The organism is Bdellovibrio sp. ZAP7 (assembly GCF_006874645.1).
Lineage (GTDB): Bacteria > Bdellovibrionota > Bdellovibrionia > Bdellovibrionales > Bdellovibrionaceae > Bdellovibrio.
Window position 1 is genome coordinate 173,015 of record NZ_CP030082.1, and the last position, 56,512, is coordinate 229,526.

The 56,512-nt window shown below is 44.8% G+C and carries 60 protein-coding genes and 1 other RNA gene (2 of these 61 cut by a window edge); 43 read left to right on the forward strand and 18 right to left on the reverse strand.

The genetic code is table 11. The features are described from left to right. Together tolQ and DOM22_RS00845 are read right to left on the reverse strand one after the other, a co-directional pair. Window positions 1-566 carry the 5' portion of a protein TolQ gene (gene tolQ, locus DOM22_RS00840; RefSeq protein WP_142698575.1) on the reverse strand. It extends 172 nt beyond the left edge of the window, so 566 of the gene's 738 nt are visible here — the first part of the coding sequence; its start codon is at window positions 564-566; its stop codon lies beyond the left edge, outside the window. Window positions 567-659: 93 nt separating this feature from the next. After that, window positions 660-1,523, reverse strand: a complete 864-nt coding sequence (locus tag DOM22_RS00845; RefSeq protein ID WP_246845787.1) for a hypothetical protein — start codon at window positions 1,521-1,523, stop codon at window positions 660-662. A 165-nt stretch (window positions 1,524-1,688) separates the two neighbouring features. Here DOM22_RS00845 and DOM22_RS00850 point away from each other — a divergent pair, with 165 nt between their 5' ends. The 7 genes from DOM22_RS00850 to DOM22_RS00880 all read left to right on the forward strand — a co-directional run bounded on the left by DOM22_RS00850 (window position 1,689) and on the right by DOM22_RS00880 (window position 8,205). Next, window positions 1,689-2,141 carry an Rrf2 family transcriptional regulator gene (locus DOM22_RS00850; RefSeq protein WP_142698576.1) on the forward strand — a complete coding sequence of 151 codons (453 nt, stop codon included), beginning with the start codon at window positions 1,689-1,691 and terminating at the stop codon, window positions 2,139-2,141. Continuing rightward, entirely contained in the window at window positions 2,134-3,582 is a 1,449-nt protein-coding gene (sufB, locus tag DOM22_RS00855; protein ID WP_142698577.1) for a Fe-S cluster assembly protein SufB, read from the forward strand. Before DOM22_RS00850 ends, sufB begins: the two co-directional genes overlap by 8 nt. 2 nt (window positions 3,583-3,584) lie before the next feature. Then, complete coding sequence (sufC, locus tag DOM22_RS00860) at window positions 3,585-4,337, forward strand: Fe-S cluster assembly ATPase SufC (RefSeq protein WP_142698578.1); 753 nt, start codon at window positions 3,585-3,587, stop codon at window positions 4,335-4,337. A 10-nt stretch (window positions 4,338-4,347) separates the two neighbouring features. Further along, on the forward strand, window positions 4,348-5,604 hold the full coding sequence (sufD, locus tag DOM22_RS00865) for a Fe-S cluster assembly protein SufD (protein ID WP_142698579.1): 1,257 nt from the start codon (window positions 4,348-4,350) through the stop codon (window positions 5,602-5,604). Between the two features lie 9 nt (window positions 5,605-5,613). Beyond that, entirely contained in the window at window positions 5,614-6,843 is a 1,230-nt protein-coding gene (locus tag DOM22_RS00870) for an aminotransferase class V-fold PLP-dependent enzyme (protein WP_142698580.1), read from the forward strand. After that, on the forward strand, window positions 6,840-7,400 hold the full coding sequence (locus tag DOM22_RS00875; RefSeq protein ID WP_142698581.1) for a NifU family protein: 561 nt from the start codon (window positions 6,840-6,842) through the stop codon (window positions 7,398-7,400). The genes DOM22_RS00870 and DOM22_RS00875 overlap by 4 nt, the downstream gene beginning before the upstream one ends. A 232-nt stretch (window positions 7,401-7,632) precedes the next feature. Then, the gene (locus DOM22_RS00880) at window positions 7,633-8,205 is read left to right on the forward strand and encodes a hypothetical protein (RefSeq protein WP_142698582.1); all 573 of its coding nucleotides are present in this window, start codon (window positions 7,633-7,635) and stop codon (window positions 8,203-8,205) included. Between the two features lie 106 nt (window positions 8,206-8,311). Here DOM22_RS00880 and ssrS read toward each other — a convergent pair. Next, window positions 8,312-8,485: non-coding RNA, 6S RNA (gene ssrS / locus DOM22_RS00885), on the reverse strand. A 140-nt stretch (window positions 8,486-8,625) separates the two neighbouring features. Here ssrS and DOM22_RS00890 point away from each other — a divergent pair. The 7 genes from DOM22_RS00890 to DOM22_RS00920 are packed head-to-tail and all read left to right on the forward strand — an operon-like array spanning window position 8,626 to window position 14,424. Further along, window positions 8,626-8,784: a hypothetical protein gene (locus tag DOM22_RS00890; RefSeq protein ID WP_210415662.1), complete on the forward strand. Its 159-nt coding sequence runs from the start codon at window positions 8,626-8,628 to the stop codon at window positions 8,782-8,784. A 40-nt stretch (window positions 8,785-8,824) separates the two neighbouring features. Further along, on the forward strand, window positions 8,825-10,231 hold the full coding sequence (xseA, locus tag DOM22_RS00895) for an exodeoxyribonuclease VII large subunit (RefSeq protein WP_142698584.1): 1,407 nt from the start codon (window positions 8,825-8,827) through the stop codon (window positions 10,229-10,231). Beyond that, window positions 10,231-10,452 carry an exodeoxyribonuclease VII small subunit gene (locus DOM22_RS00900; RefSeq protein ID WP_142698585.1) on the forward strand — a complete coding sequence of 74 codons (222 nt, stop codon included), beginning with the start codon at window positions 10,231-10,233 and terminating at the stop codon, window positions 10,450-10,452. Before xseA ends, DOM22_RS00900 begins: the two co-directional genes overlap by 1 nt. Window positions 10,453-10,454: 2 nt before the next feature. Beyond that, window positions 10,455-11,324, forward strand: a complete 870-nt coding sequence (locus tag DOM22_RS00905) for a polyprenyl synthetase family protein (protein ID WP_142698586.1) — start codon at window positions 10,455-10,457, stop codon at window positions 11,322-11,324. Between the two features lie 5 nt (window positions 11,325-11,329). Then, complete coding sequence (locus tag DOM22_RS00910) at window positions 11,330-12,106, forward strand: TlyA family RNA methyltransferase (RefSeq protein WP_142698587.1); 777 nt, start codon at window positions 11,330-11,332, stop codon at window positions 12,104-12,106. Beyond that, on the forward strand, window positions 12,075-13,085 hold the full coding sequence (locus tag DOM22_RS00915) for a patatin-like phospholipase family protein (RefSeq protein WP_142698588.1): 1,011 nt from the start codon (window positions 12,075-12,077) through the stop codon (window positions 13,083-13,085). Before DOM22_RS00910 ends, DOM22_RS00915 begins: the two co-directional genes overlap by 32 nt. A gap of 19 nt (window positions 13,086-13,104) precedes the next feature. Then, window positions 13,105-14,424 (forward strand): aminopeptidase P family protein, encoded by a 1,320-nt coding sequence (locus DOM22_RS00920; RefSeq protein WP_142698589.1) that lies wholly within the window; start codon window positions 13,105-13,107, stop codon window positions 14,422-14,424. A gap of 73 nt (window positions 14,425-14,497) precedes the next feature. On the opposite strand, the gene DOM22_RS00925 is transcribed toward DOM22_RS00920, so the two are convergent. The 3 genes from DOM22_RS00925 to DOM22_RS00935 all read right to left on the reverse strand — a co-directional run bounded on the left by DOM22_RS00925 (window position 14,498) and on the right by DOM22_RS00935 (window position 16,624). Further along, complete coding sequence (locus DOM22_RS00925) at window positions 14,498-14,980, reverse strand: hypothetical protein (RefSeq protein WP_142698590.1); 483 nt, start codon at window positions 14,978-14,980, stop codon at window positions 14,498-14,500. After that, the gene (locus DOM22_RS00930; RefSeq protein ID WP_142698591.1) at window positions 14,980-15,699 is read right to left on the reverse strand and encodes a 3D domain-containing protein; all 720 of its coding nucleotides are present in this window, start codon (window positions 15,697-15,699) and stop codon (window positions 14,980-14,982) included. Before DOM22_RS00930 ends, DOM22_RS00925 begins: the two co-directional genes overlap by 1 nt. A gap of 181 nt (window positions 15,700-15,880) precedes the next feature. After that, a complete protein-coding gene (locus tag DOM22_RS00935) occupies window positions 15,881-16,624 on the reverse strand; it encodes an HAD family phosphatase (RefSeq protein ID WP_142698592.1) in 744 nt (247 codons plus the stop codon). A 51-nt stretch (window positions 16,625-16,675) separates the two neighbouring features. On the opposite strand from DOM22_RS00935, the gene DOM22_RS00940 reads away from it, so the two are divergent. The 10 genes from DOM22_RS00940 (at window position 16,676) to DOM22_RS00985 (ending at window position 27,742) form a co-directional block, all read left to right on the forward strand. After that, window positions 16,676-17,128 carry a hypothetical protein gene (locus tag DOM22_RS00940; protein ID WP_142698593.1) on the forward strand — a complete coding sequence of 151 codons (453 nt, stop codon included), beginning with the start codon at window positions 16,676-16,678 and terminating at the stop codon, window positions 17,126-17,128. A gap of 9 nt (window positions 17,129-17,137) precedes the next feature. Next, window positions 17,138-18,772 (forward strand): glycerol-3-phosphate dehydrogenase/oxidase, encoded by a 1,635-nt coding sequence (locus DOM22_RS00945; protein ID WP_142698594.1) that lies wholly within the window; start codon window positions 17,138-17,140, stop codon window positions 18,770-18,772. Window positions 18,773-18,893: 121 nt separating this feature from the next. Then, window positions 18,894-19,937: a rod shape-determining protein gene (locus tag DOM22_RS00950; protein ID WP_142698595.1), complete on the forward strand. Its 1,044-nt coding sequence runs from the start codon at window positions 18,894-18,896 to the stop codon at window positions 19,935-19,937. A gap of 35 nt (window positions 19,938-19,972) precedes the next feature. Next, window positions 19,973-20,443: a hypothetical protein gene (locus DOM22_RS00955; protein WP_142698596.1), complete on the forward strand. Its 471-nt coding sequence runs from the start codon at window positions 19,973-19,975 to the stop codon at window positions 20,441-20,443. Further along, on the forward strand, window positions 20,424-21,413 hold the full coding sequence (locus DOM22_RS00960) for a hypothetical protein (protein ID WP_142698597.1): 990 nt from the start codon (window positions 20,424-20,426) through the stop codon (window positions 21,411-21,413). Before DOM22_RS00955 ends, DOM22_RS00960 begins: the two co-directional genes overlap by 20 nt. Further along, complete coding sequence (locus DOM22_RS00965) at window positions 21,410-23,389, forward strand: ATP-binding protein (protein WP_142698598.1); 1,980 nt, start codon at window positions 21,410-21,412, stop codon at window positions 23,387-23,389. Before DOM22_RS00960 ends, DOM22_RS00965 begins: the two co-directional genes overlap by 4 nt. 32 nt (window positions 23,390-23,421) lie before the next feature. Then, complete coding sequence (locus DOM22_RS00970) at window positions 23,422-23,658, forward strand: hypothetical protein (protein WP_142698599.1); 237 nt, start codon at window positions 23,422-23,424, stop codon at window positions 23,656-23,658. A 24-nt stretch (window positions 23,659-23,682) separates the two neighbouring features. Then, complete coding sequence (locus DOM22_RS00975) at window positions 23,683-24,402, forward strand: molecular chaperone (protein WP_142698600.1); 720 nt, start codon at window positions 23,683-23,685, stop codon at window positions 24,400-24,402. Continuing rightward, window positions 24,399-26,816 (forward strand): fimbrial biogenesis outer membrane usher protein, encoded by a 2,418-nt coding sequence (locus DOM22_RS00980; RefSeq protein WP_142698601.1) that lies wholly within the window; start codon window positions 24,399-24,401, stop codon window positions 26,814-26,816. The genes DOM22_RS00975 and DOM22_RS00980 overlap by 4 nt, the downstream gene beginning before the upstream one ends. Beyond that, window positions 26,813-27,742, forward strand: coding sequence for a hypothetical protein (locus DOM22_RS00985; protein ID WP_142698602.1), 930 nt, complete (start codon window positions 26,813-26,815; stop codon window positions 27,740-27,742). Before DOM22_RS00980 ends, DOM22_RS00985 begins: the two co-directional genes overlap by 4 nt. 55 nt (window positions 27,743-27,797) lie before the next feature. Here the strand turns inward: DOM22_RS00985 and DOM22_RS00990 are convergent, their stop codons facing one another. After that, on the reverse strand, window positions 27,798-28,319 hold the full coding sequence (locus tag DOM22_RS00990) for a hypothetical protein (RefSeq protein WP_142698603.1): 522 nt from the start codon (window positions 28,317-28,319) through the stop codon (window positions 27,798-27,800). A gap of 284 nt (window positions 28,320-28,603) precedes the next feature. On the opposite strand from DOM22_RS00990, the gene DOM22_RS00995 reads away from it, so the two are divergent. After that, entirely contained in the window at window positions 28,604-29,197 is a 594-nt protein-coding gene (locus DOM22_RS00995; protein WP_142698604.1) for a hypothetical protein, read from the forward strand. On the opposite strand, the gene DOM22_RS01000 is transcribed toward DOM22_RS00995, so the two are convergent. Then, on the reverse strand, window positions 29,198-29,692 hold the full coding sequence (locus DOM22_RS01000) for a JAB domain-containing protein (RefSeq protein WP_168196517.1): 495 nt from the start codon (window positions 29,690-29,692) through the stop codon (window positions 29,198-29,200). Window positions 29,693-29,745: 53 nt separating this feature from the next. On the opposite strand from DOM22_RS01000, the gene lpoB reads away from it, so the two are divergent. Together lpoB and DOM22_RS01010 are read left to right on the forward strand one after the other, a co-directional pair. Beyond that, window positions 29,746-30,345, forward strand: a complete 600-nt coding sequence (lpoB, locus tag DOM22_RS01005) for a penicillin-binding protein activator LpoB (protein WP_142698605.1) — start codon at window positions 29,746-29,748, stop codon at window positions 30,343-30,345. A gap of 32 nt (window positions 30,346-30,377) precedes the next feature. Continuing rightward, window positions 30,378-31,589, forward strand: coding sequence for a COG3014 family protein (locus tag DOM22_RS01010; RefSeq protein ID WP_246845788.1), 1,212 nt, complete (start codon window positions 30,378-30,380; stop codon window positions 31,587-31,589). A gap of 113 nt (window positions 31,590-31,702) precedes the next feature. Here the strand turns inward: DOM22_RS01010 and DOM22_RS01015 are convergent, their stop codons facing one another. Further along, entirely contained in the window at window positions 31,703-32,248 is a 546-nt protein-coding gene (locus DOM22_RS01015; RefSeq protein ID WP_088617236.1) for a polyhydroxyalkanoate synthesis regulator DNA-binding domain-containing protein, read from the reverse strand. Between the two features lie 291 nt (window positions 32,249-32,539). Between DOM22_RS01015 and DOM22_RS01020 the strand changes: the two genes are divergently transcribed. Both DOM22_RS01020 and DOM22_RS01025 read left to right on the forward strand, forming a co-directional pair. After that, on the forward strand, window positions 32,540-33,037 hold the full coding sequence (locus DOM22_RS01020; RefSeq protein WP_142698607.1) for a hypothetical protein: 498 nt from the start codon (window positions 32,540-32,542) through the stop codon (window positions 33,035-33,037). Between the two features lie 93 nt (window positions 33,038-33,130). Next, window positions 33,131-35,005 (forward strand): tetratricopeptide repeat protein, encoded by a 1,875-nt coding sequence (locus DOM22_RS01025; protein WP_142698608.1) that lies wholly within the window; start codon window positions 33,131-33,133, stop codon window positions 35,003-35,005. 60 nt (window positions 35,006-35,065) lie between these two features. Here DOM22_RS01025 and DOM22_RS01030 read toward each other — a convergent pair whose 3' ends face one another. Further along, on the reverse strand, window positions 35,066-35,686 hold the full coding sequence (locus DOM22_RS01030) for a hypothetical protein (protein ID WP_142698609.1): 621 nt from the start codon (window positions 35,684-35,686) through the stop codon (window positions 35,066-35,068). Window positions 35,687-35,703: 17 nt separating this feature from the next. On the opposite strand from DOM22_RS01030, the gene DOM22_RS01035 reads away from it, so the two are divergent. The 6 genes from DOM22_RS01035 (at window position 35,704) to DOM22_RS01060 (ending at window position 42,316) form a co-directional block, all read left to right on the forward strand. Beyond that, window positions 35,704-36,351 carry a hypothetical protein gene (locus DOM22_RS01035; protein ID WP_246845789.1) on the forward strand — a complete coding sequence of 216 codons (648 nt, stop codon included), beginning with the start codon at window positions 35,704-35,706 and terminating at the stop codon, window positions 36,349-36,351. 75 nt (window positions 36,352-36,426) lie between these two features. After that, window positions 36,427-38,502 (forward strand): PrkA family serine protein kinase, encoded by a 2,076-nt coding sequence (locus tag DOM22_RS01040; protein ID WP_142698610.1) that lies wholly within the window; start codon window positions 36,427-36,429, stop codon window positions 38,500-38,502. Further along, window positions 38,502-39,599: a DUF444 family protein gene (locus DOM22_RS01045; protein WP_142698611.1), complete on the forward strand. Its 1,098-nt coding sequence runs from the start codon at window positions 38,502-38,504 to the stop codon at window positions 39,597-39,599. The genes DOM22_RS01040 and DOM22_RS01045 overlap by 1 nt, the downstream gene beginning before the upstream one ends. A gap of 68 nt (window positions 39,600-39,667) precedes the next feature. Next, complete coding sequence (locus tag DOM22_RS01050) at window positions 39,668-41,194, forward strand: SpoVR family protein (RefSeq protein ID WP_142698612.1); 1,527 nt, start codon at window positions 39,668-39,670, stop codon at window positions 41,192-41,194. Window positions 41,195-41,298: 104 nt separating this feature from the next. Continuing rightward, the gene (locus DOM22_RS01055) at window positions 41,299-41,553 is read left to right on the forward strand and encodes a translation initiation factor (RefSeq protein ID WP_210415663.1); all 255 of its coding nucleotides are present in this window, start codon (window positions 41,299-41,301) and stop codon (window positions 41,551-41,553) included. Between the two features lie 91 nt (window positions 41,554-41,644). Beyond that, window positions 41,645-42,316: a response regulator transcription factor gene (locus tag DOM22_RS01060; RefSeq protein ID WP_246845790.1), complete on the forward strand. Its 672-nt coding sequence runs from the start codon at window positions 41,645-41,647 to the stop codon at window positions 42,314-42,316. A gap of 50 nt (window positions 42,317-42,366) precedes the next feature. Here DOM22_RS01060 and DOM22_RS01065 read toward each other — a convergent pair whose 3' ends face one another. The 4 genes from DOM22_RS01065 to DOM22_RS01080 form a co-directional block, all read right to left on the reverse strand. Further along, on the reverse strand, window positions 42,367-43,068 hold the full coding sequence (locus DOM22_RS01065) for a hypothetical protein (RefSeq protein WP_142698615.1): 702 nt from the start codon (window positions 43,066-43,068) through the stop codon (window positions 42,367-42,369). A gap of 544 nt (window positions 43,069-43,612) precedes the next feature. Further along, on the reverse strand, window positions 43,613-44,782 hold the full coding sequence (locus tag DOM22_RS01070) for a hypothetical protein (RefSeq protein ID WP_142698616.1): 1,170 nt from the start codon (window positions 44,780-44,782) through the stop codon (window positions 43,613-43,615). A gap of 7 nt (window positions 44,783-44,789) precedes the next feature. Beyond that, on the reverse strand, window positions 44,790-45,719 hold the full coding sequence (gene tadA / locus DOM22_RS01075; RefSeq protein ID WP_142698617.1) for a tRNA adenosine(34) deaminase TadA: 930 nt from the start codon (window positions 45,717-45,719) through the stop codon (window positions 44,790-44,792). Further along, on the reverse strand, window positions 45,719-46,795 hold the full coding sequence (locus DOM22_RS01080; protein WP_142698618.1) for a hypothetical protein: 1,077 nt from the start codon (window positions 46,793-46,795) through the stop codon (window positions 45,719-45,721). Before DOM22_RS01080 ends, tadA begins: the two co-directional genes overlap by 1 nt. A gap of 169 nt (window positions 46,796-46,964) precedes the next feature. Here DOM22_RS01080 and rpsU point away from each other — a divergent pair, with 169 nt between their 5' ends. From rpsU to rpoD, 4 genes are all read left to right on the forward strand, one after another. Next, window positions 46,965-47,165 (forward strand): 30S ribosomal protein S21, encoded by a 201-nt coding sequence (rpsU, locus tag DOM22_RS01085; protein ID WP_088617237.1) that lies wholly within the window; start codon window positions 46,965-46,967, stop codon window positions 47,163-47,165. Window positions 47,166-47,247: 82 nt separating this feature from the next. Beyond that, complete coding sequence (locus DOM22_RS01090; RefSeq protein ID WP_142698619.1) at window positions 47,248-47,694, forward strand: GatB/YqeY domain-containing protein; 447 nt, start codon at window positions 47,248-47,250, stop codon at window positions 47,692-47,694. Between the two features lie 164 nt (window positions 47,695-47,858). After that, on the forward strand, window positions 47,859-49,727 hold the full coding sequence (dnaG, locus tag DOM22_RS01095) for a DNA primase (protein WP_142698620.1): 1,869 nt from the start codon (window positions 47,859-47,861) through the stop codon (window positions 49,725-49,727). Between the two features lie 13 nt (window positions 49,728-49,740). Then, window positions 49,741-51,570 (forward strand): RNA polymerase sigma factor RpoD, encoded by a 1,830-nt coding sequence (gene rpoD / locus DOM22_RS01100; RefSeq protein WP_142698621.1) that lies wholly within the window; start codon window positions 49,741-49,743, stop codon window positions 51,568-51,570. Window positions 51,571-51,678: 108 nt separating this feature from the next. Here rpoD and DOM22_RS01105 read toward each other — a convergent pair whose 3' ends face one another. After that, window positions 51,679-52,041 carry a hypothetical protein gene (locus DOM22_RS01105; protein ID WP_142698622.1) on the reverse strand — a complete coding sequence of 121 codons (363 nt, stop codon included), beginning with the start codon at window positions 52,039-52,041 and terminating at the stop codon, window positions 51,679-51,681. A 189-nt stretch (window positions 52,042-52,230) separates the two neighbouring features. Further along, on the reverse strand, window positions 52,231-52,674 hold the full coding sequence (locus DOM22_RS01110) for a GFA family protein (RefSeq protein WP_142698623.1): 444 nt from the start codon (window positions 52,672-52,674) through the stop codon (window positions 52,231-52,233). A 214-nt stretch (window positions 52,675-52,888) separates the two neighbouring features. Here DOM22_RS01110 and DOM22_RS01115 point away from each other — a divergent pair, with 214 nt between their 5' ends. The 3 genes from DOM22_RS01115 (at window position 52,889) to DOM22_RS01125 (ending at window position 53,880) form a co-directional block, all read left to right on the forward strand. Then, window positions 52,889-53,284 carry an acyl-CoA thioesterase gene (locus DOM22_RS01115; RefSeq protein ID WP_142698624.1) on the forward strand — a complete coding sequence of 132 codons (396 nt, stop codon included), beginning with the start codon at window positions 52,889-52,891 and terminating at the stop codon, window positions 53,282-53,284. 17 nt (window positions 53,285-53,301) lie between these two features. After that, on the forward strand, window positions 53,302-53,469 hold the full coding sequence (locus DOM22_RS01120; protein ID WP_142698625.1) for an AAA family ATPase: 168 nt from the start codon (window positions 53,302-53,304) through the stop codon (window positions 53,467-53,469). Between the two features lie 87 nt (window positions 53,470-53,556). Beyond that, window positions 53,557-53,880 carry a hypothetical protein gene (locus DOM22_RS01125; RefSeq protein ID WP_142698626.1) on the forward strand — a complete coding sequence of 108 codons (324 nt, stop codon included), beginning with the start codon at window positions 53,557-53,559 and terminating at the stop codon, window positions 53,878-53,880. Here the strand turns inward: DOM22_RS01125 and DOM22_RS01130 are convergent. Together DOM22_RS01130 and DOM22_RS01135 are read right to left on the reverse strand one after the other, a co-directional pair. Further along, window positions 53,877-54,329 carry a chemotaxis protein CheW gene (locus tag DOM22_RS01130; protein WP_142698627.1) on the reverse strand — a complete coding sequence of 151 codons (453 nt, stop codon included), beginning with the start codon at window positions 54,327-54,329 and terminating at the stop codon, window positions 53,877-53,879. The two genes, DOM22_RS01125 and DOM22_RS01130, sit on opposite strands and share 4 nt — an antisense overlap. A gap of 10 nt (window positions 54,330-54,339) precedes the next feature. Continuing rightward, on the reverse strand, window positions 54,340-55,887 hold the full coding sequence (locus DOM22_RS01135) for a methyl-accepting chemotaxis protein (protein ID WP_210415664.1): 1,548 nt from the start codon (window positions 55,885-55,887) through the stop codon (window positions 54,340-54,342). 294 nt (window positions 55,888-56,181) lie between these two features. On the opposite strand from DOM22_RS01135, the gene DOM22_RS01140 reads away from it, so the two are divergent. Next, window positions 56,182-56,512: the 5' portion of a HAMP domain-containing sensor histidine kinase gene (locus tag DOM22_RS01140; RefSeq protein WP_142698628.1), read on the forward strand. It continues 1,448 nt past the right edge of the window; 331 of the gene's 1,779 nt are visible here — the first part of the coding sequence; its start codon is at window positions 56,182-56,184; its stop codon lies beyond the right edge, outside the window.

Genomic DNA, 56,512 nt, shown 5'->3' on the forward strand with positions numbered 1-56,512 from the left:
GGAGCCACGACTGCCAAGCTTGCAGAACCTGTCTGACCGATTTTATGGAAGGATTGCATGATCCCCCAAACCGTACCAAATAAACCGATAAAAGGACCTGTACTGCCGGTAGTTGCCAGAACTGTCAGGCGAGATTCAATTTTTGCAATCTCGTTTTCAGTGGCTTTATTAATGATACGTTCCAAGTTGTCGATGCCCGACAAAATAGGCTTGTCATTTTCAGTGCGTGCCAAAAGGGGAGATTCGGAAATCTTTTTCATCTCCAAGTAAGCCGCTTTAAATACGCGAGCTACGGATGATTCTTTGTATTGATCGATATCTTCATACAAAGAATCCAAGGAATTTACTTTCCAGAATTTATTAAGGAACAAATCATCTGCCGTGCGCATATTTTTGAAGGCTTGGTATTTAGTATAACCAATCGCCCAACAAAAGATCGACATAACGATTAGGATAACCAAAGTCAGCTGAACGACTGGACTTGCTTGTGCGATTGCATCCCAAGAGTTTGTATTAACGGAAACAGAAGGTGCGGCTTCGGCTGCCTGGACTAAAAGTGGAAACATAGATGAACCTCCATGTTCCACACTATAAGCAAAAGGTCCTGAGATCAACCCACGATGTCCCTATGGCGCAGGACCATCGTCGTGATTAGCTCATTACTTTGGTGGAGTCGTAGCCAACCAAGTCGTGATCTGGCCGATGTCATTCGCGATGTAACCATCAGCTTTAATCTCAACGGCCTTTTTGAATTCTTCCTCGTTTTCGACAACCAGGAAGATTTTTTTCTTACGACGGCGCATTTCTGCAAGAACGGCGTCATTAAATGCAGGGCGATTTTGAATTTTAAAAGGAGCAATAAAAACATCTCCCTTAAATTGTGTCGAAGGTAAAACCCACAAAGAATCAAAACTCATCAGGCGCATCAAATCTGGTTTGCTTGTTCCATAAAGCCACGTCGGCTGCAGGCTCTTGATGGCATTTGTGATCACGTTCGCATCACTTTGGATTAGAGTGCGATCGTTGGATTTATAATCCTGGATTGCGTTTGAAACCAACGAGTCCACGTCGCTGACGTTGTCGACAACATTCAAAATGAAACGTGTTTTGGGGAATTTTTCGTACAATTCTTTTAAAGCGGGAGTGCTCTTATAGAATTCGTTAATCTGCTCCCACGAAAAGTTAGAAAGCTTGCTTCCCAACATGATGTTCGCAGATGGATTGGCTTCTTGCTCGGCCATTTTTGCATTGAGGAATTCAACGTCACGGCTTGGAGGCAGGATGAATGGAACCCGATTGTTGGAAATTCTCACATCCGCCCAGATAATAACGTCGGGACGAGCATCAATAGCCTCCGCCATTTTGGCCAAAGTATGAGCTTTTACGGCCACATACGGAGTTTGACCTTCCAAATAAGGAGATTTGTATTCCTGGAAGTTTTGGCCCATGCCCCAAATACGGGTCATGATGATGACGAAACCTACCAGAGCCAAGGATGCTAATGTCGCTAAAAGTACTCGCATATGGAGGTCGGTATAGCATCCTAAAGTCTCGAAATCAGCACATTTTTTCAAAACTCAGAGAAAGATTCCTGTCAAAATCTTAAATACGCTAAAATTAGGCGTATTTCACCTTGTTTTTCAATTGGCTTTCTATTAGATAACAGGGACGTAATCGTCAGGTGCACTATGAACAAGATCAACCGGAAATTAGAATACGCATTGATGGCTCTTAAATATATGAGCCAAAAAATCCCCGGAGAGCTGACTTCTGCCAAAGAAGTTTCAGATGCTTTCCATACTCCTTTTGATGCGACTGCTCGTGTGATGCAACAGATGGCACAAAAAGGCGGCTTTCTGCGCGCTGAGTACGGTGCGAGCGGTGGATATCAGATCACTAAAGATTTGGCGAAAGTTTCCATCCATGACCTGGTTGAGGTGATTGAAGGTCCAACGGCATTGGTAAAATGCCTGCACAAGGAAGTTCCCTGTGAAATTCAAGGGACTTGCAACATCGTTTCTCCGGTTACGACTTTAAATAATAAGCTCACTGACTTTTATAAATCCGTCAGTTTGAAAGATCTCTTGGTTGAAAGAACGGCAATGCCTAAAAAATCTTCTGAGGCGGTGATTCATGGATAACAACAAGAACAACCCGCTGGATAGCTACGAATATAAATACGGTTTCACAACCGATATTGAAATGGATCAAGCCCCCTTGGGATTGAGCGAAGAAATCATCAAATTGATTTCTGGTAAAAAAAATGAACCTGAATGGATGTTGGAATATCGCCTGAAGGCGTATCGTCACTGGCTGACTTTGACTGAGCCAACGTGGGCGCATGTTTCTTATCCTGCGATCGATTTTCAGGCGATTCGTTACTACTCGGCGCCTAAAAAGAATACGGACACTGATAAGCCTAAATCCATGGATGATCTTGATCCTGAGTTGATTAAGACTTTCGAAAAATTGGGCATTCCTTTGTCCGAGCAAAAACGTATTTCTGGTATCGCCGTCGACGTTGTCTTTGACTCCGTTTCTGTCGGTACAACTCACAATGAGGTTTTGGAAAAAGCGGGAGTCATTTTCTGTTCGATTTCTGAGGCTGTTGCGAAATATCCAGAGCTGGTTAAAAAATACTTGGGTTCTGTGGTTCCTTACACAGACAACTTCTATGCGGCATTGAATGCAGCAGTCTTTACTGACGGTTCTTTCTGTTACATCCCAAAAGGTGTACGTTGCCCGATCGATCTTTCCACTTATTTCCGTATCAACGCTAAAGACACTGGTCAGTTCGAAAGAACGCTTTTGGTGTGTGATGAAGGTGGATACGTGAATTACCTCGAGGGCTGTACCGCTCCTCAGCGTGATGAAAACCAACTTCACGCGGCCGTGGTTGAGTTGATTGCGCATGATAATGCGGAGATCAAATACTCCACAGTTCAAAACTGGTACACAGGTGATAAAGAAGGTAAGGGCGGTATTTATAACTTCGTTACGAAACGTGGTAAAGCTGCCGGCAAGAACTCTAAAATCTCGTGGACACAAGTTGAATCTGGTTCTGCGATCACTTGGAAATATCCATCTTGCATCTTGCAGGGTGATGGTTCCGAAGGTGCTTTCTATTCAGTGGCACTGACTCACGATCTTATGCAGGCCGATACTGGAACTAAGATGATTCACATTGGTAAGAACACCAAATCGACAATCATCTCCAAAGGTATCTCTACGGATAAGTCTTCAAATGCTTACCGTGGTCAGGTGAAAATCATGCCTTCTGCAGAAAATGCACGTAACTACTCTCAGTGTGATTCCATGCTGGTGGGTGATAAGTGCTCTGCAAGCACGTTCCCTTATATTGAAGTAAAAAATAAAACAGCAACGATTGAGCACGAAGCGACCACTTCACGTATCAGTGAAGATCAGATCTTCTATTTGCAATCTCGTGGCTTGGATATGGAAAAAACAATTTCAATGCTGGTAAATGGTTTCTGTAAGGAAGTTTTCAAAGAGCTTCCTTTGGAGTTCGCTGTGGAAGCCGTGAAGTTGATTGAAATGAAATTGGAAAATTCAGTAGGTTAATTATGTTGGAAATTAAGAATTTACACGCACGTGTTGAAGAAAAAGAAATTCTAAAAGGCTTGAACCTGACAGTTAAAGCTGGCGAAGTTCATGCGATCATGGGGCCAAACGGTTCTGGTAAATCCACTTTGTCTAAAGTTCTTGCGGGTCATCCGGCATACGAAGTGACTTCTGGCGAAGTTAAATATGAAGTGAACTTCATGATGCAAAATCTTTTAGAGCTGGCTCCAGATGAAAGAGCTAAAGAAGGTATCTTCCTGGCATTCCAATACCCGATTGAAGTTCCGGGCGTTTCTAACTTTACATTCTTGCACACAGCTTTTAACTCTGTATTGCAACATCAAGGTTCTGAGCCAATGCCTGAGGGTGAGTTCCGTGAATTCCTGGTGCAAAAGTTGAAACTAGTTTCGATGAAACCTGAATACTTGGATCGTCCAGTGAACACAGGCTTTTCTGGCGGCGAGAAAAAGAAAAACGAAATCCTGCAAATGGCCGTTTTGTCTCCGCGCTTGGCGCTTTTGGATGAAACAGATTCCGGTCTGGATATCGATGCTCTTCGCGTGGTTTCAGACGGCGTGAACAAGCTTCGTCGTAAAGACAACGCGATCATCCTGGTGACTCACTATCAGCGTTTGCTTGATTATATTAAACCTGACTACGTACACGTACTTCTTGGTGGAAAAATTGTTGAAACAGGTGACTCTTCTTTGGCGTTGAAGCTTGAAGAAAAAGGTTACGACTGGTTGATCAACTAAGGACAGGGCTATGAATTTACTTTCGACTTACGAAAAATTCAGTCAAGCAAACCCAGCGAAAGGCGCTTTGGCCGCTTTCCGTCAGGCGGGCTATGACTATGCCTTGAAAAAGGGTCTTCCGACTCGCAAGGATGAAGAGTGGCACTATACCAGTGTTAAAGTTCTTGCGGATAACAGCTTCCAACCAAGTGCTTTGAATGCTGTGGCTCCAAGCCACGACACGATGGTGGAGATTAAAAAGGCCATCAACCCTGAATTCACAAATCTTGTGTTCTTTAATGGCGTCTTCAATAAGACTTTGTCTTCTGATTTGCCAGCGGGCTTTGCAATGACTGAGTTGGCTCAATATCCAAATCAGTTCGCAGATACTTTTGATGCCTTGAATGGCGCTTACGCTGAAACTCCGTTTACGGTTGCGGTATCCAAAGAAACGTCTGTGGAAAAACCTGTGAATTTCGTGTTCTTCACTTCTAACGAAGGTGGCGCGTCTGTGATGACAAACCCACGCATTCGCTTCGAAGTGGGAGCAAGATCTTCGGTTAAGGTTCTGGAAAGCCATTATGGTTTGAAAGGTACTTCGTACTTTGCAAATTCAGTTTTCGATTTGCAGGTGGGCGAAAGCGCCAAGGTGATCTATGTGCGTGTTCAGGCGGAAAGCCTGAATGCAGTGAACATCGGTCGCACGACGATTAATCTGGGTAAGCACGCAAACCTTGAAAGTTTGGCTTTCTCGACAGGTGCGCAACTTTCTCGTCATAACTTTGATTTAGTTTTGAAAGAGAAGGGCTCTACGTCTGAAGTTCTTGGTATCTACGCGGTTCAAGGAACCCAGCACGTGGATAACACGACTTTGATTGATCATGCGGTTGGGGAGTGTGTGACTCACCAATTGTACAAGGGCATCCTGGACGGTTCAGGTCGTTCTGCTTTCAACGGCAAGATCCTGATCAGAAAAGACGCTCAAAAAGCGGACTCTTCGCAATTGAATAACAATCTTCTTTTAAGCAACAAAGCCGAAGCCGACAGTAAGCCTTCCATTGAAGTGCATGCTGATGACGTGAAGGCGGGCCACGGTTCTACTGTGGGTCAGTTGAATAAAGAAGAGCTGTTCTATTTGCTGTCGCGCGCGATTTCTAAAGACAAAGCGATTGCGATGCTAAGTTATGGTTACCTGTCAGAGGTTCTTTATAAAATCTCTGACGACAGTATCCAAAAATGGTTAACACAACATTTGGATGAAGCGTTTGCGCGCTTGCATCTGAACTAAGAAGGTAAAATGAGTAATTTGAACGAGCTTTTTGCAGGAATTCGTAACGAGTTTCCAGCTTTGACCCAAAAGGTCCATGGCAAAAAGCTTTCTTACTTGGATAGTGGTGCAACGACACTGAAACCAAAATCAGTGATTGATCGTATTGCGCATTTCTATTTGTATGAAGCTTCAAATGTTCACCGTGGCGCTCACTATTTGGCTGATATTGCGACTCAAGGTTTTGAGGGCGCTCGTCACATAATCGCGAGCTTCCTGGGTGCCGAGCAAGTTGAAGAGATCATATTCGTTCGTGGTACGACAGAGGGTGTGAATTTCGTGGCAAATACTTGGGGTCTTACAAACCTTAAGGCGGGCGATGAAATTTTGATCACCGAGATGGAGCATCACGGGAATATCGTTCCTTGGCAAATGGTCGCTGAAAAAGTTGGCGCGAAAGTAATCGCGGCTGGCATTTTGGATAATGGCGAATTGAACATGGAAGATTTCAAACAAAAGCTTTCCAGCAAAACGAAAATGGTGGCATTCACAGCCAGTTCCAATGTTTTAGGAACGAACACGAATGTTGCCGAGATCACGAAGCTTGCTCACGCAGCGGGTGCTAAGGTTTTGGTGGACGGCGCACAGATCGTGTCACAATTGAAAGTGAACGTAAAAGCTTGGGACGTGGATTTCTTTGTGTTTTCTGCTCACAAACTTTTTGGTCCCTTCGGTTTCGGTGCGGTTTACGGTAAGAAAGCTATTTTGGAAACTCTGCCTCCTTATCAAGGTGGCGGTTCCATGATTTCAAAGGTGACGATCGAAAAAACGACTTTCAATGATGTGCCGACTCGCTTTGAAGCGGGAACGCCTCACATCGAAGGTGCCATTGGAACTGCGGCAGCGATCGAATTTGTCGAGAAAATTGGTTTCGACAATATCCATGCTTACGAGATGGATTTGTTGAAGTACGCTACGGGGAAAATGCTAGAAATTCCGGATTTGAAAATCTATGGAACGGCAGCAGATAAGGGACCTCTGATTTCCTTTAATCTGAAAGGGGCTCACCACTCTGACGTTGGTCAGATTCTGGATCAAGAGGGTGTTGCAGTTCGAGCCGGTCACCATTGCACTCAGCCGCTAATGACAAGATTGGGTGTACCTGGTACGGTACGTGCTTCTTTTTCAGTGTATAATAATCGTGAAGATGTTGATGCTTTAGTTAAAGCCGTGGTGAAGGCCCGGGAGTTATTGTTATGAGTACGCAAGATGTATTGATCAGAATTCAAGCCACACCAAATCCGAACGCATGGAAATTCGTTTTGGATCGCCCGGTATTGGCTGAAGGTAAGGCAACTTACACAGACATGAAAGAAGCAGAGCAAAGTCCTCTGGCTTTAAGCTTGTTTCAAGTGGAAGGTGTTCGTCAGGCCCACTTTTTCCAAAACGTGATCACAATCACTCACAGCTTTGATGCGGATCCTGAAGAAATCCAAAAGAATGTGTGTGCCGTGATTCAAACTCGCATGCCGATTCACAATCCTAATGTGACTCAAGCAGATGAAAAGAAAATGCGTCGTGCAGGTTTGCCACCTGAAGTTCAACGTATCGAAGAGATCTTAGACGATACAGTTCGCCCAGGTTTGCAAGGCGACGGTGGGGACTTGGACGTTGTAAAGTACGAAGACAATAAATTGTACGTGTTTTACCAAGGTGCTTGTGGAACATGTCCAAGCGCCACTTCTGGAACATTGATGGCAATCGAAGGCATCCTTCGCGATCAATTCAATCCAACCATCGAAGTCATTCCTCTTTAGGTGCCAGGTCTCTTTTAGGTTCGACAAAAAAACCCACTTTAACAGAGTGGGTTTTTTTATTGCCTCAACTTGATATGTTGTTTCCTCACTCGTGGAATTTCAAAAATTTCAGGGAAAATGATTGAGCTGACACCGTTTGTATACTCCCTCAACACTGCAAATCCGCAGGCCCCCCGTAAATCTGTTTTTGGTCGGCACAGGAGTTGAATAGACAGTGAGTGGGGGTTCGCAAATGTCTCGTTATCATAATCAAATTATCGTAGGCGTTGTGTTTTCTTTGTTCATCGGTTTGATCGCCATTGCTGAATTAAGCAATCGCAAACCGGCTCCAAAACCTATCTCTGCTATAGATGATTCCCAGGGTGGATTTAGTCTGGCGCAGGTTCTGGTGGAGCAAGAGCTTACGAACCGCTCCTTGCCAAATGCAAAACGACTTCAGAATAAAGAGCTAGTTCTTGCGCAAGTTTCAAGACTTTCTCAATCTGATATCAAGCTTTTGCAAAGAAAAGCTGCGAACCAATCAGTTTCTGCGGAAGAAAGAAAAGTATGCGTTTATCTATTAGAGCAAGCGGGACACCCGGTTGATCAAGCCGTGGCGAAAAAAGTGGCTCAGGCGCCAGTGGCGGCTCCAAAAACTTTCAAGGCGGCCCCAGTGGTGGCGGCACACAAAGTGGTAAGCAAGCCCGCTCCTAAGGCGAATGTGAAAGTCGCACGCCAGGTGGTAGATAAATCCAGAAAGTTTGTGAAGAAAGACGGCAGACGTTTGCCAGCTTCGGCTCGCACAGTGGCTCTTGCCAACCGCTAGTCCTGTCTCAATTTGATAATTTGATTAAATGATGAAGCCTGCTTTGAAATAAGTGGGCTTTTTCTTTTGGTGAACCAGGATAGGCCGTACCGTTGGGAGAAATAAAAAAAGAGTCCGTCGGCAACTCTGAACTAAACCTGTTTTAGCTAAGGTGGGTGACCATGATAGCGACTTTAGGCTTCTCAGTACGAGCTGAGCTTGCACACCATTGCCAGGGACAGTCCCCAAAAATATGCTTGTAAGGTTTAATTTCGATGAGCTTTACGCCTTCGAACCCTCTGAAAACTATTCTAGCAGGAAGTATAGTTTCGTCAATCAAACCGGACTCTAACTTTTCGGTAAGGCTCCGATATATTGCTTATGACGCCTCAAAAACTTGATTTTATTTTTCCTTTCGTGGTTTTTTTCTATGGACTCCTCATGGTGTTTGTGCTGGAAAATCGTACACTGGTAAGAATCGGTGAAGAGCGCATGGGTGAGGCGTTTCAGAACCTTATGAAGCACAAGAAATTGGGCTGGGTGTGTTTCTTCGTCGGTGGTCTTTGGGCCGCGCAAAATGTCTGGTACTCGTCGCTCTGAGTATTGACTCCTCCCGGGGCTGGCTATAGCGTCTTGCCCCATGTCCGACTCTCCAAATCAACCACTTCGCAAGACTGATACTTACGCGCAACTCTCGCTGGATGCGGCTTCCACGCCGGTTAAATCTAACGAACCTGTGGTGCTATCGGTTGAGCAATTGAATGTTCAGATTAAACAATTGATCGAGGGTCAATTGGGTATGGTCTGGGTGCGTGGGGAGCTTTCCAATTTCAAAGCTCACACTTCCGGGCATTTCTATTTCAGCGTTAAAGATTCAAAATCGCAAATCACTGCCGTCATGTTTCGCGGCAACAACTCGCGCCTAAAGTTCAAACCTTCTGATGGTATGGAGGTGATGGTGCGTGGTCGTGTGACCGTGTACGAGCCCCGTGGCAACTATCAGCTAATGGTTGATATGATGGAACCCGTGGGTGCGGGTGCTTTGCAAAAAGCTTTCGAACAACTAAAGCACAAACTTCGCGCTGAGGGGCTATTCGATGCTGCGAAGAAAAGACCGATTCCGACATTTCCAAGACATATTGCGATTGTGACATCTCCAACAGGGGCGGCGATTCGTGATATTTTGAACGTTCTTTCTCGTCGTGCTAAATCCATTCAAGTGACCATCGTTCCAACGATCGTTCAGGGCGAGGCTGCGGCTCCGCAGTTGCGCGAGGCTTTTAAAAAAGCTGTCGCGCTTCCTGATGTGGATGCTGTGATCGTGGGCCGCGGTGGCGGTTCCATCGAAGACATGTGGTGTTTTAATGACGAAGGCTTGGCGCGCTTGATTGCTGCCAGTCCCGTTCCGGTTATCTCCGCTGTCGGCCATGAAATCGATTTTACTATTGCGGATTTCGTTGCAGATTTGCGTGCGCCAACTCCTTCTGCCGCAGCCGAGCTTGTGGCGAAAAGTTCTTCGGAGCTGGTGAACAAAGTGACTTCGCTCGAGCGTATGTTGAAATTGTCTTTTGATAGAAAGATGAAATTCTTGCGCGAAAAATCCCTGGGCTTGTCTAAGCGTCTGGTGGATCCAAAGCGCCGCTTGGAAGATTTGGAACTGCGTAATGACGACCTGCTGACTCGCTTGGAACTTGCGGTAAATCGCTTGATCAGTCAAAAGAATCACCGTGTGGAGCTGATGACTCAAAAGCTGGGCACTCCCCAAAATCATATCGATCGTCGCAAAAAGGAATTAACGTTCCTGCAGGCGCGTTCTGAAAAAGCTTTGATGTTCGCATTAGAGCGCAAAAAATCCCGCATGGATCGCATGATGGCGATGCTTGATAGCATGAGCCCTTTGCGTGTCGTGGAGCGCGGGTACTCAATCGTAACTAAAGATTCAAAAGTTATTAAATCAGCAAGCCAGGTTAAGGTGGGCGATAACATCGACATTCGCCTGGCTCAGGGTTCACTCACAGCCACAGTCAGTGGTGTGAAGGAGGAATAATGGATTTCGAAAAGAAATTGGGACGTTTGGAAGAAATCGTTCAAAAAATGGAAAAAGGTGATTTAGCTTTGGAAGATTCCTTAAAGCTATTCGAAGAGGGCGTTAAACTTTCTCGTGAATGTCACCAACGTCTTTCTGAAGCAGAATCAAAAGTAAAACTTTTGATGTCTGTGGGCGCTGACGGAAAGCCTGTAACTACTGACTTCACCCCGGAGGAATAGTTTTGGATTTGGCGATTCAGCTTGATCAGGAGATGTCCTTGAAGGTGCAAACTGTGAATCAGTTTGTGGAAAAGTATTTGTCTGAGATGGAACTTCCTCAGGGACCTGCTATTGCTGAACTTCGTAAGTCCATGCTGTACTCTGCAACCAATGGTGGAAAACGTTTCCGTCCGGTTCTTTCTGTATTGATCGCAGAGATGCTGGGTTCGTCTGCAGAAAAGGTTTTACCTTTCGCGACGGCCGTTGAATTGATTCATACCTATTCTTTGATTCACGATGACCTTCCGTGCATGGATAACGATGACATGCGCCGTGGAAAGCCTACCAATCACAAAGTCTTCGGCGAGGACTTTGCTTTGTTGGCAGGGGATGCCCTGTTGACAGAAGCCTTCCTAATTATCGCGAAAAATTATTCTGATAATGGTTTCCTGGTGGGTCGTTTGGTGCAGCTTCTGTCGGAAGCCGCTGGCATTCGCGGTATGGTCGGTGGTCAAGCCATTGATTTGCGTGCGGGCCAAAAGCAACTTTCTCAAGACGAACTGACGCATTTGCATTTACTAAAAACAGGCGCGTTGATTCGTGTCGCTGTTGAAGGTGCTGCAATTATCGCTGGAGCGAAAGTTCACGATGTTGAAGCACTCAAAAAATTCGGCGAGGGCTTGGGCCTTGCATTTCAAGTGGCCGACGATGTTTTAGATCACGGTGAAAAAGATCAAGACGTTCGCAGCTTCACTGGTATCATCGGTCTTGAAAATACAAAAACATACTTAAACCAAATCAGCAGAAACACCATGGCAGAACTTCATAAAGTTTCCGCCGATGCCGTGATGCTGGAATATTTGGTTAATTTTAATATCTCACGAAAACACTAAGGTATATGGCGGATAAAAAGCGCTTGGACATTTATGTGTTTGAAAAGGGCTTGGCCCAATCACGCACTCATGCGCAAGAGCTTATCGAAGCCGGTCAGGTGTTCCTAAATCAAAACGGTCAAAGAAAGATCCTGAAGAAATCTAATTTAGCGGTCACTGAAGAAATGGAAGGTTTGATTTCCGTGGATCAGGGGCCGGCGAACCGTTTTGTTTCCCGAGGCGGATTGAAACTTGAAGGGGCTCTCAAGCATGTGGGCTTGAATATTCAGAACTTTGATGTTCTGGATGTGGGGATTTCTACAGGTGGCTTTACTGATTGTGCTTTGCAATCGGGTGCGCGCTTCGTATTGGGCGTTGATGTTGGTCACGGCCAGGTCAGTGCCAGTCTTTTGAATAATCCCAAGCTTAAGGTCATTGAGGGCATCAATGCTCGCGCCTTGTCCAAAGAGCCGTCTGTGCTCGAGGCTACTCCAAAAGATGGCTTTGATCTCATTGTCATGGATGTCTCCTTCATTTCCATTGAAATGATCATCCCAGAACTGGCTCGTTTCCTAAAACCTTCGGGCCAGTTGTTAAGTCTTGTAAAGCCACAGTTTGAGGTCGGCGTTGACGGGCTCGCAAAGGGTGGTATTGTCAAAGACTCTTCGTTGTATTTGAAAGTCGAAGAAAAGGTCAAAGCGGTCTGCCAAAACAGCGGCTTTGATGTAAAGGACTATTTTGCTTCTTCCATTGAGGGAAAGGACGGCAATCATGAGTTTTTTGTTTTCGCGAAAAAGCACTAGCCTGCTTTTAACATTGGTTTTCCTGGCGGGTTGTCAATCATTCAAGACCCGTGAAGATATTCGCAATGCCACTAAGCCAGCCCCAACTCCGGGTTCAAAATCCACTTCCACAACTCCAACTTCACCTCGGCAAACTGAAGAGGCAGCGACGCCTTATCAGCCTGATATCCAAGTGGAAGAACCGACTACTCCGCCACCTGCACCTGTGATTCCGGCAATGCCTAAAATCGCATTCATTTTGGGCGGCGGGGGAGCAAAGACCTACGCACACATTGGCTTTTTGCACGAACTGACTCGCGCGAAAGTTCCAGTGTATGCAATCGGTGGTATCGAGTTCGCTTCTCCGATGGCGGCTCTTTATGCCAATCGCGAACAAGCCAACGACGTTGAATGGCAAATGTTCAAAATGAAAGATGACGAGATCATCAAAAAATCATTATTGGGCAACGTGAATAAAAATGGCGATATCACAGTGATGCGCGAATTTTACAACACAGCTTTTAAAAACCAAAAAGCTGAAGACTATCGCATTCCGTTTGCGTGCCCTTCGTACAATTTGAAGAAGAATCAATCCTTGATGATGAACCGTGGTGGCATGGAACAGTTGATGTCCATGTGCATGGCTTACCCGCCGTTCTTTAAACCCTTCCAGGGTAACATCGCGGCGGTTCGCGAGGTTTCTGGTTTGGCCAGATATCTGCGCCAAAAAGGTGCGAACTTTGTGGTCTTCGTAAATGTTCTTCAGGGGCCGGGCGGCAACAAACCGTTCACTTTGGACGCCTCGGCTACAGACAACGTATTATGGAGTGAGATCGCAGGACTGTATAATAAGCCTTTTGCAGGAGTTGATACTGTTATTACCCTTGAGACGGGTGACTATGGTATTATGGACTTCGATAAGCGCCGCGAGATTATGAATAAAGGCGCTGACTCCGCAAACCGCCAATTGAAAACTTTGACACGTAAATGGGGACTTTAAAAAAGTTCAGGAGACCGGAATGAGAAAACCAACTTTTGATATGAACATTTTTGCTGAAAGAAGAAAGGAACTGGGGCAACAGATCCCAGGTTCCGCGTTGGTGGTTGCTTCTCACCCCGAGTTGATCCGCAATCACGATGTGCATTTTCCATATCGCCAAGATTCTAACATGTTCTACCTGACGGGTTGGGAAGAGCCAGAATCCATTTTGATCGTGCGTCCTGGTCAAACTCCAGAATCTGTGATGTTCGTGCGTCGTCGTGACCGCGAAAGAGAAACTTGGGATGGATTCCGTTATGGACCTGAGGGTTGTGAACAAGAATTCAAAATCGACAAATGCTATCCAATTGATGAGTTTGAAAAAATGGCTCCGCAATTGTTGTCAGCTGTTGATTCAATTTATTATCGCCAGTTTAAAAACAAAGAAGTCGATGAAAAGATGGAACACGTGTTGAACACGGTAAAACAAATGCGTGGTCGTACAGGCTACGGTTTGCTTTCTGTGCACGATGCTGACACTTTGATCGGTGAAATGCGTTTGGTGAAGTCTGAGTACGAATTGACTCAACTTCGCGAAGCTTGCGAAATCTCTGCTCAAGCTCACTTGGCAGCGATGCGCTTTACTCGCCCAGGTGTAACTGAACGCCAGGTACAAGGCGTGTTGGCTCATAACTTTTACATGAGAGATTCTGCTCGTGAAGGTTACGGCTTTATCGTCGCTTCGGGTAACGCAGCCACGACTCTGCACTACAACTTCAATGACCAAGTCTGCAAAGATGGCGATTTGCTATTGATCGATGCGGGTGCTGAATACAACTACTACACAGGTGACATCACAAGAACTTATCCAGTAAATGGTAAATTCACGGATGAACAAGGCCGCGTATATGAAGCTGTTTTGAAAGTTCAAAAAGCGATCGTGGATTTTGTAAAACCAGGAATTGTGTTTAAAGACTTGCATGACATGGGTACTTCGATGCTGACAGATGCAATGCTTGAGCTGGGTTTATTATCAGGTCGTAAAGACGATTTGATCCAATCCCTGGCACAAAAGAAATACTATCCGCACGGTATCGGTCACTGGTTAGGTCTTGATGTGCATGATGCTGGTTTGTATTTCAAAAAAGGCGAACCACGTCCAATCGAAGCCAACATGTGCTTCACGATCGAGCCGGGCTTATACATCCCAGCTGACGACACTTCAGCGCCACAAAAATATCGTGGTATCGGTATCCGTATCGAAGACAACGTTCGTGTAACTTCAAACGGCGTAGAAAACATGACGACATCAGTTCCTAAAGAAATCTCCGACATCGAAAAAGTAGTCGGTAAAAACTAAAAGGTACGCCGTACCTTTTGGGGGCGCCGTGTGTTGATTGATTAAAATGCCCTGGTTCATCGCCAGGGTTTTTTTATTTGGATTTCTTCTTTTTGGCAGGCTCTTTTGATTTTTCTTCTTTAATGTAATCGTTTGCTTTGCGATTTTCTTCTTTTTGATTCGAGAGAATATCTAAAGCTTGGAGTCGGATGTCTGCGATCTCTTCGCAGGTTTTCAATCGCGCCTTGTCTTGGCAGGACATATAAACTTTTTTGCGAATATGATTCCAAGCCTGGTGCCACTCAGAAGCTTCCAGCAGCTGCTTTTTTGAAACCGGATCGAGTCCCGGTATTCCAGAGAGATATGGCAATAGCTTTTCTAAATAGAATTCCTTTTGCACGGATTGCAAGTCGTGGAACTCATCATAGGATGACATCCAGAATGGTGGCTCCGACATATTGATTTCATCGCTGGGCGACGTCTGCACGACGGATGACGAAGCCATCTCGACTTCTTCAGCCAGACTTGTAATTGAAATAAATACGAGAGCAAAAACCATCAATGAATTGCGAAACATTATCTAGCTCCAGCAGCCGTTTTTTGAACGGATGCCACTTGTCTTTGATTTCCCGATTCTCGCAAAGCATCTTCGATCGCTACCAAAGACTGCTCATAGTTGCCGGAGCCCCGTCTGACAACACTGAATGCTTTTCGGCTGTCGCAATCGTTTTTGTCTGACATTTGTGTTTCATCTGAGCCGTAGGCACCATAGGCATTATTGCGATTTGTGAAACCATAAGAGCCCGTGAAAAAGTCAAAACGGTTGCGACCACGAATTGCCCCACCTGTATCTTGAACAATCAGGTAACCGGGGTGAATCATCGTTTTTCCATTTGGTAGGCGCATAATTTTACCCTTCAACGAAGGCATCTGGATAATATCACCCATACTATAATAGCGTGGATCCGCGGCAACAGAAATGAATGGAACCAAACAGTTTCCACTCGCCCCAAAAGCCGTGTCGCAGCTGCCTAAATTGATTTTCTTTCCAGTGTAGGTCAGAAGTTTTCCATTCGGCATAGTGCCTGAACCCTGCAAGCGAACTTGTTTGCGAAAGCGCGCGCAGGGCTTGCTTCCCTTACAGTAGTCACTCATCTTGGGAACAAAGTACGTCGTGGTCGTTGCGATATTATTTGGACAAAGACTAGAGAAACCAACTTCGGAAATCGCGATGACGCCAAAGAAGAACATTACTTTTTTGAAGGTATTTCTGTGAGTAGCCAATGTGTTTGTCATACTGGAATACCTAGCAAAAAGAGGGCCCCTCTTATGAAGAAATTAGGGGTCCTATGCTGTAGATAGACTGATCAATGTATGTAACATTCAACACAATCTCAGAATGAAACTGTGTCTTAACTAAGGTGCCAGGTCCTATTTCTTGTCCTGCCACGACAAGAAATAGGACCTGGCACCTTTTTTAGATGAAGCGATGGTGAAGCCAACCTTTGTCGGCGGCATTCTGAGCAAGCTCTGCTTCCGTTTTAAAGATCTTATCGTCACGGGAAGCTGCACTGACCGCCAAGCGCAGGTGAGTGGCACTTTCAAGCAGGTTAAAATCACCCATGGTGTTCCCGCTTGCTAGGAAGGGAAGTTTGCCACCGGTTTTTGCCAGCAACGCTTCGACTTTACCTTGGCGGTAAGTGATCACGCCTTTTTGCTGTTCCGTGATGATGTCGTTGTGAGTTTCCGTTTCAACGCCAATGATATTGTCGTGTTCTAGGCCTACCAGATCCGCGCCAGCCTCAACTGCCCATTTAACAGAAGCAGTGATGACATAGATCTGCACCCCTTTTGACAAAAGCAGTTGGATCAGCTTTTTTTGCTCCGAAAAAATCGGGACAGGAGATACATCTTTAACACCCGCTTTCGCCCATTCACGAACCTGTGTCAGAGATTTCCCCTGGCAGATTTGCGCCAGCCACAAATAGGCTTTGCGAGGATCAGCGGCCTTCATAGTTTCGTAATGCTCCCATGGGGACGGAGGAAGCTGTACCAGCTTGTTGTCGATTTGATAGTGGAAAAAGGTTTCCCCTAAATCGATATCCCACAAAGTTCCATCGGCGTCGAAAGCAGCAATCGGTTGATCTTGCTCTTTCAGTACCTGGTCGAGCGTGTTGTTAATGGCGTTCCAAATGTCAGAGGAATAATCTTTGTATTTCATCGGGTCTTAGTATGAAATAGATACGTTCAAATGACAAGGGAGCTACAGGCCATGAGTCTTTTCTGTCGCGTTATTCAGGCTGACGATTTACAAAACATTCTTGATCTCGAAAATCGCAAAATGACGGAACAATATCCGGATGAGATGGAAAGAATGATGGCTGTTTGGAACTCCAAGCATCGCATTGAAGCCTTGAATCATTATATCCCATTGGGATGGAGCTTTTTGGCGGAAGATCCAGAGACAAAAGCTCTCTTGGGTTATTTCATCGCTCAACCACTGTTGTTTTTTGATGGCCAAACACAAACCTTGTGGGTCGAGCATGTGCAATTTGAAACTTTGCAGGCCCGCGACGAACTTTGCGAACTGGCGTATAAGCTAGGCCGTGAAAAACATCTGCAAAGAGTTTACTTCCCATCGGATAATGGTGTTCCGAACTCTGTAAAAGGATTTAAGCCTGCTCCATGGGAGCCAGGCACGCTCGCAGTGAAAACAACCAAATAGGATAAGGGTATGAAGAATTTTTCCTTCGTGAATCGTATTCAGAATTTGTCCAAAATGAAGTCTCAGGAATTTGATTTGATCATCATCGGTGGTGGAATCAATGGAGCCGGTGTCGCACGTGATGCCTGTGCTCGTGGGATGTCGGTCGCTTTGGTTGAAACTCGAGACTTTGCTTCAGGAACCTCTTCTCGTTCCAGCAAAATGGTTCACGGTGGAATTCGCTATTTGGAAAACATGGATTTCAAATTAGTTTACGAGGCTTTAAACGAGCGCAATAAACTTTTTGAAATGGCTCCGCACCTGGTTCATCCACTTCGTTTCATGCTGCCGCTTTATAAAGAAAGCCGTGTAGGCATGTTCAAAATGGGCCTAGGGATGTGGCTTTACGATATTTTGGCTTTATTCCAATCTCCAGAAATGCATGAGCGTCTTGATAGCAAAGAATCCATGGAGCGCATGACAGCTCTTCGGGAAAAGGATCTGTTAGGCTCTTACGTTTATTCAGATGGCTACATGGATGATGATCGCCTGGTTTATGAAACTTTGCGTTCGGCAAATGAACTGGGCATGGTCGCTGCCAATTACGTGAGTGCGACAGGTGCTGATTTTGGTGCTGATGGAAAAATCTCCTCTGTTCACTGCGAAGATCAATTAAGCAAAGAGAAATTTACGATTCGTGGTCGTCACGTGATCAGCTCCGTAGGTCCTTGGACAGATCAATTGGGCGACAAGCTTTTCAAAGACTGGAAGAAAATCCTTCGTCCTACAAAAGGCATTCATTTGACGTTGCCTCAACATCGTCTGCCACTGACAAGTGCGGTGGTGATGGGCGCTGAAAAAGGTAATCGTATCGTCTTCGGGATTCCACGTCATGACATGATTATTATCGGTACGACAGACACAGATTTTAAAGAATCTCCTGAAAACGTCGGCGTAACTCCTGAAGACGTAAAATATCTTTTGGATATTACTTCCCATTATTTCCCAGGGGCGAATTTGACTCCGCACGATGTGATTTCCAGTTATGCGGGGGTTCGTCCTTTGGTGAATGACGGTTCCTCCTCAGAGGGAAAAACCAGTCGTGAGCACACGATTATCGATGATCCTCGCGGCGTTACATTTGTGGCGGGCGGCAAGTACACGACTTACCGCTTGATGTGCCAACAAACGGTTTCCCACGCGCTAAAAAGTTTTCCTGTGGAAGATCGTGCGCGATTTGCCAAAAAAGATACGGCAGTGGCGTTTAATAAATACACCACTGAGAGCGCATTCCACGACGCACAAGTTCTGGCAAGCGCATGGGCTCAGGAGTACGGGCGTCCAGTGGCAGATGTTGTCGCATTGGCGCAAAGATATGGTCGGGAAGCCGAAGTTATTCTCTCTAAATATGATCATCGCTACTCTTACTGGCAACTCGAAGCAGCGCAGGCTATCGACAACACGATGTGCTTAAATCTCAGCGACTTTTTCTCTCGACGAGTGCATTTGTTCCTCGCGGATCGCAATCACGGATTGAAGCATCTCGACGAAATTGCGCAGGTTTTCAAAGAGAAATTGAGTTGGTCTGAGAAGCGCATGCACGAAGAGAAACACGCTCTGTCAGAGTATATGGGTCGGGAGCTGGAGTGGAAAAAACACTTCTGACAACCTAATGCGTCAAAATTACTCGACTTGGGGCCTAAATATCAGTATTGACTCTGGTTTTCAATCTCCCTAGACTTGTAGTCGAAATGACACAATGAAATTTTCTTGAGAGAGATTCTGCATGAGTTTTTTTGATAAAGTACAAGACTATTTTTCGAATGATATCGCAATCGACTTGGGCACAGCGAACACACTTGTGTACGTTAAAGGCCGCGGAATCATTCTTGATGAACCTTCTGTCGTAGCAGTTCAAAAGAACTATCGCGGAATGCAAAACCGTGTTCTTGCTGTCGGTAAAGAAGCAAAGGACATGTTGGGAAGAACTCCTGGTTCTATCGTAGCAATTCGTCCGATCAAAGACGGTGTTATCGCCGACTTTGAAGTAACACAATCCATGCTTAAATATTTCATCGGTAAATCTTTGGGCGAGAAAAAATCTTTCATCCGTCCTCGTATCATCATCTGTGTTCCTTACGGAATCACTCAGGTGGAAAAACGCGCCGTTAAAGAAGCCGCTCAATCAGCTGGTGCGCGCGAAGTTTATTTGATCGAAGAACCAATGGCAGCAGCAATCGGTGCAGGTCTTCCAATTACAGAACCATCGGGCAACATGGTTGTCGACATGGGTGGTGGTACTACTGGTGTTGCAGTTATCTCTTTGGGCGGTATCGTTTATTGTAAATCTATCAAAGTTGCCGGCGATAAATTTGATGAAGCAATCATCAACTACGTACGTCGTCAGTTCAATTTGTTGATCGGTGAAAGAACTGCTGAATTGATCAAAATCCAAATTGGTAACGCGTATCCATTCGAAGACGAAAAAACGATGGAAATCAAAGGTCGTGACCTTGTAGCGGGTGCTCCGAAAACTATCGAGATCACAAGCTCTCAAGTGAACGATGCCTTGATGGATCCTTTGTCTGAAGTGGTTGATGCTGTTCGTACAGCGCTTGAAAAAACTCCGCCAGAGCTTGCTTCTGATATCGTAGATAATGGAATCGTTCTCACAGGTGGTGGTGCATTGCTTGCGAACCTGGACGTTTTGCTAAGAGAACGTACGGGATTGCCAGTTTCTATCGCTGAAGATCCTTTGAGCTGCGTAGTTATGGGTTCAGGCAAAGTTCTAGACCAACTGGATCTTCTCAGACAGCTGACAGTCGACTAACATAAGGGTCACTCTACTTATATATTAGGAAGTGCATGACCGAAGCCGACATAAAATCGATCGCCTTGTTTTTCTACTTTGCTTTACTAGATGACAGAAGGGCGATCGAAGCTTCAACTCAGGCACTAGCCCTTTGTCGAGATAAAAAGCATCGCAATCCGGAACTTTCCACTTCTGTCGCCCTTGTCGCGGCAACTAAGATTACTTGGGATAAATTCAAAGTACGTGTAACTCGCGGTCGTCCAAATACCACAGTTGAATCCGGTTGGCTGGTTCCTGAAGGTGTTGATTTGGGCCCATGGCGTGAATTCCAGAAAACAGCGTCTGAAGACGAGCTGTTAACAGTGATTTGGTCAAAAATTTTAAAAATAGAAGATAATGATATTTCAGAGGGCTTGGGAATCACTCAAGGCACGATTCGTTATCGCCTGGGCCGAGCTTTGCGAAAACTCGGAACTATGACTCAAGGTGTGGGTAAGTTAAAGCATGGCACAGCAGGAAGGTAAAATTCCTCTTTCAAAAAAAGGCAAAAGGGAGATGTCTCCTTTTATCGGCCATGAGCTACTTTACGACTATTTGTCGGGGATTCTCGATGATGAAAGAAAGTCAGCGGTGGAAGATCACGTGAAATTTTCGCGTGATGCTCAATTGGATTTGAATAAGATCCAAAACGGCGAAATTTACGCAAAGCAATTATCTGATACCATTGTGTCTCAACCGATCATTGAGCAAATCAATACGCCTTCAACTTATCTGACAGTTCTAATGCAAAAATCCAATTTTGATCGCTGGCCACAAGGATTGAAGTGGGGATTAGAAGCGTTGGTTGTCGTTGCCGTGATTGTGACTTTGCTGACGGTAGCTCCGTGGCAAAAAGTTTTGCAAATCGGTATGAGCGGTAACACCAAAGAAGTTGTTCTGGCTGAAGTGGCAAAAACTGAAAAAGTTGCGCAAGTCGAAGACAAACCCCAGTTCGTGGACGAAGAACCTAAAACTGAAAAGCCATTGCAAACTCCAAAACCATTGCCGACGGTGGACGTGAAAGCGACTCCGGCCACGACAGCAGTGGCGGCGAAGCCTTCTGCAACTCCGGCGGCACCTGTGGCAGCGAAGGTTGCTGCGGCTACACCTGCGAAAAAAGAAGCGGATGAGGGAAGCGATTCTGAAGGAGCAACTTCGGGTGGTTTCCTTTATCGTGGTGAAATTGCAGTTACGAATCTTTCTGTGGTCGGTCCTAAAATCACAGAAAAAGTTAAAGAGCTTGGCGGTCGTAAAGCCGGTGGGGTGGAATTAGGTTGGCAGAAATCTCCAACATCCACCTACTATCACTTCACGTTGCCGGAAGCTAAATACCAAGATCTGACGACGTTCCTAGGCACATACGGCAAAGTTCATGTGAATAAGGAAAAGCATCCCCGTGTAATGCCTGATGGAATCATCCGTCTGATCATCACTGTGGATGAAGATAAAAAGTGAAAACGCTAAGACGGAAACCTAAAAGATCCCTGCGCACGATTTTAATCGTGTGGTCTCTTTTATTTTCTGTCGTTCCCCTGGCTTTCGTAACTCTTTACTCGATGAAGAAATACGAAAGAGCCATTGATCACGAATTAACTCAAAGACTTAAGGGCAATGCTCGTGAAGTGGAAATCATGCTGAATGATTACCGCACTTCTTTGCAACAACGTCGCGAACGTTACCTGCGGGATCCAAGTTTGACCTATCATTTGTCGATGGGTGACGGGAATACAGTTCGTAACGTCGCAAGTACGTGGATTCGTTCAGATGATACTTCCAGTCTGACTTTCTTTAATCGTGAAGGTCGCATGCTGGCTTCAGTCTTTAAAGATAACAAGGGCAATGTGCGCAGCTTTATGCCTGGCCAAGACGCCGTCTTTTTGTCAGCGAAATACATGGCCGAGGTTAAGGAAAAAGATGAAGTGGGAGTCGCTGAGTACAGTGATGATCACAAACTGAATTTGATCGTGATCTCGAGAGTGAATAATGGCAGCGGAAGATTGATTGGTTATATGGAGCAGGTGATTGATTTGAATCAGGCATACCTGACTAAAATCAAAAACCGTTTGAAGCTTGAGTTGATCTTATTTAAAGACAACGGCGACATGGTCGCTGCGAGCCACGCGGATTTCTATCTTTATAAAAAAGATTTTTTTAAGAACTACTTCCATCCGCAAAAAGATCTGTTCTTTGATTTGAACGTTCGCTCAGCTCCCTATGGATTCCTGGTTTATCCACTTGATTGGGGTATCTCAAAATTCTATGTGGCATTGGGTGCTTCAAAAAGTGAATCAGCTGCAGTCCTTCGCAATGTGAATATCGCATTTATGACGGTCGTTGGTGCGGTGGTGATGCTGCTGATCCTTACGATCTTAGTAACATCCAGCTGGGTTTTAAAACCTCTGTATGATCTGGTGGATGCCTTGCAGTCGTTCGAGTCTCAAGAACAAGCGGTTACTATTCCAGTTAAGAATGACACGGAAATCGGATTATTGACTGAAAGTTTCAATGAAATGAGTAAGAAGATCTGGACTGCGCGTTCTGACCTTAGAAAAAAAATCACGGAACTTGAATCTGCTAACCGCGAGCTGAAAGAAACACAAACTAAGCTGGTTCACTCGGCAAAAATGGTTTCTTTGGGGCAGCTGGTTGCGGGTGTAGCGCATGAGTTGAATAATCCAATTGGATTTATTTACTCGAACATGACTTATCTGCGTGATTACAGCGACAAGCTGATCAAACTTGTTGAGTCTGCAGAAAAAGATGTAACTAAACTTCCAGCGCTCAAAGAAGAATACGAATTCGACTATATCGTGAAAGATATGCCGAAATTGATTTCATCTTGTCAAGATGGCGCTCGTCGTACGCGCGACATCGTTCTGGGCTTAAGAAACTTCTCTCGCTTGGAAGAAGCAAAGCTGCAGGAAATCGATTTGCATCAAAGCTTGGATACGACACTGAATTTGTTGCAAGGGGAGATCAAAGGGCGTTTGGAAATCCATCGTCAGTACGAACCCACGCCGCATATTCACTGCTATGCAAGTCAGATCAACCAGGTCTTTATGAACATCCTCTCAAATGCTGTGCAGGCGATTGAGGGCACGGGTCATATCTGGATTTCAACTTTGCCTTTGAAGGACTATAAGCCTAATAAAGATAGCAAACTGAATAAATCGGGATGGGTGCAAATCTCAATTCAAGACAGTGGCAAAGGCATGAGTGCTGAAACGATCGATAAGATTTTCGATCCTTTCTTCACGACCAAAGGTGTGGGGCAGGGGACTGGGTTAGGTCTTAGTATTTCCTATGGAATTGTGCAAAATCACGGTGGGGAAGTCCAAGTTCGTTCTGAAGTTGGCGTTGGCACTGAGTTTATTGTCATCCTACCGATCTTCCCGCCGGTACAAGAGAAAAACACACAACTTTTGTCCTAAAGCTTTAGTCCAGTCTAGCCGATTCTTATGTTATGTCGGCGTTTTGGAAATCCATCATTTTACTCTCTGTTCTGTTAGGCGTTTCTGCGCAGGCGGGGGAGAGTGCCTCGTTAAAGTTAGTAGCTCACGTGCCACTTCGCGCGAATGTTTCAATTTCACAGGATCCAATCACCAAAAAAATCGTCGCCATCAATAATGGGTCTCAAGCCATCAAGGTCCAGACTCTTGGCAGATTCCCCGCATCTACAGTCACGATCATTGCTCCGTAAATTCGCAAAGACTATCATGGGAACATGAAGTTCTTTGCAGCAACATCACTCATTCTATTTTGTTCATCCACTTTTGCATTTCGTCTGGATCCCATGGTTGTGAATTTCGCACCGTCGGGAAAGTTGGCAACACAAGTTGTCACTTTGGATAATCCGACCGGCGATAAAATTCCAGTTCAGGTGGAAGTCCTGACTCGCGATGAAAAAAGCGGAACCGAAAAGCGCGATAAAACCAGCGAATTTACAATCTATCCCGAACAGGTCGTTCTGCTGCCTCATGAAAAAAGAAATGTGCGCATCACCTTTACGGGAGAAGCGGATAAGGAAGAAAAATCTTACCGCATCGTCGCCACGCAACTTCCTGTCGAGTTGAAGGAGAAAAACGCCAAGGCAGCCAAAAAGACCGGCGCTAACGTGACCTTCATGCTTCAATACGTGGCCTCCGCTTACGTGACTCCTAAGGACGCAACTGCCGATGTTAAAGTGAAAGAGGTCAAAGTGACTTCTCCTAAAAATATCGCGGTTACGGTTTCCAATGAAGGTAGCGCACATAAAATCGTCTATGTGAAATCATTTAAAGTTATGGAAAAGGGCAAGGTCGTCGAAGAATTGACGAAGCCTCAAGGTATAGATGGCGTAAATTTCCTGGCTAAAACTCAAAAGACCGTTTCTCTTCCTCTAACTAAATCTTTGAAGGGCATTGAAGCTTCTGTATCGATGGAGCTTGCGGAGTCCGCGGATTGAGATTTCTAGCAACCATTGCTATTTTATTTATTTCGGCGATTGCCTCAGCTGCAGGCGTGCGTCCTGATTTGCCTAAGCCCTACCTAATGGCACCCGTTATTTTGGACAGTCGGGAAATGGTGCAAGTCTGGGTTTTCCCCAGAGACTCACGCAAAGAATTTATGATTGAGTCCGCTCCGTTGATGGAGGCATTGCAAAAGACCCTTAAAGATTCAAACTTCAAGATTGTAAAGTCCCTGGTCCAACCTCAAGGAGTCATCAGTGTTGCAAGCCTGGATGCTGCCGGATTAAAGCCGCAGTGGAACGAAGCGAATCTTGAATTGATTCTGAATATTCCCCTGAACTATCGAAAAGCCAAAGAGCTGAGTGTCACTTATATCGAAGTCGACGAAAATAAATACTATCGACCTGATGCCCACAGTGGTTATTTGAATATACGCGCCAGTCAGCCCTTTCAATACGGGGATGGTACATCTTCTGCTGACAGCAAAATGCCGTTAGTGGGTCGTTTGGATTTAGTCGAAAACATCAAAGGTGTTGTCCTTGAGGCCGGGGCGGAATTTCAAGAACATGCCGAGTATCCCTGGACTCGTCAGGATACGCGTCTAAGAACTGACGATGAAGAACACATGATCCGTTATACGCTGGGGGATTTGACGACTTATTCGCGCGGTTTACAAAGTGCTCCGTCGCTGGGTGGCTTTTCCTTTAGTCGTGAGTTCTCGATTCAGCCGTACCGCACTCTTCGTCCTATCAGTCGTACCGAGATTGAAATCAAGCGACCCTCAGTCGTTGAAGTATATGTGAATGGTGTTCTGACCAGTCAACAGCGCCTGGGCCCCGGAAGATTCAATGTTCGTGATTTTCCAATTGCGATTGGTCTGAGCGACGTAAAGATCAAGGTGCGTGACGATTTGGGACAGGAAGAGTCCTATGATTTTTCCTTATTGTTTGAAAATTCTATTCTGAATGAAGGAACGCAGGAATTTTCTTACAACTTTGGTAACCCTTGGGTGCAAGAGCAGGGCGATCGCACCTACTCCCAAGACGGTGTGTTCACGTCATTGTATCATCGTTGGGGTGTCAGGGACGATTTAACTTTGGGAATAAATTTTCAGAATTATCTGGATAAGACAATGCCCGGAGTAGAAATTTCCAAAATTGCTCAATGGGGATTAGCTTCTTTAGATACCGCTTACGGAACCGCGAATGGATTGGGTGGCTGGGGAAGTCGTCTGACTTATCGAAGTTTAGATCGCATGTACGGTTATAATGTTCCTTTTGTTGCGGCAGCAGAAGTACTGATGCGAGATCCAAACTTTCAACCACCAGTTGCGATTGACGGACTGCCACTGAATTTACTTCGCCGTTATGATCTGCAACTGTCCACAGCATTTGGATTAGGCGGGATATGGGGAGTGGGCGGCGGATATGAAGACGTTCCCCCAAATGCTTCCGATCGTCGTTTCTATCGAACGAATTTAAGCTATCCAATCAATGTTTCGAATCGCATCGAATTTTCAATTGTGCGCGAAGTCTCAGACAAACAAGAGGACCGCGGATTGATTTCCTATTTCTGGTCAGAGCCAGCAGGTCGCTACAGTGTAAGTGCGTATCATGAAACTCAAACCAAAAGCACCACTGCGACCGTCAATCGTAACAACTTCTATCAGTATGATGACGTCAGAGCGTCCGCATCTTTGCAAAGGGTGAATGAAAGTACCAATGGCAGTATGTATCTGGAATATCTGACTCAGCCCGCAAGTTATCGCTGGGACCAGTTTTCGACGACGACAAGTCTGGGGCAAAGAGTTTCGACTTCAACATTGGGTGTGTCGACCGCATTTGCTTGGGTGGGAACGCGTGGTGCATTTTCTCAACCGATCACCGACAGCTTCGTGTTGATCGCTTCGGATAATTTTCCTGAAAATGCGGAGATGTTAGTTAATCCATTGGGAGCCAAGGGTGAGGCGCAGTTGGGACCACGATCAAATACGGTGTTAAAGGATCGCACGTCGTATTACCGTTACATGGTGAATTTGGATTCGACGTCTTTACCGACAGGATATCTGCTGGATAAAGAATACTATGGTGCTATGCCAACATATAAGAGCGGTATCCTGATCGAAACGACTTTGAATCGCAAAGTCATGGTTAAAGGTCGTCTGAGAATGAAAGACGGCTCACCGCTGGCTCTGGTTGCTGCTGACGTAATGAATGATAAAGGCCAATTGGTGGATAACACTTTCTTCACCAATCGTGATGGTCAATTCGTAATTGAAGGATTGGCTCCAGGTTCTTATAAAATCGTAACTGATCGTCCTGACTTATCTGGTATCAGTTTAACTGTAATGGATGATCCTAATAATTCTGTGAACGTAGGTGACTTGATCGTCACTAAGGAGGAGCGATGATGAAAACCGCTCTAAGTTTATTCCTAACATTGTTTTCAACTGCGGCTTTCGCTGATGATTGCATGAATATGCAGCTTCAAGCACAGCAAACGGCATTTGATCTGACGACAAATCCTAACATCTCTTCGAACTTAATTGTAAAAGCCGATACCAGAGCCAAAGGCTGCAGTTTTTTTATTACTTTCGATTACGGTTTATCTGCCAACTATGCTTCTCGGTCATTAAAATATTTCCTCGTTAACACCTGGCCGTTACAGCTTTACAAAGATTCTGGCAACACGCAGGTGTTAAAGAATATACCACAGGTGAATGACTATAATGATGTCTTGAATGGAGCTCTTCCAGATAAAGGCGGCAATGATGCCCAAATCTCAATCCCTTATTGGATTTCAGCGGATACGTCGTCGCCTTGGAGGCAGCAGGGAACTTATTCTGAATGGATCACGGCAACTTTGTATAAAGGAACGCTATCCAATTATGAATTCGTTCGCTCTGTGGTGATCGCATTTTATCTGAATGCTCCCAAGCGCGCCGATATTTCTGTCGTTCCGTCGGGTGGGTCATTTAACATCGCTGATATCAGTGAAACTTTGGACTTTGGAAATCTCGCGACCGGTACGACACGCAGTTGTGATGTAATTGTTAAGTACAATGCGGGTTATATTCTGTATGCTTCGTCGCAAAATAATGGTCGCCTCAAACATGAAACGGCGTCTTCGTATATTCCGTATACCATTTCTTTTGCAGGCACGACTGTTAACTTAGGCAATTCGTCAAGCAGTCCGGTTCAGGTGAAAAGGGAGCTGGGATCATCTCCTGCGAGTGGAAAAATTATTCCAACCTCAGTGACCATCGGAAATTATACACAGGATCAGTCCGGGAATTTCAGCGATATTATCACTCTGACAGTTCAGTCTGCTGAATAAAAAAAGCTCTTCATTGCTGAAGAGCTTTCCAAAAAAGAGATAAGAAGAAAACTAATTACTTAGCAGTGATCGTGAATGTCACGGTGTCTTTGTAAGTACCTTCTAGTGCATTTGCATTGCCAGTGATTTTCAAACCCACTGATTTAGTTGCAGTTGTTTTTTGGCTCAAAGAGCTTACGTCAGTCACCGTTTGAGAAGAAGACAAAGATTTTTCCTGACCGTTGTAGATCAAAGCGTAGTTGATCGCAGCAGCGTCACCAGCGTTTGAATCATCCATCGTCAATTTACCATTGTGTGCCGAGCTTGCAGTGACTGTGTAACCCGCTTTGCGATTTGAAGTTTCAAATACGTAAGCGATGTTATCTACAGTATTTGAACCCGCTGTTGTCAGTTTAGAAGAATCAATTGTGTAAGCTTGTTCCACCGCGCCGGTTTCAACATTCGTTGAAGCGATCGAGATATAAGTCGAAGCGGGCACTGATCCAGTCAACTTAAGAGTCGCTTGGGTAGCGGCAAATGCCGGAGCTGCAACAACAACAGTAGCCATTAGAGCCGTGATTTTCGCGATCGTTTTCATGCGGGGGTACTTCCTTTCAAAGAAGCGTGGGTTTTTTGGTGTAATGTCACAGAACACACTTCACCAACTGTGCCGAGCCAGGATATCCGCAGCTCGATGCTATATGACACTTGAGTGTAAAGAAGTGGTAAAAATTTAGACAAAAAGACGTAAAAATGCCGACACTGTCAGGCCTGAAGTCCTGTTATATTTGAGATGGGCTCATTTCCGGGGTGGATCTTGGTGGGGGCAGAGACGAGGCCCACTTCCTTTAGAGATGTCTCATTTAGCCGATAATAATACTGATGGCAGAGCAGAAGTCCTCGAATGATAACAACAAGCTTTTGGCGATCCTCTTGTTTTTAGGGGCGGGCATTCTTGTATTGATGTCACTAGGGAACGACAATCCAAAATCCGGTGGCCAAGCGGGTGTTAAGAAAACTGAAAAGTTTGAAAAGTCAGTGAACAAACATCTGATGCTTACAAATGAAAAAATGGAATTCGAACGCCGTCGTTTAGAAATTGAAAATGCAGCGGGTTCTGATTTCAACTCCACCAAAGCCCAAACTACTTACAATCCTCAAGATTCTGGTTTGGATCTTTCGAACGATTCCCGAGCCGCAGAAGTTGCAAATATACTGGGCCGTGGTGAGCGTAAAGAGGGCGAGCCATTAAATCCAAACGATGTGATTCAAAAAGAACTTTTCAATGCGCAACAAGAAGTCGAGTATTCTGAAGCTTACAAAAAAGAATACGCTCGTCAGTTCGTGGAAAATGCACGCCGAGGCGGGTACAAGGTTTACCTTGATGAAAACTACCGTGTGAAGCAAGTCGTCCCACTGAATCGTCAGCCGGGTAGCACGGATATCTTTAACTCCCACGGCGATGCTATTCGCTAATCAAACGCGCGATCCTTTGAACCTTTTGAAAAATCCGTTGTCAGCCATACTATAATAGTCCCGTTCGCTGAAAATAATGTGATCTAAAAGTGGTATTTGAAACAGCTTGCCGCAGTTGTGCATTTTTCGGGTGGTAATCAGATCCTGATCAGAAGGTTGAACACTGGAGCTGGGATGGTTGTGCGCCATCATAAAGAAACTGGCGTTTTTTAAAATAAGAAAACGAAAGATATCTCTGGGGTGCGTCGGGCAATGATCCGCGGTCCCCCTAAAAATCATTTCCGTCGCGATAACTTGTAGCTGCGGACTTAATGCAATGACCCACAATTCTTCGGCATAGGGGTTTATGAACGTTTTCAAGGTTTCAAAAGCTTGGGCGCTGCTGGTGATTTCTGTCATGCATTGGGAACGTTGCAAAAAGCGTAACCGGGCGGACTCATCACACCGATCAGGGAAGGACGGAAAGTGGACACCCGTCTTGAAACGCACGGGCATGACTTGCGCCCGACAAATCCTCGGCATAGACTTGGGAAGAATAAGGGGTATTTATGATCAAGAATTTGCTACTTGGTGCAATGGCTGTTTCTTTGTTGGCTCTTACGAGCTGTGGTCCTAAGGCGTTCACGAAAGGTGATTACGATGACGTGAACAGAGAGAATCTTTTGAACGACCAATGGTCTGAAACAGATATGCAAAAAGCTGTTCAGGATCTTGTGAACAGTGCCCTTCAATCTCCGGCAATCACGCAGTCCAAAAAAATGCCCATCGTGATCGTGACTGGTTTGCAAAATAAAACCAGCGAACACATCGACACCCAAAGCATCATGGATATGATCCGTGTTGATCTGATGAAATCTGGCAAAGTAGCTTTCATCGATAAAGAAGCTCGCGGTGATATCGCTGACGAATACAATTACCAAAACTCGGGTATGACAAGTGCTGAAACTAAGAAAGGCCCTGGCGGTCAAATTGGTGCAGACTTCATCATCAACGGTCGTTTGGATTCAATCGTTCAAGAAGTTGGGAAAGACAAATCCGTATATTACAAACTGACTTTGAATTTGACGAATTTGAAAACAAGCATGATCACTTGGTCAGACCAAAAACAAATTCGTAAAGTGTTTAAGAAAAAATCTATCGGACTATAATGATTATTTCGACCAAGAGACTCACAGGATATGTGGGTCTTTTTTTTCTTCTGCTAAGTACGGGATGTGCATCTTATCAAAGTAAGGTGGATAAAGCCCGTACGTCCCTTATCGCTCGCAATTACGATGCGGCTTTGAAGGATCTTGAGCCGCTTGCTAATAAACAAGATGGTGATCAGTTAGTTTACTTGTTGGACTATGGCGTGGCTTTGCAGATTTCAGGTAAAGTCGATGAAAGTAACACGACATTTTTGCGCGCAGATAAACTCAGTGAACAGCTCGATTATCAGTCTGTTTCTCGAGTGACTGGTTCACTTTTATTAAACCAAGGTATGGTTCAGTATAAAGGTGACACCTTCGAAAAGATTTTCATCAATGCGTATCTTGCGATGAACTTCCTCGAAATTGGTAAGCTTGATGATGCTTTGGTTGAAGCTCGCCGTATCAATGAAAAATTTCAAAAGTATCGCCTCGATGAAAAACAGAAATTTGAACTGAATCCGTTCAGTAAATATTTGTCGGCGTTGATTTGGGAAGCAAACCGCGATTACGATGATGCCTACATCGCGTATCAAGAAGCTTATAAATTGGATCCCACAATTCCTCGTATCGGTGAGGACCTGATTCGTTCAGCAAAAAATGCCCGTCGTCCCGATACATATAAGGATTGGAAAAAGAAATTTCCTGAAGTGAAGGAAGATCCCGATTGGTACAATAAATCCCTGGGAGAGTTGGTGATTATATACCAACAGGGGTGGGGGCCCAGAAAATACGCGGCAAAAAATGAATACCGTTTGCCGGCCTTGTATCCAACTCCCAGTGAAACAAAACTCGCTCGTCTAACAATTGACGGGGGAGCAACGGTCGTCAGTCATCCAATTTACGATGTTCAAGAAGCCGCCATCAAAACTTTGCAGGAAGACTATGGAGTCTTGGTCGCGAAACGAATTGCGGGACTTGCCACTAAGGCTGTGGCAGCAGATCAAGTCCGCCAACAGAACAAATTGCTGGGTGATTTGACTTATTTAGCATTAAATATCGCCGACCAGGCGGATCTTCGTCAGTGGTCGATGCTTCCACAAACAATTCAAATCATCCGGGTTCCCTTAAGTGCAGGGGAGTATAAATTCAATCTAGAAGGTTTGAGTCTATCAGGCGCGCCGACCGGCGAAGCTTTGTACAATCAGAGGGTCACAATCAAGTCAGGCCAAAAGAAATTCATCGTTTGGCGATCCCTTAAGTAGGAATTTTCCAAGCGTTCTTTTTTGCGGCGATTATTCAAGGGCTGCGAATTTTGGACAAAAAAAAGGCCCAGCCTAAGCTGAGCCCTTTCGGTGCGAATTCTGTCGAAACAGAACTAGTTGTTCAAACCAAGAGATGAACCCGGAAGATTCGGAGTTTCTTCGTCTTGTTGAAGACCTGGAAGAACAGTCGCTTTTTCAGCAGCTACTTTAGCAGTAGTGTCTGTGTTGTAGCGAGTTGCTGCAGTAGCAACACGGTTTTCCAAGTTTTGTTTCATTTCCGCAGACGCATTTTCAACAACTGTGTTTACTTGTTGCTTAGTCATGTAGTCTTGAGGGAATGCACCAAGTTTAGCAAGGTAGCCAGAGATGCTGCCGTTGCCATTTTGGATGATTTCACGAAGTGTGAAAAGAGGAGCGTATTGAGATGCTTTCTTTTCAGCTTCAAAGATGATCTGAGTCAAAGTTGCAGCAGTGATATCGTTTTTTGATTTATTATCGATAACCATTACTTCTTCGTTTGTACGAATCATTTTAGCGATGTCGTCCAAAGTCACGTAGCAGCTTTGTTGTGTGTCATAAAGTTTACGATTCTGATAACGCTTGATGATTTTAACTTTAGAATTTGGCTTAGATGTCATTGTTTCGTTTTGGTTGATCAAAACTGCCTCCCAATTTGAAAATTACCCAAAATATCCAATGAGATATGTGCTAAAGTATTCAGCACGTCCCCCTGTCGATGGGCGCAACCTATCCCCGGTGCCATGCCTTGTCAAGCGGTCCTCAAATCAAAAGAAAAGACTCTAGGCGTTAATTTCAATCGATTTGAGAATCTCCCTCCGTCCAAACCCTTGTTTGTTTTTTTCCGCAGAATTCTCAGACCTTCGTCTAAAGTTTTCATTTGAAGTCGCCGAAACGTCATTAGGGTCGATTACGTTGCGGGTGGTAATTTAATGAAAAATGAGAAAAATCAAGAGTTTAAGTCATCTGGAGTTCTGACTTTGTTGGGTCTCGTTGGCTTCTCGGCAACCATCATTGCCTCCCCCTGGAACCAGTCCGTACAAGACTCTGAAACCAAAGCCGCCCTGCAGAAAGCAGAGGTCGTGGGTTACCAAGTTGTACAGATTTACCGCGAGGCGACAAAGGTTTCTGCGGCGCCGAAAGTGGCCTCTGGAGGCCGTTCTCCAGCCTCAATTTCACCTAAAGTTGACGGAATCGACAGCCTTCGCTCGACTGGAACCATGGGCACTGACCCGTGGGGTCAGCCATACCATTACCGCGTGCTACCAAACGCAGAGAAGAACTCGAACATCCGCATTGTCGTGTGGTCATCGGGCCCCAACACCAAAGTCGAAAGCAAAGATTTGGAAAATGAGGATGCGAAGATTTCAGGACAACCCAACTTTAGTGGAGACGATGTGGGTGTGGTCTTGAGTATGTCTCAAAATTAGATTTCCTGGCCCTGTCCTTGGGTCAAGTTATTGCGGCCTCTCGTCAAGGTTTTCTCACAGAGCACCGAACAGCCTAGTGACCAAGGAGATCCAATGCTTCTTCAAACTAGGACCGGAATTTTCGCAGCACTTTTTCTCTCGCTGACTGCATGCGCGACATCCACGTCACACGATTCAGACAAAGCGCCTTACTACGAGGCTTCTTTCAATGATCACAACCGTGCTCCTGCATCTCTGACTCCTCAACCGATTTCATCAAAAGATGGCCAAGCAACTCTTGATCCACTTTATTTGCGCACTCAAGCAGACTATTACTTCGCAATGGGCGAGGCGTATGCTTTGGAAGGTAACCCAAACAAAGCGATCGAGTCGTTTAAGCTGACTCTGGTTTACGATCAAAATTCTCCAGCGGTGAACATGCGTTTGGCGGCGGAGTATTTGAAGTTGGGCATGATCTCTGAATCTTTGTCCCAAGCTGAAGAAGCAACTAAGAAAGATCCAAAGAACATCGATGCTCACTTGTTGTTGGGTGGTTTGTACTCTTCGATGAAAGCTTATCCTAAAGCGATGGATCAATACCAGGTTGTGATGAAGCTTTCTCCGACGAACACAGAAGCTCCTCTTTACATTGGCGCGTTGTACTCTGAGCAAAAGCAATCTGACAAAGCCGTGAAGTATTTCGAATCATTGTTGAAAAATCCTGAATACACGACACCGTACCTGGTGCACTACTATATCGGTCGCGTGCGTATGGAGCAACCAGAGGCGAAATACCAAAAAGCAGCGGAAGCTTCTTTCAAAACTGCCTTGAAGTTGAAACCAGATTTTGCTGATGGTGTTTTGACTTTGGGTGCTTTCTATTCGAAACAAAAACAGGAAGAAAAAGCATTGTCTTTGTACCGTGCTTATCAAAAAGAACAATCTCCTTCTCCTAAAATCGCTGACGTTCTTGCGCAAACTTATATTGAACAAGGCAAGTACGACTTGGCTTATGATCAATTGGAAGTATTGGAAGCAAACACAGATGAGCCATTGAACATCAAAATGAAAATGGCGTTGATCCTGATTGAGCAAAAACGTTACGACGTAGCGGTAGAGAAACTGGAACAAATCCTTAAGGATGCTCCAGATTCAGATAAGATCCGTTTTTACCTGGCAGCGGTTTACGAAGAAACACGTCAGTCTGAAAAGGCGATCCGTGAATTTAAAAAGATCCCAACTTCCAGTACATACTATGGCGAGTCGACTGTTCATGCGGCGTACTTGCTAAAAGGTGTGGGTCGTTTGGATGAAGCGATTGAACTGGTATCCAAAGGTTTGAAAGAGCGCGCGGATCAACCACAAGTGTATGCAATGTATGCCTCCTTGTTGGATGAAAAGAACGATTTCAAAGGTGCTGCCAAAGTTTTAGAGCAAGGCCTTGAGAAATTCCCAGAGAACGCTCAACTGAGATTCTATTTCGGTACAATTAATGACCGTATGGGTAACAAAGACATTGTCGTATCTGAAATGAAAAAAGTTTTGGAATTGGATCCAAACCACGTGCAAGGCATGAACTATCTGGCTTTCACATGGGCAGAGATGAACCAAAATCTTGAAGACGCTGAAAAGCTGGCTCGTCGTGCGACAGAGCTGGAGCCGCAAGACGGTTATGTTTTGGATACATTGGGTTGGATTTTATACAAACAGAACAAAACGGTTGAATCGATCAAGTTCCTGGAGGCAGCTCACAAGTTTCAAGGTACTGTGAGCGTCATCGCGGAACACTTGGGTGATGCTTACTATAAGCAATCCATGGTTGATAAAGCTAAAAAGATGTATCGTAAGGCAGCGGACCTAGAAACTGATAAACGTAAAGTTCAGGAAATCCGCGCTAAGATCACTGCGATTGAAAAACAAGAAATGGGGTCTCCAAGATTGCCAGCTTCTGTTGAAACACCTGTTGCGGCAGATCACACGGCAAAATAATTCCTTGGTCGGAAAAATTGGAAACTCGCTACTTAAAGCCCACTATTTGGTGGGCTTTTTTTATTTTTTCTCGAAAGCGTTTTTGTTTTTCATCTCTATATATAGATAGAAGCATGTGAAAAACATAAACGGCAGCGCCAGAATCAAGCCCAAGCCACGCAGGTATGTGGCAATCACCAACGCAACACTGATCGCTACCGTTGCCGCCAGAAAAGGACCCAGATTTTTGATGGCAGCGATAACAGTGCGATCCATGGCTTTTGCGATACCCATATGAGTTTCAAGTTGCAGATTCAAACCGTGGGATAAGATGAAATAAAAGAACACTCCCATGGCCATCAATCCAAACCCTGCCGGCAACGATTGAATCAACGGTTGAGGACTGTGGATTACTCCAAAGGCTGAACCCATTAAAATTCCCGTCGGCATCAAGATGACCGCCGTGATCAGCCACGACACCCAATCTTTTTGCAGATGCGTGAAGTCTCTTTCCCAGCGTCCTTTTTGCAAACGCAAATTCGCGAGTTCTTGAAAAATCAAAAGGCCCACAGCAATCAATAAGGCACCGATCGTGGGAACAATCTGTGAAAAGAAAGTAAAGAGTGTAGCAAGGACTCCTAAGATAAGGCTGTCCTTCCAATTCTGGCGAAACATGATCAATGCTTGTTTAACTGAATGCATTTCCATATGCTAAGGGAATGAAAAATCTTTGGCGACAATTAATATCATTGATGCAGGGTCTTTTTCTTCTTAGCGGCGCAGTTCTTTTGAATGCTTGTGCAACCAAGCCTGTGGTTGAAGGTCCGCTTCAACAAGCGGAATGGGAAACCAAAGCTTTGATTCGCGACATGAAGGAAAATAAATCCAACTCCGTCTCCATAGATATGATGGCCGTAAAAAACCAAAGAGTTCGTTTGGACATCACAGCCGTGATGGGTTTTCAGGTCGCATCTTTGGTTATGTCTCCCAAAGAAATTGCTTATGCCATCTATCCCAGAAAAGAATTTTATTATGGAAAGAACTCTGAAAAATCCGTTGAGCGTATAATCGGTCTGAGTTTGCACCCAATGAATCTGGCCAATATCGCGTTTGATGAGCCTGTGCGTGGCCCAGGATGGACATGCGAGCAGGATAGTTCTCGTATATTGTCGAAGTGTGAAAATAAGCAGCGTTCTATTCGAGTTGAATGGAAGGATCGCACAGAAGGTAAGAAGAAAGTTGTAATTACGGCACCGCAATTCGAAATGCAGTGGCTTTTTAAAGCTCCCCAGACCGAGGTCCAGTTTAAACCTGAGACGTTCACCCTGAAACAACCTGATGGTTTCAAGGCAATACAAATAAATTAAAAAACTCGTTAACCGTCTAGTATTGAGGCATAATCTTAGTCAGTAGGTGTGTCACAAATCACCGGGGAGAGTATTATGTCCTCTAAGATTGACCTTCACTCGCTGATCAACAACTGGCAGAACTCCAGCGTCAATGCTAAAGAACATTGGAGCGGTACTTTCTCTGAGTACTTAGATCTGGTTAAAGCCAATCCAAAAATCACTAGGAATGCCTATCAACGCATGTATGACATGATCGTTGAAGAAGGTACTGAGACGTATCTCGATTTCAAAAAGGAAGTCGTTCGATACAAATTCTTTAGTGATCAATTCAACAACGGCAAAGATGCAGTCTTCGGACTGGATGTGCAGTTGATGAAACTCGTAAATATTTTAAAATCTGCCTCTTTGGGTTACGGCACAGAGAAGCGCGTGATCCTATTGCACGGTCCGGTCGGAAGTGCGAAGTCCACGATCTGCCGCATGCTGAAAAAAGGTTTGGAGAGATATTCTCATCAACCTCAAGGTGCTTTGTACACGTTCGAGTGGATTGATGAAAAGAATGAGCTGAATGGTTTGTTGGGTAAGGAAGTAAAAGTATTCCCTTCACCAATGAATGAAGAGCCCTTGCTGTTGATTCCAGAAGAAATGCGCGGCGCTTTGTATGATCAAATCAACAAAGGCCAAGAAGGCAGTTACCGTGTTCACGTTGATGGAGAGCTAAGCCCGCCATCACGTTTTATCTTTAAGCATTTGATGGAACATTATGAAGGTGATTTGATGAGCGTGCTAAAACACGTTCGTGTGAAACGCTTGTTTATTTCCGAAGCCGACCGTATCGGTATCGGTACTTTCCAACCTAAAGACGAAAAGAATCAAGACTCCACAGAGCTTACGGGTGATATCAATTACCGTAAGATCGCAGAGTACGGTTCTGATTCGGATCCTCGTGCTTTTAACTTTGACGGAGAGTTCAACGTTGCCAATCGGGGCATGATTGAATTCGTCGAGGTTCTAAAACTTGACGTGGCCTTCTTGTATGACCTTTTGGGAGCGTCACAAGAGCACAGAGTTAAGCCTAAGAAATTCGCACAGACTCATATCGACGAAGTGATCATTGGACACACGAATGAACCAGAGTATCGTCGTTTGCAAGACAACGAATTCATGGAAGCCCTTCGTGACCGTACCGTAAAAATCGACATTCCGTACATCACTCGCTGGAAAGATGAAATCAATATCTATAAACGTGATTTCAACTCCCAGAAAGTGCGTGGTATTTCCATTGCTCCTCACACTGTAGAGATGGCAGCGATGTGGGCGATCCTGACTCGTTTGGAAAAACCTAAAAAAGCAAACCTCACGCGTTTGCAAAAATTGAAACTTTATAATGGTAAAACGCTTCCGAATTACACTGAGGACAACGTGCGTGAGCTTCGTAAAGAAACTCAACGCGAGGGGCTGGAAGGTATCTCGGCTCGTTATATCCAGGATAAACTTTCCAACGCGCTGGTAAATGCGCAGCAGTCCAATAAAGGTTCCGTGAATCCGTTCATGGTCTTTAAGGAATTGGAATCCGGTCTTAAGAGTCACTCGCTTCTTTCAAACGAAGAGCTAAAAGCAGAATACAAAGAGCTTTTGGGTGTCGTGATGCAAGAATACGAAGAGATCATCAAGGCCGAAGTACAACGCGCGATCAGTGCTGACGAAAGCGCGATGGCAAGATTGTGCTCGAACTATATCGATAACGTAAAAGCTTATACTCAGAAGGAGCGTGTTCGTAATCAGTTCACTGGTAACGACGAAGAGCCGGATGAGCGTTTGATGAGATCGATCGAAGATAAGATCGAGATCCCAGAATCCCGTAAAGATGATTTCCGTCGTGAGATCATGAATTACATCGGGGCTTTGGCTCTTGAAGGTAAGAAGTTTAACTTCAAGATGAACGAGCGCTTGCATAAAGCAATTGAGCTTAAACTATTTGAAGATCAAAAAGACAGTATCAAGCTTACAACTCTTGTCAGCAATGCTGTTGATAAGGATACGCAAGAAAAGATTGATATCGTTAAAACCCGTCTTATTAAAGACTTCGGATACGATGAAATCTCTGCGACGGATGTTTTACATTACGTTGCAAGTATCTTCGCCCGAGGCGATGTAAAGAGTAGATAATGGGCATACGCGAAGATCAAAGCCGATTTAAAGACATCGTAAAGGGCAAGGTCAAAGAAGACCTTCGCAAATACGTGTCGCAAGGTGAAATGATCGGGAAGCGGGAAGACGAATACGTCAAGATCCCGCTTCCGCGCATTGATATTCCCAATTTCCGTTATGGTCCCAAACAATCTGGTGGTGTTGGTCAAGGTGAAGGACAACCCGGCCAGGATGTTGGCGATCCAGGCGAAGGCGGGCAAGGGCAAGCAGGTGAAGCACCCGGCGAACACATGGTGGAGGTTGAACTCTCCATGGAAGAGCTTGCAGATATCCTGGGTGAGAAACTGCAACTACCGCGTATTGAACCCAAAGGTCACAAAAATATTGATTCCCTAAAAACGAAATTCACAGGGATTGCTCCGGTAGGCCCTGAGGGACTTCGTCATTTTAAATCCTCCTATAAAAGCGCACTGAAACGTATGGTGGGTTCCGGAACTTATAACCCGGAAGAGCCGCTGGTGCTGCCGATTCGCCGAGACATGAAGTACAAGTCTTTCAAAAAGGTGAATCAACCCCAAACTCAAGCGGTCATTATCTATATGATGGACGTGTCGGGTTCCATGGGCGAGGAGCAAAAAGAAATCGTCAGACTGGAAAGCTTTTGGATCAATACGTGGCTTAAGAAGCATTACAAGGGTCTAGAGACTCGTTTTATCATTCACGATGCGGCAGCAAAGGAAGTTGATGAAGACACTTTCTATCGCACCAGTGAATCTGGCGGGACGCTGATCAGTTCTGCCTATAAACTTTGCCAGGAAATTATCCAGGCGGATTATCCAACCAATGAATGGAATATTTATCCTTTTCACTTTAGTGACGGAGATAACTGGAGTGGCGAGGACACGCGTCTTTGTGTGAAGATGCTGCAGGAGTTTTTCCTGCCTAACTGTAACGTCTTTGGATACGGCCAAGTCGAAAGTAAATACGGCAGTGGTCAGTTCTTAAAAGATTTGCAAAAGGAATTCGGCGAGGACGAACGAATCACTCTCAGCCAAATTGAAAGCAGAGACAAGATTCTGGATTCCATCAAAGACTTCCTCGGTAAAGGCCGCTAACCGACTGTGTGTCGCTTCGGGTCTTAGCAAGAAGGGCCAATAGCCCTTTAGAGAGTGAAGGAACTACCATGGCAAATTTAACTCCTGAATTAGAAGCAGAACGAAAGCGTATTTGCCAAATCGCTAAGGATGCAGGGCTAGACTGTTTCGAAACTGTCTTCGAATTGATTACGTACGATCAAATTTCGCAATTTGCAGCCTATGGTGGTTTTCCGGTGAGATATCCTCACTGGAAATTCGGTATGGAGTACGAGCATCTTTCAAAGAGCTATGAGTACGGTCTTTCCAAAATCTATGAAATGGTGATTAATACGGATCCTTGTTACGCGTACCTGATGGAAGGAAACGCGATGATGGATCAAAAGCTCGTGATGGCTCACGTGTATGGTCACTGCGACTTCTTTAAAAATAATGTGTGGTTTGGAAAAACCAATCGCAAAATGATGGACCAGATGGCGAATCACGCGACAAGAATTCGTCGTTACATGGATCGCTATGGACAAGACACAGTCGAGAATTTTATCGACGTGTGTTTGAGTCTGGAAAATCTGATTGATCGCTACAGTCCCTATGTGGAAAAGTCTGTGGTCAATTCCGAAACACCTCCACGGGAAAAAAATTACTTATTAAAAGTTGAGCGCGATTACATGCGCGATTATATCAATCCGCCGTCCTTCGTTCAGGAGCAAAAGCGTAAAGCCGAGGAAGATGCCGCGGCCCAAGCGCAACGCTTCCCACGTGAACCAGAGAAAGATGTTCTTAAGTTTTTTATTCATCATGCTCCATTGGCGGATTGGCAGGTGGATGTACTGACAATTATTCGTGATGAAGCTTATTACTTTTCTCCGCAAGGTATGACGAAAACCATGAACGAGGGTTGGGCTTCATACTGGCATTCCAAATTGATGACGACGAAGATTTTGAATGATTCAGAGATCATCGATTTCGCCGATCACCATGCCGGTACGATGGCCATGGCTCCGAATGGCTATAATCCGTATAAAGTCGGTATTGAGCTTTTCCGTGATATCGAAGAGCGCTGGAACAAAGGTCAATTTGGTCGTGAGTTTGAAGAGTGTGATGACGTGAAAGAGCGTAAACACTGGGACAAGAAATTGAATTTGGGTCGCGAGAAAATCTTTGAAGTTCGCAAAGTCTGCAACGACGTCACATTTATTGACCAGTTTTTGACAGAAGACTTTTGCGTACGCAATAAGCTGTTCGTTTATAAATTCAATAAAAAGACACAGAAGTTTGAAGTGGATACGAGCAATTTTAAAGCAATCAAGTCGCAGTTATTGTTCCATATGACCAACTTTGGGCAGCCGATCATCCGCATTGAAGATGCAAACTTTGAAAATAGAGGTGAATTGTTGCTAAACCACCTTCATGAAGGCATCGACATGCAACCTGATTTCATGAGCGAGACTTTGAAAAACGTGTACAAACTTTGGAGTCGTCCGGTGAATATCGCGACGATTATGGACGAGACACCGCAACTTTTTAGATTTGACGGAAAGGAGTACACGCAGCATAAACTGAGCGAAGAGGGTCCGACACCGAACCCTGCAACTGAAGAAAGCTCTGGTTCTTAATGAAGAATACCCGTTTAGTTTATAGTACCGACCCTAAGGACAATATTATTTGTCCTCACTGCAAAGAACTAAAGAGCGAATGCAAATGTCGCCCTGAGGATAGCGTGGATCAAAAGTTCACTGTGATCTTTCGGCTGGAAAAGAATGGCCGCGGCGGAAAGACAGTAACTGTTCTGGATGGTTTGCCAAGAAACGAAGATTACCTCAAAACACTTGCGAAAGAATTGAAAGCAAAGTGTGGTGTAGGTGGCTCTCATTCCATGGGCGAAAAATTCGGATTAGTAGAGATCCAAGGCGATAAGCGCGACGCGATCAAAAAAATTTTACAGGTCAAAGGCATACCATTTAAGGGTATGTAATTCTAGACTTAAGGTAACTTGTATTTTTGTTCGATAAAGATATCCTGTTTATATGCAGATGTACGGTAATAACTTGAACGTAGGGGTAAATTTGGCTGCGAAGAAAATCGTCATCGTTGATGACTATGAGGAAAGCTGCAAGCTTTTAGCGGAGATCTTAAGCTCCACTTACGATTGCAAGTATACTTCAGACAGTACTGCGGCGATGCAACTCATCAACGAGCAAAAGCCAGATCTAATTCTGCTGGATTATAAAATGCCAGGAAAATTGGGCGTCGATGTTTGCCGTGAAGTTCGCGAACAATCTGAAATCAAAAACACGCCAATCATTTTCGTTTCCGGGGCGGCAACGATTGATGAACGTATTAAAGCGTTCGAAACTGGCGCTAACGATTTCATTTCTAAACCTTTCCATGTGAAAGAACTTATCCTTAGAATCAAAGCGCGTTTGGCTGAAAAAGAGCCAGAGGTTACTGCTGAATTGACGGCAGGTAACTTGCGCATGAACTTGTTGGCTCGCCAAATCTTCATCGACAATCAAGAGATTAACGTAACGCCAAAACAGTTTGATATCTTAAAGCTATTGGTAGCTGATAAAAACAATCTGGTAACTCGCGAAAAATGTTTAAGCGAGATCTGGGGTGACTCCGATGTGACTTCACGTAACGTGGATTCACAAATCAACTACTTGAAACGTAAAATCGCCACATTCAATGGTCGCATCGTTGCGGTTCCATCTTTGGGTTACCGTTTAGAGGCGTAAATCAAACTGACAAGTTTAAATTAAAAAGGCGGAATCACTTCCGCCTTTTTTTATTCACAAATTCGGTCCTCGCTTGCTGACATCTTCAGGCAAACCAGTCCTTTTCTGCCGGCTTTACCATCAACACCATCGGGTACATCGCGCCCGCACGGCGCAAAGATCGTGTCAGCCGCTGTTCCATCTCGTACCGATCCTCGTAAACCGCGCATACCCAAAGAGCCTGCAATATTATCCCAGTTTAAAGTGAAGCTGGAGTTGGACTCGAGAGTCAGCTGTAAACTTCCGGCATTGCCTCCATCACCACCGCTTGTCCCGGCGCAACCAGGATGCACTCGCGGGTCCGTTATCGCGCCATTCTTGCCCTGTCCGCCGTTTTCGCCACTTAGAAGAACGTTAAGATTTCCCGTCGCATACTTTGCATCAATTTGAACAGCTCCACCAGAACGACCATTGGCTTCGCGGCCCGCCTGCGCATTGGGAGGGAAGTTTTGAATTGTACCACCCTCGGCGATCAATTCATCGACTTGGATAATTAAAGGATATTCGCCGGTTGTGATGAGAGCGTTTTTTCGAATTGTTAAGTGGTGGGCTTTGATGGTTTCGGGTTTATCGAGAGTGCGGGCTTCATTCCAAACCACATTATCGGCAGCTCCATATATTTTAACTTCAGGTGGATTTTCGTTCTTGTCTTTAACCTCTACGGCACAAGCTGCGGTAAGAAAGATCATCGGTATCATAATAAGTAGTTTCATAAAATTCTCCTTCGCGGGGGAGCTGAGTTGCAAAGGAGTTATCGAAGCCATGGAGGTGGTTTTAATAATATCGGGTACGTAATCCGGATAAGCTGGGGCGACTCCTGCAATTTCACTTATGATCGAAGAGGTCAGTAAGTGAAAACGCAAGTCTAAGTTCAGGCTCTTTTCGTTGATTCTCTGAACTGGCATATCAAAATTAAATTTATGTTTATAAACCAGTCAGGAATTCCGCAAGTACCAAGATGGCTAAGATTGTATATTCGGTTTGCAGCAATTATGTATGTGCCGCTGATACTCGTGTTTGTGCGACTTCAAACCGAGATCGCTCCGGAAATTCAGGAACCATTTGGTGTGCTGATAGGAGTGGGAGTTCCAGCCTTGCTTTGTATAGCGCCCTACTTACTGGTGGCGGCTTCAAAATGTCCTAATTGTACTAAGCATTTTTTCAAGCCAAACCCTTTGGCATCTGGTTTCGGTAACGACCTATCTTGCAGTCATTGTCAGCACGGGTAAAAAAAAGGCGGAAGTGATTCCGCCTTTTTTATTTAACTAGGTTCTTTGCTTCTTTTTGCGCTTCGATAACCGCTTTGTGGAACTTCTCGAAGACTTCCGGTTGAACTTTGTAAATCGCCAGGGAATGTTGGAACAGGTGAGTGTTGATTTCTGGATGCTCGTCGATGTTTTTCTTAACTCGCTTCAATAAATCCGAATCTTGAGTTAACTTCTTCGAAAAGTTTTCCATGAACGCTTCGTCCTGGAATTTTTCGTAGCTGGTGAAACCGTGATCCTTCAATTGCAGGTCCTCAATGATGCCGTCGCGGCCTTCTTTTATTTGCTTATCGATCTCTGCAACGTATTCAGGGAACTGATAGGTTTTGGCAGAGTTCACCGCAGTTAAAAGCTTCATTGTGATCTCAGCACTTTTCTCTAGGCTTACCTGGCGAGGATTGCCTTCTTTATCCAGTAACAACAGGTTATTGAAAATATCTTCAGGCGACTCTGCATGTGCTGGGGGAGCCTCACTTAAAGTCTTCATAACTTCCGCTGAAGAAATCAAAACTTCATAGCGCAGACTGTTTTGCAAAGCCTCTTTAGTGTCGAAAGTAAGAACTTGCTCCTTCAAAGCTTTCAAACGCATTTTATCGTCTTTTTTAAGTTTGCGGTGGTTCATGGCTTTCAAAGTTTCCAGCGACTGTTCCAGCCAGTTTGTTCCCATCATATTCAGCAAGATAGGACCTTTACATTGGGCGACCATCAAAGAAACGCGTGCCAAAGCCTGTGCATCTTTCATGTTGCCGCTGTTGCGAACTTGCTTGTTGGTGATTTTGAAAACTTCGTTGGCATCGTTCCAGTTGGCAACAGTCAAACCGCTTGCGGAGTAGGCATTGCAACCTTGAATCGACAAATCAGAAAGCTTCAAAAAGCTTTTCGCCGTCTGAGCATTGCCGGAGGATTTCTTCATCACAGCTAATTGAGAGAAAAATTGGCGACTGCCTTGAGAAGGAATAATGATTTTATCCTGCTCGGGAAGCATCGAATTCAATTTACCCGCAATCTCAATAAGGGATTTGCTGGTTTGCGGGGCAGGTAAATCTTTCTTTTGCGGTGAAAGAGTAATCGCCGTCGCCGCTTCCGGAGTTGGCGAGGCCGCAGGAGATGGGCTTTCAGTTGGTGAAGCTGCCAGGGCAAGAGAGACAAGTAAATGAAGCATAACCCTCCTAGAGTTTCATTTTGCGAGCGGTCTTTGTGAGCTTTTGTACAGCCCACAGGATATCTTTATCGTAGGCAAAGACGCGATCAACATCTTTCAAATCAATCCAAGCGACTCCACGATGATAGTCTGCATCCTGAACGGCACGTACTTCGTGCCACGGTTCATTCAGAGTTGCTAGATAAAATATCGTATCACATGGTTGGTTTTTTCCATTCCAGGTAAAGTCATATTTTCTTCTGAATTCAGTCTCGGGAAATACTTTGATCTGATAATCAGTTTCTTCCTTGGCTTCACGCACAGCCGTGGTCGCTGCATTTTCACCACGATCAATCATTCCGCCGGGCAAAAAGAAGTATTTCTTTTTAGAAACTGGATCTTCCGCATGAAATCCCAAAATTTTATTTTTATAAACCACCACAGCCGAAGCACGGTGACGATAAACTTTTTCGGATTTTAATTGTTTCTGTTCGTCGCGGCGGTTTTGAAAAAATGCAGAGATCAGCTCAGAACATTCTTTTTCAAGAACGCCCGTCGTGACCTGTACCTGATGATTTAATCGTGCATCTGATAAAACTTTGTACAAGCTTTCAACTGCGCCGCCTTTGGCGTCCTTGGCGGCATATACCACACGGCCCACGCGAGCCTGTTGAATCGCGCCAGCACACATTACACAAGGTTCAAGTGTGACATACAATGTGCAGTCTTCTAAACGCCAGGATTGCAGTTTTTTAGCGGCTCTGTGCAAACACAAAAGTTCTGCATGGCCCAGGGGAGTGTGAAGAGTTTCGCGAACGTTCGCAGCTTTGGAAAGAAGTTCCCCGGTCGGAGAAACAAGAACAGCACCGATCGGTACTTCGCCGTTTTTACCAGCTTTGTGCGCAAGTTCTAAAGCCTTGCGCATCCATTTTTTATCTTGCTCAGCATTCTTAATCATTAAGGGTATTTTAGATCGCCCTCATAGAAAAGCTCAATCCAATTATTTTTTTTCGTGAATTGGTGCCATCTCCAATCCCAGAAAAAGACTGCTTTGCCCGTATGGATTCTGTACTGCAGATCAAAATCTGCGTTAGCCATGAAATAAAATGCGGTGCTTTCGGCAAAATCGTCATAGGGATTTGTGGCAGCGTAAGTAGTTACAAAGTTTGTTCGGTCGAACTGAACGTAGAAGTCATGCATTTCACTCAGCTGTAATTTGGTTCTGCCTTCGCAGTAATAAAAGCAAAGCCTGCTCCATAGCGGAAACATATTTTGATCATTTGGCTCGTAGCCGTTTTTCCAGCTGAGTGATGACCACGAGCCCATCTCTGGCAGGAATTTTTTTTGAAGCGCGTAATACTCTTCGGTCGTTGTCGGTTTTGCAGAGCAGTCTTCACCCGGAGCGCAGTAAAAGCGATTTGCTCCATTGGCGAAATCCAAAATATGACCAAACTCATGAGTGACCACGTACTGCATAATTTGCAGCGGAGATTTGCCGCGAATTGAAACTTGCGGGCCGTCTTTGCTGACTTCGTAGCGAGGTAATTCGCTGCCAAAAATCTTTTGCTCTTTCCAGCCAAGAACCGCGTCGGCCTCCAAGCCAGATTCAACCAGGCTTCGGCTGATTGCCATGAATGAAGTTCCTTGACCAGAGCCTGCCATCGCAAGCGAATCCATTTTATCTACGACAAAAATATACGGCAAAGAGCAGAACACTCTTTGAAGTGGTTTTTGAAGAAGGTCATAAAGATGTTCTAAATTTTCGATCGCTTTTTGGTTTTTTTCACCACAAACGTCGTCATGCTGTAGGTCCGCTACGGTGCAGGTAATCTGTGAAATACGAGCTCTGCAATCCTCTTGGCCAACCCAGGCGGTGAGTGTTTTAGGGGCATTTTTAAGGGCCGGAGGGGTTCCAATCACGAAATCGGGGGCGAGATGAGTTGCCCAAGTCAGCTTTTCAGCCGTTGCCGGAGTGTGAGAGTAGGCCGGGCTTGATAACAGTAATACTAATGATATTAGGTAGATAGATTTCATGGCGGCACGATAGCCAGTTCCCTGGCGGATTATCAACGAAAACGTGCCTGGCACTTTTTGCAGAAGCGACGCGTTAAGACCTCGAGGGGTTGCCCCTCCGTTGCCTCTTTGTTATACACTCTCATTCTTATTTCTCTCTTTCGACCACATTGGAAGGCAGGTGATTGTCGTGGCAATGGTTAAAATCAAAGACGGTGAGTCTTTTGAATCAGCGTTCCGTAAATTCAAAAAATCTTGCGAAAAAGCAGGTATTCTTTCTGAAGTTAAAAAACGCGAACATTTTGAAAAGCCTTCTGTAAGACTTAAAAAGAAATCTATCGCAGCTCGTAAGCGCGCTGTTAAGAAATCTCGTAAAGGTTGGGGCGAATAGTTCTTAATTGAATTATAGTTTCTTACTCACAAGAGGCGACCCACAAAGTCGCCTTTTGTCATAATCACCATAGGGAGTTTTCATGGAAATCAGAGACAAAATCATGGCTGATGTTAAAGCCGCAATGATCGCAAAAGAATCACTTAAGCTGACAGCACTTCGTGGTCTGCAAGCTGCGATCAAAAATCGTGAAATCGATATGCGCCCAGACCCAATCACTCCGGAAGAAGTGATGAACGTCGTAAAAAAACTAGTTAAGCAACGTAAAGAATCCATCGATCAATTTTCACAAGCTGGCCGCCAAGACCTGGTTGACCAAGAATCTGCTGAATTGAAAGTTTTGGAAGTTTATTTGCCAACGCAAATGAGCCGCGAGCAAATCGAAGCTCTTGTAACAGAAGTTATCGCTGCAACTGGCGCTAAAACTGTGAAAGACATGGGCCCAGTGATGAAAGAAGTTATCGCTCGTGCCAATGGCGCCGCTGACAATAAAATTGTGAGCGAAGTAATCAAAGCCAAACTAGCCTAGCTCCCCGAGGTAACAGTTCCCTTTTAGGAATGCAGCGCAGCCCTCTGGGCGCACAGCATTCCTAAAAGGGAACTGTTACCTAATTGGACCTTGCCTAAAGCCTGCGGGGACTCATGTTTAGTGAGTTCCTGAAGGTGAAACTTGAACGAAACTTTGGAAGGTACATGCGTTTTTCCCAAGACTTTATTGAGAGAGTATCTGAGGGCAATAACCTCGTCGATATCATCTCCCAGTACACACAGCTAAAACAGAGCGGCAGTGGCCTGATGGGTCGTTGTCCATTTCCGGATCACGTTGAAAAAACGCCGTCCTTCTCTGTTTCAGAAGTAAAGCAAGTCTATCACTGCTTTGGTTGTCACAAGAGCGGTAACTTGTTTTCATTTCTGCGCGAATATCAGGGCATGAGCTTCCCTGAGGCTGTCGAGTACCTTGCGAACCGCGCCAGCATTCCAATTCCCGCTCCAGAAGCCCATGACCCGCAACGTGACCAAGTCGCGGATAAAAAGAAGTCGTTGTTAAAAGTAAATAAGCTCGCTGCTGATTATTTTTCAGAGCAACTTCGTCGCGTTCATAATGATCATCCAGTTAAGAAGTACATCGAAAGCCGTGGCCTTTCCCAGGAAGTGATCGACACTTTCGGTATTGGTTACGCGATTGCCGAATGGGATGGATTAGAGCGTGTTTTGCAAAACAAGCAAGTACCGATGGCCTTGGCTGAAGAGGCGCGCCTGGTAAAGGCCCGTAACGGCAAGCCTGGCTATTTCGATCTTTTCCGTGATCGTTTGATGTTCCCGATCTTCTCCGCCATGGGTGAGCCTATTGCGTTCGGTGGACGTTACTTAGAGAAAAAGGAAACTGAGCCAAAATATCTGAACTCTCCGGAAACACCTGTCTTCATTAAGGGACGCGTGCTTTACGGGTTGTCGCAGACGGCTCGCTATATTCGTTCTGAAGACCAAGCCCTTATTGTAGAGGGTTACATGGATCTGGTGTCCCTATACCAAGCGGGCATTAGAAACTCCGTCGCGACCATGGGAACGGCTTTGACTCCAGAGCACGGTAAGATGCTAAAGCGTATGACTCGTAACGTGGTGGCACTGTTTGACGGTGACTCCGCAGGGATGGAAGCGGCTGAGCGCAGTCTTCCGATCCTGTTAGCCGCTGATTTGTATCCAAAAGGGCTTACGTTACCAAATAACATGGACCCTGATGATTACGTTAAGAAGTACGGTGCTGAGGCCTTAAAGGTTGAATTAGATCGTGCTCCTGATTTGTTTGTCTTGATCCTGAATCGTTGGATGGAGGGTTACCGTGGTGACGCTCCTGAAAAGGTGAAGCTTGCGGATAAATTGAAGCCGATGTTTGAGATTATTCCTGATCAGCGTTTGCGTGATTTGTATCTCGCTGAGGCCGCACAAAAGATGGCAGTGACCCTGCCATGGCTGCGTCAGGCTGTAGGATTGCAAAGCAGTGGCCCTGTATATTCGCAAAACCGCAGCAATTTCTCTAGGACGGTGCAGCCAAATCAGAATGCTCAACAAGCTAACCCAGCAGTGGGTCCGCAAGCGTCTGACTCTGTAGAAGGTGGCAAAATCACCCTCAAAGGAGCCTCAAAAGCGGAAGCAATGCTATTAGGATTGGTACTCAAAAGTCGTGCCAGTTTTGAGCAATTTGTGAATGAAAATGTGCTGGCAAGTATTGCTCACCCGGGAGTGAAAAAGATCCTGGAAAAAGCGACTGATGTGTATAGACAAGACTTAAATAAGTTTGATAAATTGACCAGTCTCCTTGTCTCCTATGTAGATCAACCCGAATTATTATTCTTAGAGGCACCAGCCAGTGAAGGTGACCCCGGGTTTGATGAAGAAGCTGAGGCGAAGCTTCTGCGCGATTGCTTTAAGCGCGTGCGCGACAATTTCTTGCGCGATCAAGCAAAGCAATTGGCTCTGGAATTAAAGTCCGAGCCAAGCTCCGAAAAGTTGGAACAGATTATGAAGGCACACAGAGATCGACTATCTCTGAATAAAGGATAAAGGCGGGTCATTGATGAAACAAAACCTACCAAACAAACAAGAGAAAGAGCCTACAAAGGTTCTTTCTTTGCAGGAACAGGAAGCTCTGGTTAAAGAAGAAATCCAGAAATTCCTGAAGCTTGCGAAGGAAAAGGGTGCGTTGACGATCGAAGAGATCAACGACCTTCTTCCACCTGAAATCATTGCCCCAGCTGCATTGGACCAGTTCATGCATGGCCTTGAAGGCGCGGGTGTAGTTATTTCAGACTTGTCTGAAACTTCGAAAGAAGAAGAGGGTGAAGGCAACTTCCTAGAAAGCCCTGATTCTGAGGACGAAGAAGTAGATGAAGAAGAAAAAGCAGAAAGCGAAGACGTTAAGGGTAACGACCCTGTTCGCTTGTATTTGCGTAAAATGGGTTCCGTATCTCTACTAACTCGTGAGGGTGAAGTTGAGATTGCTCGTCGTATTGAAAAAGGGGAGCGTGAAATCGTTCGTGCGATCCTTTTGTCACCTCTGGGTACTTACGAGATCATTCAGCTTGGTAAGCGTCTTGATGAAGGCCGTATCAAAGTTAAATCGATCTTCCGTGGTCTTGAGGATGAAGAAACTCAATACGATGAAAAGGAATACATCGATAAAATTCACGAATTGATCGGTAAAGTTACGGAATACCAAAAGGCAGCCGTAAAACAATTCGAAGTTCTTCGTAGAGAAGAAACAAACACGCCAGCTCGTCAGGCAGCAATGAAAGAACTTGTTGCGATGAATGACACGTTGATGGCGGTGTTCGAGTCTGTGAACTTTAACCGTAAAACGATCAACCGTGTTGTGATCAAGTTCAAAAACTTGGTGAACCGTATCGGTACTCTTCGTCGTCGTATCAAAGACGGTGTTGAGCGTACGTTCTCTAAAGACGTTGCTTCCATGAGCGAGCGTATGAAGCTTGTTGAAAGCAATGAAAAAGAACTGACACGCATGACTCGTGATACAGGTCTTAACTATCAAAAATTCAGATCTTATGTGTTGCAAGCTCAAGAAGCAGAAGTCCGTATTAAACGTTTGGACTCTGAAACTGAGATGAATCACACATGGGTGAAGGAAACATACACAGCTATCTGGAAAGGTGAGCGTGAGGCCGATGCAGCGAAATCTGAGTTGGTTGAAGCGAATCTACGTCTAGTTGTATCTATCGCTAAGAAGTACACAAACCGCGGTCTTCAGTTCTTGGATCTAATCCAGGAAGGTAACATCGGTTTGATGAAAGCGGTTGATAAGTTTGAATATCGTCGTGGTTACAAATTCTCGACATATGCGACTTGGTGGATCCGTCAGGCGATCACTCGTGCTATTGCCGATCAGGCGCGTACGATTCGTATCCCTGTTCATATGATTGAAACGATCAATAAGCTTGTTCGTACATCTCGTTACTTGATCCAAGAGCTTGGTCGTGAACCAACTCCGGAAGAGATCGCAGATAAAATGGACATGCCGGTAGATAAAGTTCGTAAAGTTCTTAAAATTGCAAAAGAACCAATCTCTTTGGAAACACCAGTGGGTGAAGAAGAAGATTCGCACTTGGGCGACTTTATCGAGGACAAAAAAGTTATCAACCCTGCAGAGGCGATTGTTAACTTGAACTTGGCTGAACAAACACGCCGAGTGCTAGCGACTTTGACTCCGAGAGAAGAAAAAGTTCTTCGTATGCGTTTCGGTATCGGTGAAGAAGCCGACCATACTTTGGAAGAAGTAGGTCAAGACTTCAACGTGACTCGTGAACGTATCCGTCAGATCGAGGCGAAAGCTCTTCGTAAGCTTCGTCATCCTTCTCGCAGCAATAAACTTAAGTCTTTCGTAGACGGATAGTTTAAATTCTAAATAATTAGAAAAAAAAAGGGCTCCCAGTGGGAGCCCTTTTTTTTGTTTAAATGTCTTTAAATGCCTGCTGTTGCCTCTGAACTCAACAGTCAATGCCTAATCATTAACTTCAGTTTCAGTGGCGTATAGGGGAGGGGTGATTTTGCCGGTTTCAAGTTCAGAAAGAACTGCGCGGAAGTGTGAGCGCAGGATTTCGTTTTCTGCATTTGTGTAGCAGAACAAAAATGTCAGCTGCATTTGCTCGGTCGGAGTAAGTTTAAATAAGGTCCAAACCAGGGGAAGAGTTGGAAAAGTAAAATTTCTTTTCTTGTCGAAAACTAATTTTACGAAGGTCTTAGAAACTTTAAGGTGATTCGCGCAGTGCTGAAGTGAAAAGCTAGCTTTCTTTTCTTTGGCCGCTTTGTACTTGAATTGCAAAAAATCACGATAGTCTGAATACGTTGTTATCTCTGAACTCATACTCTAAGGATACCGAACAGCATGCAGTTTAGAATGTTAAACATCAGTGCCTAACCAAATACTGTACTCACTATGATTACGCGCAAACAAATTCTTTCAACAAAGTTTACAGATGGTGAACGATTGTTTCGTTATCCATCTGTATGCCGTGTACGGTCGAGTCTGAGGCTTGGATCACAACAAAATTATTTATAGATGCGCAGTGAAAGTAGGCATGTGGAACCAATCATCGTCTTTGCCGTTCATGTATCTTAAGGGCGCAGCCATGGCTTCTTTGAAGTCGACATCGTCTAACGCAGGAATGGAAATGGAGACATAATCTCCGCCGATTTCTGGAATGTTTCCTATTGAAAACAAGCGCACTCCGCAAGATTTGCAGAACATGTGATGATTAGAATATGGTGCCATCTGGTCACCAATTTTAAAATTTTGAATTCCAGACTTGGAGTAATCAGATAGGCTTTCTTCCCCGGTTAGCAACTTGAATTGGTCGGGAGTGGTCTGTGCGCTCCAGTTGCGAACCTTCGTACAAAAGGTGCAGTTGCATCGTCCCGTGCCTTTTGAGAAATCCAGGTTCGCCGTGAAACGAACTTTCTGACAATGACAACTTCCGTGATAAGCCTTGGCTGACATAAATCCTCCTCTTGGTGGAGGATATTCTTGCGTACAAAATTGAGTTTGTATATCGTTCTAGGCTCCTAACACAGGTGAAGTTCAGTGAAGCTGCTGTATCGCAGCCATTCTGGCGCTGTCCCGCAACGGTGACCTTTTTAAAGGAAGTCCGATCCCTGATAGGAATAACTCTACTCCGACGAAGTCGGGGTAATACAGTCCCGCGGAGGAACCCATGGATCTTGAACTTCGAAAGAGTTCAGCGCGCACGCGCGTTTTTAAAACTGTCTTTCCTGGAGAGACAAATCATTACAACACACTATACGGTGGCTTAGCTTTGAATTGGATGGATGAAGTTGCATTCATTGCGGCAACCCGTTTTTCCAGACAACGGTATGTCACTGTGAGCAGTGACCGAGTGAACTTTAATGTTCCGATTCCGGCAGGAACAATTGTTGAGCTTGACGCATATGTCAGTAGAATAGGTAAGAGCAGTCTGGAAGTAACGGTCGACACTTATTGTGAGGATATGTACAGCGATAAGCGTACCAAATCGATGACCGGCGTGTTTACTTTGGTGGCCATCGACGAGAATCGCAATTCGACACCGATTAGATTTCCGGAGATTTAGTAATAAATGGGGGCACTATGAAGAAAATGACTAAAATTGTACTGACTGGTGCTCCATCTTCTGGAAAAAGTTCTGCGCTGGATGCCATAGCCGGTCTCAAACTTGAGAACATAGTTTTGGTTCCGGAAAGCGCAGTCGTTTTGTTAAAGGGTGGATTTCCGGCGCCTTCCCATGATGATCTGTAGCAGATCCGCAATTTTCAAAACTCTATTCTGACAGTGCAAGAGAATCTGGAAGACATTTGCGCCCGAAAAAATCCGCAGGCGACTCATATGATATTGGACCGTTCGAAGTTGGATGGGGCAGTTTTTTGGCCTCCCGGTATTGACGATTATCTTCAAAACTTTCCGGTTCGTATCGATGAAGAGTTAGCAAAATATGATCATGTACTTTTTCTGGAGTTACCTACGAAAGAACATTTTGGCGGCGTTCATCAGGCTCGATTTCACAACTTTGAACAAAGCCTTGAGAGTGAGCGCCGACTTGAGCGCGTTTGGGGGCAACACCCTCGCTTTGTGAAGGTGCCGGCCCAGATCGACTTTGATAAAAAAATCGAATTAATTTTAAATTTTGTTAAAAAATTGATCGCAGATTAAGCAGCTATGTTGTCGATATATCCAGCTTGATTTATATCTTGCTGAAGACATTTGTCGATATCTAGCAGAAGAATCATTCCGTCCTCAGTATTACCTACACCGATGACGTACTTAGGACCTTCCTGTGCTATAGGTTCACGATCGATATTTTTTTCGTCTAGAACTATGACGGAGCTTACCGAATCGACAATAATTCCAATGTGCTTATTGCTCGTTTCCACCACGACCGTGCAAGTTTCCTTGGTGATGTCGACTGCTGGAGAGCGTAAGCGCATGCGAAGGTCAACCACGGGGATAACGCGTCCTCGTAAATTCATCACGCCGACGACATGCGCTGGTGAGTCAGGCACCGAAGTGATTTCGCTGATTCTGTTTATTTCACGAATTGTGGAAATAGGCAGACCATAGGTCTGCTTATTTACTGAAAGTGTCAAATATTGTTCACTCATAGATTAATCCTTAAAATCCACTTGTGGTGCGAATGCCGCGATTAGAGTTTTCGTCAGTCCATTGTTCTTCTTTTGAATTCATTGGAATAACATTGTTTGGTGCTGGTTTTACTCGTCTCACGTTTGACAAAGGCTTTGTTGAGCCTGTTGGTTTGTCCTCGGGCTTTGGCTCTCCGCCGTAAACCGTGACATTCAATAGATCCATGGCGCGGATAAGTTGAACTCCTTGAGCCGATAGCTCTTCTGCGGCGGCGGCGGCTTCTTCAGAGCTTGCAGCATTAACTTGAGTAACTTGGTCCAATTGATTCATTGCCGTGCTAATTTGCACAATACCATTTGTTTGTTCGTTACTTGCGGCAGCGATTTCTGCATTGATGTCTGAAACTTTTTTAACAGAGGTTACGATTTCTTCTAAAACCTTTCCGCTTTGGCCGGCTTGAGAGCTGCCTTTTTCGATTTTCTCGACACTTGATTTGATCAGATCAGTGATGTCTTTTGCGGCAGATGAGCTTCTTTGTGCCAGTGTGCGTACTGCTTCCGCAACAACTGCAAAGCCTTTGCCCTGTTCACCTGCGCGTGCAGCTTCGACAGCCGCGTTCAATGCAAGCAGATTTGTTTGGAAAGCAATATCATCAATAACTGTGATGATCTCCTCGATTTTTTTGGAATCTTGTGAAATTTGGGACATTGAAGTAATCAATTGCTTAATTTCTTCTTCTCCCTTGCCCGCGATGCTGCGTGTGGATTCGGAAAGGCGAGCTGCCTCTTTAGCGTGTTCGGAATTCACTTTCACCATGGATGTTAATTCTTCTAAGGTCGCCACGGTTTCTTCTAAAGAGGACGCTTGCTCTGTAGATGCTTCCGATAGTTGTACAGCTGAAGTAGCAATCTGGGTTGATGCCGCTGCCACTTGTTCTGAGCCCCCTGTCAAATCAGAAATAACGCCACGGATAACTTTGCTCATTTGTCTCATGACCACGAAAGCTATTAGAACACACATAAAGATACAGCCAACGCTGATAGACAGCATAAATGCTTTTGCAGTTTCGTATGATGTCGCGGCTTCTTGAACTGAAGCTGTCAATCTTGCTGCAGTCAATTCGTTCATGTCTTTGATGTTTCCACGCATTTGGTTTAGCACTTGAGCTTCAACGTTTTCTCTGATTTGAGCTACTTCTGCGTCTTTATTTTGCTTGGACAGTTTCACCAGGTCACCCATGATCGCGAACCATTGGTTTGCTGAGTTTTTATACTGAGAAGCTAAGTCTTTACCTTCTGGAGAAGCCATGGCGTGATACTTATCAACTGAGTCTAAAAGCGAAGATTTAAAACCTTCGATTTTTTCTTCAATTTTTTCCATTTTAGCCACTTCACGTTCGATGATCAGATCTTTGAAAGTCGAGTTCGTTTGGCGTTGAAAGTCCAAAATGGTGCTGGTAAGTTGATCGCGCTTTACGTCTGTTGCTGCGAAATTTTTAAATGTCTCGTTGATATTTGCCATTCGACTTATGCCGAAATACGTGATGAACGATGCACCCACGCTTAGAAGTGCGATCATAAAACCTACTTTAAAATTAAGACTTTTCTTACTCACTTATTTATTCCCCTCGGTTCTTTGACCGCTTTTAACAATGGTTAGTTTGTTTATTTGTTGTGACCGGGAGTTGATATCGGTGGTTCAAGTTCGAACTTAAGATAAATATTTAAATTTGAGGTCTATGTTTCAAAATAGTTTCAAACTTAAAAACTGATTTGCAATACCGATTAAATTTGGACGACGGGCTATTTCGGCGCTTATTTGAATTAAACTAGGTACTTGCAGCAAAGCTGACTGCACAGTTAGTATGTCGGGATGATTCAATTTTCCCGCATGAAGTTTTCTAAGAAAATATTTCTGACTATCTTTGGTACTGGAGTCGTAACGACACTGGCGATTTGTCTAACCTTGAACTTCACGTTGTCTAAGAGATTGTATGCAGAGTTCGAGGACTCTTATGTTGATCACATGAACTTGCTTTCTAAGACATTGGGCATGCTAGAAAAGGATAAAGATCAGCCGGAAATGAATGAGCTTTTTAATGAAATGATTAATCACGATGTGGATAATCTTTCTGTGAAGCTTGTGAATGCTGGCGGAGAGGTCTTAGGTCATTTTCATCGCCATGGGTTTATTGATAACTCAG

Coding starts and splice junctions, on each gene's coding strand:
- DOM22_RS01045 (WP_142698611.1), top strand. CDS start 38,502: ATGGGCATACGCGAAGATCAAAGCCGATTTAAAGACATCGTAAAGGGC.
- DOM22_RS01090 (WP_142698619.1), top strand. CDS start 47,248: ATGGAAATCAGAGACAAAATCATGGCTGATGTTAAAGCCGCAATGATC.
- DOM22_RS01050 (WP_142698612.1), top strand. CDS start 39,668: ATGGCAAATTTAACTCCTGAATTAGAAGCAGAACGAAAGCGTATTTGC.
- DOM22_RS00995 (WP_142698604.1), top strand. CDS start 28,604: ATGGCAGAGCAGAAGTCCTCGAATGATAACAACAAGCTTTTGGCGATC.
- DOM22_RS01130 (WP_142698627.1), bottom strand. CDS start 54,329: ATGAGTGAACAATATTTGACACTTTCAGTAAATAAGCAGACCTATGGT.
- DOM22_RS00950 (WP_142698595.1), top strand. CDS start 18,894: ATGAGTTTTTTTGATAAAGTACAAGACTATTTTTCGAATGATATCGCA.
- DOM22_RS00955 (WP_142698596.1), top strand. CDS start 19,973: ATGACCGAAGCCGACATAAAATCGATCGCCTTGTTTTTCTACTTTGCT.
- DOM22_RS01115 (WP_142698624.1), top strand. CDS start 52,889: ATGGATCTTGAACTTCGAAAGAGTTCAGCGCGCACGCGCGTTTTTAAA.
- DOM22_RS01080 (WP_142698618.1), bottom strand. CDS start 46,795: ATGAAATCTATCTACCTAATATCATTAGTATTACTGTTATCAAGCCCG.
- DOM22_RS00890 (WP_210415662.1), top strand. CDS start 8,626: ATGGTGTTTGTGCTGGAAAATCGTACACTGGTAAGAATCGGTGAAGAG.
- DOM22_RS01000 (WP_168196517.1), bottom strand. CDS start 29,692: ATGCCCGTGCGTTTCAAGACGGGTGTCCACTTTCCGTCCTTCCCTGAT.
- DOM22_RS00870 (WP_142698580.1), top strand. CDS start 5,614: ATGAGTAATTTGAACGAGCTTTTTGCAGGAATTCGTAACGAGTTTCCA.
- DOM22_RS01035 (WP_246845789.1), top strand. CDS start 35,704: ATGAAAAATCTTTGGCGACAATTAATATCATTGATGCAGGGTCTTTTT.
- DOM22_RS00875 (WP_142698581.1), top strand. CDS start 6,840: ATGAGTACGCAAGATGTATTGATCAGAATTCAAGCCACACCAAATCCG.
- DOM22_RS01120 (WP_142698625.1), top strand. CDS start 53,302: ATGAAGAAAATGACTAAAATTGTACTGACTGGTGCTCCATCTTCTGGA.
- DOM22_RS01135 (WP_210415664.1), bottom strand. CDS start 55,887: ATGATCGCACTTCTAAGCGTGGGTGCATCGTTCATCACGTATTTCGGC.
- DOM22_RS01110 (WP_142698623.1), bottom strand. CDS start 52,674: ATGTCAGCCAAGGCTTATCACGGAAGTTGTCATTGTCAGAAAGTTCGT.
- tadA (WP_142698617.1), bottom strand. CDS start 45,719: ATGATTAAGAATGCTGAGCAAGATAAAAAATGGATGCGCAAGGCTTTA.
- DOM22_RS00940 (WP_142698593.1), top strand. CDS start 16,676: ATGAGTCTTTTCTGTCGCGTTATTCAGGCTGACGATTTACAAAACATT.
- DOM22_RS00925 (WP_142698590.1), bottom strand. CDS start 14,980: ATGTTTCGCAATTCATTGATGGTTTTTGCTCTCGTATTTATTTCAATT.
- DOM22_RS00930 (WP_142698591.1), bottom strand. CDS start 15,699: ATGACAAACACATTGGCTACTCACAGAAATACCTTCAAAAAAGTAATG.
- DOM22_RS01105 (WP_142698622.1), bottom strand. CDS start 52,041: ATGAGTTCAGAGATAACAACGTATTCAGACTATCGTGATTTTTTGCAA.
- lpoB (WP_142698605.1), top strand. CDS start 29,746: ATGATCAAGAATTTGCTACTTGGTGCAATGGCTGTTTCTTTGTTGGCT.
- DOM22_RS00990 (WP_142698603.1), bottom strand. CDS start 28,319: ATGAAAACGATCGCGAAAATCACGGCTCTAATGGCTACTGTTGTTGTT.
- DOM22_RS00975 (WP_142698600.1), top strand. CDS start 23,683: ATGAAGTTCTTTGCAGCAACATCACTCATTCTATTTTGTTCATCCACT.
- sufD (WP_142698579.1), top strand. CDS start 4,348: ATGAATTTACTTTCGACTTACGAAAAATTCAGTCAAGCAAACCCAGCG.
- DOM22_RS00960 (WP_142698597.1), top strand. CDS start 20,424: ATGGCACAGCAGGAAGGTAAAATTCCTCTTTCAAAAAAAGGCAAAAGG.
- rpoD (WP_142698621.1), top strand. CDS start 49,741: ATGAAACAAAACCTACCAAACAAACAAGAGAAAGAGCCTACAAAGGTT.
- DOM22_RS00900 (WP_142698585.1), top strand. CDS start 10,231: ATGGATTTCGAAAAGAAATTGGGACGTTTGGAAGAAATCGTTCAAAAA.
- DOM22_RS00850 (WP_142698576.1), top strand. CDS start 1,689: ATGAACAAGATCAACCGGAAATTAGAATACGCATTGATGGCTCTTAAA.
- DOM22_RS00985 (WP_142698602.1), top strand. CDS start 26,813: ATGATGAAAACCGCTCTAAGTTTATTCCTAACATTGTTTTCAACTGCG.
- DOM22_RS00935 (WP_142698592.1), bottom strand. CDS start 16,624: ATGAAATACAAAGATTATTCCTCTGACATTTGGAACGCCATTAACAAC.
- DOM22_RS00910 (WP_142698587.1), top strand. CDS start 11,330: ATGGCGGATAAAAAGCGCTTGGACATTTATGTGTTTGAAAAGGGCTTG.
- DOM22_RS00945 (WP_142698594.1), top strand. CDS start 17,138: ATGAAGAATTTTTCCTTCGTGAATCGTATTCAGAATTTGTCCAAAATG.
- DOM22_RS00915 (WP_142698588.1), top strand. CDS start 12,075: ATGAGTTTTTTGTTTTCGCGAAAAAGCACTAGCCTGCTTTTAACATTG.
- dnaG (WP_142698620.1), top strand. CDS start 47,859: ATGCGTTTTTCCCAAGACTTTATTGAGAGAGTATCTGAGGGCAATAAC.
- DOM22_RS00920 (WP_142698589.1), top strand. CDS start 13,105: ATGAGAAAACCAACTTTTGATATGAACATTTTTGCTGAAAGAAGAAAG.
- DOM22_RS01030 (WP_142698609.1), bottom strand. CDS start 35,686: ATGCATTCAGTTAAACAAGCATTGATCATGTTTCGCCAGAATTGGAAG.
- DOM22_RS00845 (WP_246845787.1), bottom strand. CDS start 1,523: ATGCGAGTACTTTTAGCGACATTAGCATCCTTGGCTCTGGTAGGTTTC.
- sufB (WP_142698577.1), top strand. CDS start 2,134: ATGGATAACAACAAGAACAACCCGCTGGATAGCTACGAATATAAATAC.
- sufC (WP_142698578.1), top strand. CDS start 3,585: ATGTTGGAAATTAAGAATTTACACGCACGTGTTGAAGAAAAAGAAATT.
- DOM22_RS00880 (WP_142698582.1), top strand. CDS start 7,633: ATGTCTCGTTATCATAATCAAATTATCGTAGGCGTTGTGTTTTCTTTG.
- DOM22_RS01040 (WP_142698610.1), top strand. CDS start 36,427: ATGTCCTCTAAGATTGACCTTCACTCGCTGATCAACAACTGGCAGAAC.
- DOM22_RS00970 (WP_142698599.1), top strand. CDS start 23,422: ATGTCGGCGTTTTGGAAATCCATCATTTTACTCTCTGTTCTGTTAGGC.
- DOM22_RS01065 (WP_142698615.1), bottom strand. CDS start 43,068: ATGAAACTACTTATTATGATACCGATGATCTTTCTTACCGCAGCTTGT.
- xseA (WP_142698584.1), top strand. CDS start 8,825: ATGTCCGACTCTCCAAATCAACCACTTCGCAAGACTGATACTTACGCG.
- DOM22_RS01125 (WP_142698626.1), top strand. CDS start 53,557: ATGATATTGGACCGTTCGAAGTTGGATGGGGCAGTTTTTTGGCCTCCC.
- DOM22_RS01025 (WP_142698608.1), top strand. CDS start 33,131: ATGCTTCTTCAAACTAGGACCGGAATTTTCGCAGCACTTTTTCTCTCG.
- DOM22_RS01070 (WP_142698616.1), bottom strand. CDS start 44,782: ATGCTTCATTTACTTGTCTCTCTTGCCCTGGCAGCTTCACCAACTGAA.
- DOM22_RS01020 (WP_142698607.1), top strand. CDS start 32,540: ATGAAAAATGAGAAAAATCAAGAGTTTAAGTCATCTGGAGTTCTGACT.